Source organism: Terribacillus saccharophilus, assembly GCF_046592595.1.
Classification (GTDB): domain Bacteria; phylum Bacillota; class Bacilli; order Bacillales; family Amphibacillaceae; genus Terribacillus; species Terribacillus saccharophilus_C.
This window is the reverse complement of sequence record NZ_JAWVPF010000005.1, coordinates 1-56374: the sequence shown is the minus strand read 5'-3', so window position 1 is coordinate 56374 and position 56374 is coordinate 1. Positions and strand designations below refer to the sequence as shown.

The window sequence follows — 56374 nt, the reverse complement described above, 5'->3', positions numbered from 1 at the left end:
AAGGGGATGCGCATCAGGTCCATTCACTTTTACTTTATCGAACATTGGAAAGCTGACTCCGTAATTGCGCTGACAAACAGCGGCGATTTCTTCACTGCTGCCGGGTTCCTGATTCATAAATTGGTTGCATGGAAAACCAAGTATCACGAGACCTTTCTCCTGATAGTTTTTATACAATTCCTGCAGCTGTTCCAGCTGAGGTGCAAAACCGCATTTGCTTGCTGTATTCACGATAACGAGCACTTTACCAGCGTAATCCTTTAAACTGACTTCTTTGCCATCTATCGTAACAGCAGAATAATCGTATACTGTCATCATGTCATTCTCCTCCTCTTGTCTGCACTTCCAATGTAGCATAAACAGAGAAGAACCGATAACGATCAGCCCTTTAATGGTAGAATATAGAAAAGGGGGTTGTTTCGATGGAGTTTTTCCTAAAGCGATTTGATCATGTCCAGCTTGCTTGTCCAAGGGGCAGCGAACAGCAGGCGAGGGAGTTTTTTGTGGAGGTATTCGGGTTTGAAGAAATTGAGAAACCTGCTAACTTGCGAGCGAGAGGCGGTGTGTGGTTCAGCTGCAATGATATTATCGTTCATATGGGCGTAGAAGAACCTTTTTCACCAGCACGGAAAGCCCATCCTGCTTTTGAAGTAGAGGGGCTGCTGTCTCTCAGGCGTCATCTGGTTGAACACGATGTTGATTTTATCGATGATGATGATTTGCCAGGTGCTGATCGGATTTATGTGAATGACCCTTTCGGAAACAGATTGGAATTTTTGGAATGGCATTAAAAAAAGAACCCGCGAGGGGTTCTTTTTAGTTTGCTACTGTTTCATTTTCCAATTTCGCCAGGCGAGCTTCCACTTCTTCTTCAGTCAAGCCATGTTCTGCAACGTACATATTGCGAGGAGAACGGCGGCAGCTGTCGGAGCAGCCGCGAAGATATTTGTGCTCGTTTTCTTCAGAGCAGATAATCTGGCGGTTGCAGGAAGGATCTGCACAATTAACATAACGTTCACAAGGCTGTCCATCGAAATAATCTTTGGCAACGATAACGTGTTCTGTTTGGTTGATCGGTACGGAAATGCGGGTATCAAATACGTACATACGACCGTCCCAAAGCTTACCTTGTACTTCAGGATCTTTTCCGTAAGTGGCAATACCGCCATGTAATTGACCGACATCCTCAAAGCCTTCACGTACGAGCCAGCCGGAGAACTTCTCACAGCGGATACCGCCTGTGCAGTATGTCAAAACGCGTTTGCCTTCTAAGATATCTTTGTTTTCGCGGACCCAGTTTGGCAGGTCACGGAATGTTTCGATATCAGGACGGATTGCGCCGCGGAAGTGACCAAGATCATATTCATAATCATTTCGTGCATCCAGAACGACAGTGTTCTCGTCCTGCATTGCTTCGTAAAATTCCTTGGGAGATAGGTAATTGCCTGTCATCTCACGAGGATCTATATCATCTTCAAGACGCAGCGTCACCAATTCAGGGCGGTGGCGTACATGCATTTTCTTGAAAGCATGTCCATCCGCTTCGTCGATTTTGAAGACCATTTCTTCAAAACCTGGTTTCGCATGCATCATATCCATATAAGCTTGTGTTTGTTCAATCGTTCCAGAGCAAGTACCATTGATACCTTCTTTAGCTACAAGGATTCGGCCTTTAAGACCTAGTTCCTTACATTCCTTCAGATGTTCTTTGGCAAAAGCTTCGGGATCTTCAATATCTACATAGTTGTAGTACAGTAATACTCGATAATCACTCATTATTTTTTCCACCTGTCATTTATATTTGCAAGATACAAAATTAGGCGTTATGTCGTTATTCATACTCTTGCAATCAAATATTTTAACACGAAAAGAAGTCAAGTACAAATGGAATTTTAAAACAGCTTGTTCTTGAAATAATGCCACATGCCGAAAGTGATCAGTACAAGAAGTACACTGACGCCCGCTGTCGTCCAGGGACTGTCTGCATAGGGTATAGGCAGATTCATCCCGAAGAACCCAGTAACGAACGTTAGCGGAAGCATGACAGTGGAGATAATCGTCAGGACATTCAGCTTCTCCGTCGATTTGGCACTGATGATGGAATAATACGTGTCCAGGGCACTGTTTACCAAATCACGGAAGGTTTCGGTAGAGTCAACGATACGTTCCAGGTGATCAATCAGATCAGTATAAAAGGGCACATTTTCTTCTTTGATATCGAATTTCCATTTTCCATTCACATTCAGGAAAATGCGCCGCTGCGGCAGAATCACCCTTCTGATCAGGATTATTGTCCGTTTCAGGGCAAGGAATTCTTCTGTTACTTCTTTCACGCCTTCACTGTACATCTCATCTTCCAGTTCCTCGATCCGGATTCCGATGCGGTCCAAGACAGGGAAGTATTCATCCGTGATGCCGTCAGCGAGTGCATAGAGAAGGAAGTCGGATCCTTGATTCATGTATCGGGAAGAACGGGAGCAAATAGCATCCATCTGGCCAAGCCAGCGAAGCTTATGCTTGTGGATGGTAACGACATAATTTGGTCCCAGGAAAACATTCAATTCGAGTGTGGTGATTTCGTTATCACTTTCCTCGTTGTAACGCAGGGCATGGAAGACGAAGAATTTGTATGCATCATAATCATCGACTTTCGCGCGGGGGCTGTCATGCAGGCAGTCCTCGATCGCCAGCGGGTGGAAATCGAATATCCCGGCTATTTCATGCAATTCATGAGACTGTACATCATAGGCATCAATCCATAGAAGATTGTCAGGATCCTCCAAATGACGATTGATGTCTTTCAAAGAAATATTTGTATGCATCATGTCAGTCTTATGATCATAGAGATACGTCTTAATCATATTGCCACCCCTTCCGTTACGTTTATTCTTTCACAATGTTCGTAAGCTATAGTCACTATAAAAAAAGGGAGTAAGTACTGTCAACAGGAATATTTTTAGTGGAAAGAGGGTATGAAAAGTGAAATTGAAGGACAAATTAGAAGTAAAGGCATGTGAATGTCGATTTTTGGAGCAAAAACCAGGACTTAAGTCACGGTTACAAATACATCGTCTGTAAGCGGATTCTGCGAGTGATACCTTAAATGAAAACGCTTTTATAGTACGTACGGCTCATTATTAACTAAATTTGGAGAAAAAGTTGGAATTGACTTGCATTCTTACTCAAAAAAAGGTACTCTAAAGGAGCAAAAGGAAACGGTACGGTTGAATAATCTTTACGATCTCTTTCACAATAAGTGGTGTAAAGGTATAACGATTCAATACCTGTACTTTTGTACTTCTATTGTAAGGAGGTCATTTAAATGACTGGAAAAGTAAAATGGTTTAACGCAGACAAAGGTTTTGGTTTCATCGAAAGAGAGGACGGAGACGACGTATTCGTACACTTCTCTGCTATCCAATCTGAAGGTTTCAAAACTCTTGACGAAGGTCAAGAAGTTGAATTCGAAATCGTTGAAGGCAACCGCGGCCCACAAGCTGCTAACGTAACTCGTCTGTAATTTCATACAATGACGACAGAGGCGCATTCTGGAATTTTCCAGGATGCGTCTTTTATCATTTTTAAGGAGAGATGAGCGCCGATGAGTCAAGAAGAACTTTCAAGGAAGATCATTGAAAAATACCAAGAAGATGAACGGATGATGATCCGTATTTTTGCCCAATGGTGTACGAACCATGACCTTGATGCTGTTTCCTTATATGAACGAGCTTATCCGAACCAAGGAAAAAATGAAGCGCTGATTGAAGCGTTGGAGGAAGTGCTTCCTAAAGAAGAAGCCTCTGATATACCAGACGAGATGGTAGTGGAGGTTCTGCAGTTTTTTGGTAATGATGATTTGGCATTCGCTGCAGCATCTGCTGCTGAAGAGAGAAAGGAGAAGCGATAAGATGGAACTGCTCCAAAAAGCAATTCAGGAAAGAGGAACGATTATTGGGGATACAATCGTCAAAGTGGATAGTTTTCTGAATCACGAAATGGACACAGCCCTCCTATATGAGATAGGCCGGGAGTTCCGTCGTCAATTCCAGCACAAGCCTGTGACGAAGATTGTGACGATAGAAGCAGGCGGCATTGCACCTGCACTCATGGCCGGCCTTGCTTTCAACGTTCCCGTTGTATATGCGAAAAAGCAGAAATCGCTGACAATGAAGGGTGATGTTTATGTGGAATCTGTCTATTCGTTCACAAAACAAGTACACTCAGATGTAACAATTTCAAAGGACAGATTATCTCCGGATGATCACGTGCTGATTATTGATGATTTCCTTGCGAACGGAGAAGCGGCGGCTGGTTTAATCAGTATCCTTAATCAGGCAGGAGCTACTGTTGCTGGTATCGGAATTGTTATCGAGAAAAGCTTTCAAAGAGGAAGGTCTCGTTTGGAAGAACTAGGTATTGAAGTAGTTTCCCTTGCTCGTATTGCGCGTATTGGCGAAGGAAAAATAGAATTCTTGAATTCATAACTTGATAGGATGATAGTTTGTGGCTTACATATTAACTCTATTGCCAATCTTCGGTATTTTTCTTCTTGGTTTTATTGGACAGAAGCTGTTGAAATTCGACATCCGAAGCATTTCGAAAATGTCGGTTTATCTGCTGTCACCTGTATTGGCTTTTCAAACGTTCTATGAAAACCGGCTAAGTGCAGATTATATTTATTTAGCCATCTTTGTTGTGGGGATTTGTCTGGCGTTGGTGTTGATCTGTTATGTGATCAGTCTTGTGCGTGGTTATGACAGGCAGGATACATATAGTTTGATGCTTGGTGCGTCGTTCATGAACAATGGCAATTACGGCACGCCGCTTGTGCTATTCGTATTTGGTGCAGCTGGCTTCGATTATGCAGTCATCCTGCTTGTTTTGCAGCAGCTCGTCATGGTGACGATCGGCGTCTTTATAGCAGCAAAGGGCGGAGGTGCTGTACTGTCGCCTCGTGCTACCTTCCTATCTGTCTTAAAGATACCAATCATCTATGGAGCGATACTCGGTATTTTGTTCCAAGTGTTATCCATTCCGCTTAGCGGACCTATTACCGAAGCTGTCCATCTTGTCGCGGATGCTGCAATTCCGACAGTAATGATTGTACTTGGTATGCAGCTAGCGAATATCTCATTGAAGTCCTTTGAATATGAGCGCCTTACTTATGCGCTTGTCCTAAAGCTGCTTATCTCACCGGTTATCGCTTATTTATTCACGTTGATGCTGCCAGTGGATGATATGGTCAAACAGATCATGATCCTGGTTGCGGCGATGCCGACAGCTGCGAATACGACGCTTTACGCACTGGAGTTTGGCGCTAAACCTGCTTATGTATCGAGTGCAACATTGATCAGTACGCTGTTCAGCCTTATTACATTGCCTGTCTTATTATATATATTGTTATAAAGAGGCCAGTTTCCTGGCCTCTTTTCTTATGCTTTCTTTGTAAATAATTTGATCAGGGCTTGCGTACCGAGATCTTCATCACCGTTTTCGGCAAGACGTTCGTACAAGGAGAGGCTCAGTTCCAGTCCTGGTGTAGTCATGCCCATTTCATTGGCTGCTTCCAAAGCGAGCTTCATGTCCTTGATAAAATGTTTTACATAGAAACCAGGATCATAATCCCCCTTAATCATCCGGGGAGCAAGGTTGCTTAAGCTGAAGCTGCCGGCAGCACCTGTTGTGATCGACTGGAGAACCTTTGATGGGTCCATTCCTGCATGCTCTGCATAAGCAATCGCTTCACAAACACCAACCATATTGCTCGCGATGGTTACCTGGTTGATTAGTTTTGTGTGCTGTCCGAACCCTGCTGGCCCTTGGAGAATGATATTCTCCCCCATGGCTTCAAAGACTGGAAGGACAGCTTGGAATGCATCTGCTTCACCGCCGACCATGATAGCTAGTTTTCCGTTCTGTGCACCAATATCCCCGCCTGAGACCGGAGCATCCAGAGCGAAGATACCTTTCGTTTTCGCTTCAGCATATATTTCTTCTGCGAGCGCTGGTTTCGAGGTTGTCATATCAATTACATAAGTACCTGGATTTGCGTGATGGATAATACCATTTTCGCCAAAGTAGACTTCCCGCACATCGCTTGGGTAGCCGACCATCGTTATTACTGCATCCACACTGGCTGCGAGACTTGCTGGTGTATCGTGCCAAACTGCTCCAGCATCAATCAATTCTTCTGCCTTTGCTTTCGTTCGTGTATAGACCGCCAGTTCAAAGCCTGCCTGCATTAAATTGCGGCCCATGCTCTTTCCCATAACGCCTGTACCGATGAATCCTACTTTTTTGATAGTTCCCATATAATCCCTCCTTAGCATGCACTTTTATCGTACCTTTAAGCTTCAGGAATGTCGAGTAGCGGAGGTAGAATTGCTAAAAATCACAAACAATTTTTCGACAGCGAAAAACCTCGAAAGATGGCAGTTTCTTTTTTGCGATAGATTGTGAAATACGGTCGGAGAGTAAAGTAGAGATTGAAAGAGTAATGGATATATGGTAAAGTCATTTATACAACATCTTGTTAGTGAAGACATAATTTAATACTATATATAGTTTCGAAGGCGAGCAAGCCGGGTATCGACAGGTAGGTGGAGAAATCGCTTCATTTGCCTGATAGACAGTGTTCTCAGACACTTTTTATTTGTCGATTCTGATCTATGTTACTACTGTATCTAGTAGGACAGACAGAATGGACAGTTTCCTGGTAGTTGCTCACTTTGTGCGTTTAGGGGAAAGAAGTACTTACAATTACACCTGTATTTTGGAGGAGGAAGTTTCAACATGTTAGATACGACACAAACAGTCAATTGGAAAGAGCATGTGGCAGCCGTGCTCGAATCACGCTTTGCCGAAGCTGATGCAAAACATTTGATTCAATATGGTGAGCGCCTGATGGAGCAGAAGGCTTGGTCATCAGATAAGGAATGGCTGAACCAGCTGATATTGGAAGGTTTGTCACAGCTGGATGAAGAAGAGCCGCAATGGACATACATCGCTGCCAGCTTGTATCTTGAACAGCTTTATTTCCAAGCATCACAAAACCGAGGTTACGATTTCGAAGAGAAATACGGATCATTCTACAGCTTGATTCAGCAATTGACTGAGATCGGTATCTATAACAAATTCCTCCTCGACACATACAGTGAAGAGGAAATCAATCATTTCCATAGCTTGATCGATTATAAGAAAGACGGGTTGTTCACATATATTGGTTTGCGTACACTGGCTGACCGCTATCTGGCTACCGACCATAAAGGCGGAACATATGAGCTTCCGCAGGAAAGATTCATGATCATCGCAATGACAGTCATGAGCAAGGAGCCTAAAGAAACGCGCAAAGAGCTTGTAACGGAAGCTTACTGGGCATTGAGCAATCTTTACATGACAGTCGCTACGCCGACATTATCCAATTCAGGTAAGAGCTACGGTCAGCTTTCCAGCTGCTTCATTGATACAGTCGACGATAGCCTGCAAGGAATCTTCGACAGCAACACAGACATCGCCAACCTGTCTAAAAACGGCGGCGGTATCGGTGTCTATCTAGGTAAGATCCGCAGCCGCGGAAGTGCGATCAAAGGCTTTGAAGGTGCATCCTCTGGTGTGCTTCCTTGGATGAAACAGCTTAACAACACTGCGGTAAGTGTCGATCAGCTGGGTCAGCGTAAAGGTGCGATTGCCACATATCTTGATATCTGGCATAAAGACATTTTCCCATTCCTTGATGCAAAGCTGAATAACGGTGATGAGCGTCAGCGTACGCATGATTTATTCACAGGCGTCTGCCTGCCTGATATCTTCATGGAACAAGTTCAATCACGCGGCAATTGGTATCTTTTCGATCCGCATGAAGTTCGTCGTGTAATGGGCTACTCTTTGGAAGATTTCTATGACGAGACAAGAGGCGATGGTTCCTTCCGTGAGAAGTACTGGGCATGTGTGGAGCATCCGGACTTGCATAAAGAAGAGATTCCGGCAATCAACGTGATGAAGCGTATCCTGCGCAGCCAGTTGGAAACAGGCGGCCCGTTCATGTTCTACCGTGATGAAGTAAACCGTCAAAATGCCAACAAGCATGCTGGTATGATCTACTCCAGTAACCTTTGTACGGAAATCATGCAGAACCAAAGCCCGACTATCATGACAGAACAAGTCACACAAGACGGTAAAATCATCATTACGAAAGAACCAGGTGACTTCGTAGTATGTAACCTTTCTTCCATTTCTTTGGCGAAGGCAGTTACAGAAGATGTTTTGGAGCGCCTGATTCCAATCCAGGTTCGTATGCTGGACAACGTTATTGATCTGAACACGATTCCTGTTTTGCAAGCTCAGATTACAAACCAGAAATATCGTGCTATTGGACTCGGCACGTTTGGATGGCACCACTTGCTTGCACTGAAACAGATTGATTGGGAAAGTGATGAAGCAGTAGCATATGCAGATGAGCTGTATGAGAAAATTGCTTATCTGACGATTCAATCCAGCATGGAAATTGCGAAGGAAAAAGGTGTTTACCCTGTTTTCGAAGGTTCTGATTGGGCAAATGGAAGCTACTTCGATAATAAAGGCTATACAACTGGCGATTCCGAGCTTGACTGGAAAGGTCTGCAAGAGCAAGTAAAAGAGAATGGTATGCGTAACGCGTACTTGATGGCGGTAGCGCCGAACTCTTCTACTGCGTTGATTGCAGGCAGCACGGCTACAACAGATCCGATCTTCAGTAAGTTCTATTCTGAGGAGAAGAAGGATTACAAGATTCCGGTTACTGCACCTGATTTGAATGAAGAGACAGATCGTTTCTACAAATCCGCTTACGAAATCGATCAGCAGTGGAGCGTGAAGCAAAATGCAGCACGACAAAAGCATATCGATCAGGCGATTTCATTCAATATGTACGTTCCGAATTCCATCAAAGCAAAAGAATTGCTTGATTTGCATATTGCTGTTTGGGATTCCGGTATCAAGACATCTTACTATTTGCGTTCTACATCTAACTAATACAAAAGGGACCCTATTTTACAGGGTCCCTTTTTCTATACGTTTGACTTGTTCGCTTCCAAAGACTGCTGCCGGCTTTTCGTTTTCTAAATATAAACAAGCATCCTCATCTATGCCATACCCAAATGGGATGTTGTGATGATGCAAGCCGGAAATTAGATTTGGTTCATCCTGCCATTGGGAGTAGTGGACGCTGATCAGCTGGTTTTGGAGGATGCCAAGACCCGGTCCGCTCCAAGCTTGCTGATTGTCTGTGTCATGCGGCGACAGCATGACAGTTTCTGGCATAAGCAATGCGCCCGCGCTATTGCCTGCGAGTGGTGTTCCTGCAGCGTATTTTTTATGTAATAGCTTATTGAATGGCTGTTTGGTGTATAGGGAATAGTATGTCTCCGAATGACCGCCGCCGATGAAAATTCCTGAGGCATTTGAGACAATATCTACCGCTTTTGCTGTATCCAATTCGTTATTTTCATTCGGTACGATGACCGAAATATTGTTCTGCTGCACTCCTTGAGAAATCCAATGGCTTGTGTAACGTGGCAGAAATGCTTCCCAGCCTTCCCGATATACAATCAGTAATGCGATACGGGCGTTTTTTCCGCCTGCTGCTTTGGCAAAGTGGATATTCGCTTCTTCCTGTGATGTATTTCCTCCAAGCAGATATAGTTTCCGTGTTTGCATAGGCGTCGCCTCCATTTTTCCTGATTATACAATATGTACCGTCTTAATAGAGATGCGTTTTCTGTCACATACTACTGACAGCAGGAAATGAACAGGAGGAAATTGCATTGGTCAGACAAGAGACATTGAATGCCTGTAAGGAAATGCTGGAGAATCGTTTGCAGGAATTGAAACAGGCGCTGAAGGACCACTTTGGTGTCGAAATGTCCTATACAAAGGATGCTATGGGCGAATTGAGCAACTATGATAACCATCCTGGAGATACAGCGACAGAGTTATATGAACGTGAGAAAGATATTGCGCTGAATGATCATCTGGAGCAGGAGATGAAGGATGTCCAGGCAGCTTTGAAACGAATAGAAGACGGTACCTTCGGAATTTGTATGAAGTCAGGAAAGCCTATTCCGGAAGAACGTCTGCTGGCGATGCCGACAGCTGAAACGCTTGTCGAGTTCAAGCCGCAGCGAATGACATTGCATGACCGCCCAGCTGAGGAAGCTGTCATCCATCCTCGACTTGAAGATTTGGAAGGTAAAGACGATGATGAGGACACGGAGCATACTTTTTATGATGGAGAAGACACCCTGCAGGATCTGCAAGCGTATGGATCATCCGAAACGCCTTCCGATTTTGTCAACACAGAAAAGGATTATGATTATATGGCGGTAAATTCCGATGAAGAGACAGGCGGAGCGCAAGATATCGAGAATTTCCTTCTTGCTGATATAAACGGTAAGTTTGATGGTGTGAATGAAGACCATGAAAAGTATGAGGAGTATCTGGAGGATGCAGACGTCAAATCCATTCTCTATGATGAGTGAAAGAGCCGGGCGCATTTGCCCGGCTCTTTTGCTATACAGAGAAACTGGCATACACGCTTATCCAGCCGAATACGTTTTACTACACGCTACGTATTCTAAAAAAGGGGTTGAAGCATGTTGACAGAAGCATGGACTTCGAGATTTTTCAAGCATGATGATCGTAAGGAGCGCGATTTAGTGCTGAAATTACCGGATGCTTGGTGGAGCCGCAGTTATGAATATGGATGGGCAGCATCTTTTGTGGAAGAAGACGATGTTGTTTTGGATGCCGCATCCGGAATCAGTCATCCGTTCAAATTTCATTTGGCAGCTTCAGCTAAAACAGTCTATGCATGTGATATAGATAGCAGGATCACAGATGATCAGGCGATTCTGGAGGATGTGGCCAAGGATTTTGGCCCGGAGGAAACGGCGCGTTTACCGAAAGACTTGCTCCGTAGTATCCAACGTGCCGAAGCTAACCTGACATCGCTGCCATATGAAGATGATTTTTTTGATAAAATCTTCTGTATCTCGGTGATGGAGCACCTGGATGTCAGCGTGCAAAAACGCGCATGGGAACAATTCAGCCGGGTCTTGAAACCAGACGGTTATGTTATCATGACATTCGACTATCCAACAGTTGATATAGGCATTCTTGAAACGTTGGCAGAATTGGGTGGTTTTGAATATGCCGGACCTGTTGAAACGGAAATGCCTGCAGAGGCGCTATTCAATGATCGATGGGGAAGACTATATTGTTACCGAGCTATCTTTCGGAAGAAGAAACCTCCTTCCACTTGACCAGCTTTGGATTTAAATCCAAAATACTTTCATATTGCCCCTTTTGGCCGTATTCGGCTTCTGGATCCTGCAGGCGATAGCGTTCGTATTTACGGATACGGTCCTCCGCTCTGGCCCAGCCATAGTGCTTGATGCGGATGGTGCTGATATCATTGGGCAGCTGAAAAATATTCTCTGGGAAGCGGCCGCAATGAACCGGTGTTTCCCGCCATTCATACGGAAAAGCAGGCTGATAACGCAGGAGGAATGGGCGGTAAAAGAAATGTGCTTGCCAGTACTGATCTTCCCGGTAATGATTTTCATCCCAAAAATCGAATAGACGAAACGAATAAAGATCTAGGCCGGCTTGGTTCAGCAGCTGGTCTTTTTCTGTGAGAAAAAGACTATCAAGTACTTCGTCCGCATCTAGATTCAGAATCCAATCGGCTCCTGTTGCAATTGTTTCCTGCCACTGTTGCTTTCGCAGCTCCACTTCATTGTTGAATCCGGATTTCGGGTTTTCAATTAATTTCAGAGGTACATCATATTCCTTACACAGAATCCGGCATATGTCTGCAGTATTATCTGTACTATGATCATCGATGATGACAGCTTGATCTACGGCGGGAAGAGAAGATCTAAGCGAACGCTCCAAAAAGCGTCCGGATTCGTTTTTCACAATCATGGATAGTGTCAGGGTATTGCCGGTTTCCTTCGTGGTACGAATGACATAACCTGGCCAGTTATTCTCCCATCTATATGCGGGAAGCTTTGCCAGATCTGTCTTACGGTAAAGGTGGAAGGCTGGATGATGTGTATCAACAAATAGGGGGATGCCGAGTGCTGCAGCACGTACACAAAAGTGGCGATCTTCTCCCCAAAAGGAGAGGTTAGGTATTTCCCCGAAATGGACGCCCTTAAGTAACGCTTCCCGGCTGATCAGTGTACAGGCACCTAATCCGCCTACTTCATATATACCTGGTTTTCTCATTTGTTCCAGAAATGCGTTGTGGCGTGCTGTACGTTCTGTATCTGTCAGCGTCTCCCCCCTGTGGTGAATGAATTGATCATATTCATCTTTCAGCCACACTTGGGGCAGAGCTGGCGTGCCGGGCTGCCATTGTGTCCAGAAAACGCAGGAGATGATGTCTCTTTGGCTTGCTAGCAATTGTTCCAATGTTGCGGGATGGAGAATGATGTCGGAATCGACAAAAAAGATATAATCCATTTCTTGTTCGATTGCATAGGAAATAAGCTTATTTTTCAACGCTGCCACTTTCCAAATGAGCGCTTCCGTCCAATAGTGAGTATGGTCATCTTTCTGGTAAGTAACTGCACTTTCCGATGGCAGAATGACCGCATCATTTTCAGCAGCAAATGCAGATAATATGGTGCTCGATTTTGCATCGTCATTATCATCGATGAAACAGTACGAAACATACAAATCCTTTATTTGCAAACTGTCAAGCGAATCCAAATAGGCAGCTAATATGTCGGGTTCCTGTTTTACTGTTGTGCCAATCAGTACCTTATACATGCACCATGCTCCTTTATGTATTCTGTTTATAATGTATTTTCTAAGAGCATGAATGTGCCTGTATTATTTTTCTGATTAGATGCAGGAATTGATCTTGTGAAGCGGCCAATGGCGGGATGGAAGTGATATCGTACCATTTATAACGGAAAACCAATCCGTTATCGGCGCCACTTCCAAAGACTTGATGCTCCCATGTATCAGGAAGCTGCTGCCTTGTTTGAATCAAATAGAAATGCCGAAGCTGGTGCTCTTGTTTGTCAGGATGGAGAAATGGGGCACTGGCAACTAATTCACCAGAAGGCAAATCAAGCAATCCAGACTCTTCTAGGATTTCCCGGTGCAAGGCAGCTGCCAAGTCTTCTCCTTGATCGACTGTGCCTCCTGGGATTTGCAGCCCTGCTTCAGGGATATCCTTGTGTTCGTGGACAAGCATTTGATAGGTGCTGTTACGGCTGGATAGGATATAAGCCAAGACTTTTTCGACCAAATTACTCCACCTCCATATATGATTATATAAAAAAAGCGATTACCCATGCAGTTGGGTAATCGTTTTTTTTGATAAGCTCTGGGGGGAGCGCAGCCGGCCGCTAAAATGACATTTTGGGGATATCATGTTTTTTTGTTAAGGGTGCGGCCGCCATCTATCTGATCAATAAGCAACGCTTATTGTTGTTGTTGTTGCTGTGTGGATTGATCGGACTGTGTTGTTTGTTCCTTCGCTAAAGTAAGCTTTGTTGTATTCTTGTTCCCATCACGGTAATACGTAACGGTTACTTCATCGCCGATATTTTTATCGGAATAAAGATAAGAGCGCAAGTCGACCATGCTGGTAATGTCCTGGTCATCGATTTTAGTAACAACATCGTATTGCTGTAATCCAGCATCTGCTGCAGGAGAACCTTCCACTACCTGAGCAAGCACAACACCTTGTGTCACGTCTTCAGGGAGGTTCAATGTTTCTTGCGCGTTTACTTGCGGTACTTGATCCAAGCTGACTGCACCGATACCGATGTAAGGACGTTCTACTTTGCCTGTGGATTCTAGTTGATTGATGATTGGCTTAGCTGCATCAATCGGAATGGCAAAACCAATACCTTCAACTTCTTCTTGGGCAATCTTCATAGAGTTGATACCGATGATTTCACCGTTTGCATTTATCAAGGCACCACCGCTGTTACCAGGGTTAATAGCTGCATCTGTTTGTAATACTTCTGTTACCCAATCTTCTGTACCATCGTTATTGGAATCTACCGCCACGGAACGATCCAATCCGCTGATGATACCTTGCGTAACAGAACCAGCGAATTCAGCTCCTAATGGGTTACCGATCGCAATCGCTTGCTGTCCGACTGTCAAGTCATCCGATGTACCGAATGTTGCTACTTGATCCACATTTGTTCCATCGATTTCCAATACGGCTAAGTCACTTATTTCATCAGATCCTAACAAGGTTGCTTTTTCCTTTTGTCCATTGGAAAGTGTAACTTCCAAGCTGGATGCTCCATCGACAACATGATGGTTGGTCACAACGTATGCTTTTCCATCTTCTTTTTTATAGATGACACCTGATCCAGAGCCAGCTTCCTCGGATTCGGAGAATAAATCAGCCTGCTGCAGATTTTCCACTCCTACTACAGCCGCTGAAGCGTCCTGTATAGCATTGGTCAGGTTTTCTGTACTTGTTTGTGTTGCTAATGCCTGGTTACTGGATTTTGTTGTTGATGTATTGTTCGTTCCCATAGTTGCAGGGCTTGCTGCATTGGAACCAAAAGATAAGACATTTGTGAATACAAGCACTGCAACAATCGCAAGAACTAAAACCCCGCCTGCTATTCCGCTGACGAAGCTTGTCCATACCTTGCCTTTTTGTTTCGGCTGCTGCGGCTGATTGATTGGTTCATCTACTTGAATCGCTTGGCTGTATTTCGGAGATTCTTCTTCAGTCCCGGAAAGTTTATTCGTATCATCCTGGTAGGAGTTTTCCTGTTCATTGGAAGAAGAGTGCTGCTGATCATCTGGATACTCATTGTATGGTTTGTCATTGTCTCTGTTCATGTAAGGCACCTCTTTCGTGTTGTGTGTTCGTCGTTCTATACTACACATTCTACTGTCTGGATTTGGCATCTTTTCGGAGCAATTATGTAAAATATGTGGAATGGACAAATAGCAGGAAAGTCTTTTCTTTTTGCGATTTTGTGGGAAAATAACCGTAGAGAGGAAAGGAGTACGATCAAATGTCACATCATATAATCGTCGTCGAAGACGATCAAAATATAAGAAATATAGTAGAAGCTTATCTGAAAAAGGAGGGCTATCAGATCAGCGTGGCGGAAACAGCTGAGCTTGCGCTTGAGATTGCAGATAAAGAAACGCCCGACATGTGGATCATGGATATCATGCTTCCAGGAATGGATGGATACGCACTTTGCAACAAAATCCGTCAAACAAGTGAGGTGCCAATCATCATCATCTCGGCAAAGGATGAAGAAATCGACAGAATACTCGGCTTGGAGCTTGGCGGAGATGATTATCTGACCAAACCTTTCAGCCCGAGGGAATTGGTTGCACGCGTGAAGCGTTTGTTTAAGAGATGGAACCCCCACACAAACCAGGAACCACAGCCGGCTAAACAAATGGATCTCCAAGCAGGGGACTTGCAGCTGCAATTAGGAGAACGGCGTGTTTACTGGCATGAAGCAGAAGTAGAAGTGACAGCGAAAGAATTCGAAATGCTCGTCATTCTCGTGCAAAATCCAAACCGTGCCTTTTCGCGCGATGAATTGCTTACACAAGTTTGGGGAGAAGATTACTTTGGCAGTGATCGTGCCGTAGATGACTTAGTCAAACGACTTCGCAAGAAAATGGATGGCATTCCGATTGAAACGGTTTGGGGCTTTGGATACCGGTTCAGAATGAGCGAAGCATGAGACTGAAAACACAGCTGAACATTGCGTTTACGACTTTGCTTATTATTGTGATGGGATTCACAGCTATTACATTGTATTCGCAGCTGAAGGGTTTGCTTGTTACCAATGAGACACGGCAATTAGAGGAAAGTGGTCAAATTCTACTCACAGCAATCAGTGGTGTAGATTCAATTCCTGCTAAATCACTGGACAATATGCTTAATAATCTAGATCTCAAAATGTTCCTCTATGATGAAGAAGCAGAGGAAGTTACCTATACCAACCTTGTTCGGTTAGACGCGGAAAGATTTGCTGAAAAATATGATACTGCTCCAACTAAAAACAATACCATCTGGCAGGAGAATCGAAACAGTTATGTAGTCAAATCCATAGCAACTGGTGAAAATCAGAATATGGTCATCCTCCGTCCGATTCGCGAGTTAGAAGAAGTGCAGGAAAGCTTTTTCCAGCGTATTTTCCTTGTATTTCTAATCGGCGTCATGATAGCTATTCTGATCAGCACTTACCTGACACAGCGACTTGTAAAACCTTTGACAGAGTTGAAGTACCAGCTGAAGAAAATACAACGACGAGAATTCGATAATATTAAATCGGTAAAAGCAAGTGGTGAAATCAAAGAAGTAGAGCAAAGCGCGATTGAGATGGCTAAAGAATTGAATCGTTATATTACCTCTCAGCGTCAATTCTTCCAAAATGCCAGCCATGAGCTGAAAACACCGCTTATGACGATCCAAGGCTATGCGGAAGGTATTAAAGATGGCGTCTTCACAGGCAAGGATCAGGAACATGGCCTTGAGGTCGTTGTTTCCGAGATCAAGCGTTTAAAACAGCTGATCAATGAGATGATCCTTCTTGCTAAGCTCGACAGCGAGGAAGGTATTTATAAAGAAGAGCAAATAGAAATAAAAGAGCTGGTCAATTTGACGATAGACCGTGCCCTGCCGATTGCAAGCGACAGGAATATTCAACTTACCTACAATAAACTGCCTGCAATTGTAATTAATGGGGATAAAGAGAAACTGCTTCGGGCAATGATGAATATAACGTCCAATGCAATTCGCCATGCTGGCACTCAGGTGCATATCTCTGTCCAGCCAAGCAGTATCAGGCAAGTGGAAATCACTATAAACGATGATGGACCGGGCATTTCAGAGGACTTGCTGCCGAATATGTTCCAGCGTTTTGTTAAAGGCGAAGGCGGGGAAACCGGACTTGGACTTGCGATCTCCCGTGCGATCGTTGAACGGCATAATGGTATCATACGGGCAGGTAAGTCTGACTTAGGCGGCGCAAGCTTTACAATAATATTATAATGTTAATGTTTGCCTATGCTATTGTGCCGCGCATGAACTGTGGTATAATTAACAGGTTGTAGTCGGATAGGATTACATGAAGAAGAGGAGACATGTATACATGCAATTAAGAGAAGATATTCGCAATATCGCGATTATTGCCCACGTTGACCACGGGAAAACGACTTTGGTTGACCAGTTGCTGAAATATTCTGGTACTTTCCGTGATAATGAGCACGTGGATGAGCGCGCAATGGATTCCAACGACTTGGAAAAAGAGCGCGGTATCACAATCTTAGCGAAAAACACTGCGATTAATTATAACGATACTCGTATTAACATATTAGATACACCAGGACACGCCGATTTCGGCGGTGAGGTAGAACGCGTACTGAAAATGGTAGACGGCGTTTTGCTTGTTGTGGATGCTTACGAAGGCGCAATGCCTCAGACTCGTTTCGTATTGAAAAAAGCTTTGGAGCAAAAGCTTACTCCGGTTGTAGTCGTGAACAAAATCGACAAACCGAGTGCACGTCCTGAGCACGTTATCGATGAAGTTCTTGATCTATTCATCGAGCTTGGTGCAGATGATGACCAGCTTGAATTCCCAGTTGTTTATGCATCAGCATTGAACGGTACTTCTGGTGAAGAGCCAGACGGACAAGTGGAATCCATGGATGCTATTTTCAAAACAATCATGGACAATATTCCAGCTCCAGTTGATAACTCTGATGAAGGCTTGCAATTCCAGGTTACTATCTTGGATTACAACGACTTCCTTGGCCGTATTGGTGTTGGTCGTATCTTCCGTGGTTCCGTTAAAGTCGGTGATCAGGTTGCCCTGATGAAGAAAGACGGTTCTGTGAAGAACTTCCGTATTACAAAACTATTCGGTTTCATTGGTTTGAAACGAATTGAAATTACAGAAGCAAAAGCTGGTGACATCGTTGCCGTTGCTGGTCTTGAAGATATCAACGTTGGGGAAACTGTCTGCTCAGTGGACAAACAGGAAGCATTGCCTGTTCCTCGTATCGATGAACCAACACTGCAGATGACATTCCTTGTAAACAACAGTCCGTTTGCGGGTAAAGAAGGTAAATACATCACTTCCCGTAAAATCGAAGAACGTTTGCTTAACCAGCTTGAGACAGATGTAAGTCTTCGTGTAGACCCAACTGATTCTCCTGATGCTTGGACTGTATCCGGACGTGGAGAGCTTCACCTTTCCATCCTGATTGAGAACATGCGCCGTGAAGGGTATGAGCTTCAATTGTCCAAACCGCAGGTAATCCTTAAGGAAATCGACGGTAAAATGTGTGAACCGGTAGAGCGCGTACAAGCAGACGTACCGGAAGAATACACAGGAGCAGTTATGGAATCCTTAGGTTCCCGTAAAGGGGAAATGGTCGACATGATCAACCAAGGTAACGGTCAAGTCCGCCTTGAGTTCCGTGTACCTTCCCGTGGTTTGATCGGGTACTCTACAGAGTTCATGTCCCAAACACGCGGATTCGGTATCCTGAACCACACATTTGATGGATATGAGCCTGTCATTGCTGGTCAGGTTGGCGGAAGAGCGAAAGGTGTACTTGTTGCCCTTGAACAAGGTAAAGCATCCACTTACGGTATCATGAAGCTTGAGGACCGCGGTATTATCTTCGTAGCTCCTGGTACAGATGTGTATGCAGGTATGATCGTTGGGGAGCACAGCCGTGATAACGACCTTACAGTTAACATCACTGTGGAAAAACACCTGACTAACGTACGTTCAGCAAACAAGGACCAAACGTCCACAATCCGTAAAACGCGTGACTTGTCTCTTGAAGAAGCGATCGAGTACTTGAATGATGATGAGTATTGCGAAGTAACACCGGAATCCATCCGTCTTCGTAAAAAAATCCTTAACAAAAACGAACGTGAAAAAGCAACGAAAAAGAAAAAAGCATAAAAAAGAAGCCCAGCATAAATTGCTGGGCTTTTTACTTATAAGTTGTGAAAAAGTCTTTTATCCCTTAAAATGGGAATAGCTCTATTTGGGGCAGAAAGGAAGGATGATATGACCAGACTATGGAGCAGGCTCCGTTTTCTGTTCAATTTCCGCAAATCGATTCCATTTCTGAAAGCTTTCTTCACAGCTAAAGAGGTGGCGACAGCCAAGAAAGTAACAGCCGTTGCATTGATTGTCCTGTACTTTGTCTTCCCATTCGACTTGATACCCGATTTTCTCATCGGTATTGGTATTGTGGATGACCTTGCAGTAGCAACATTTATCCTGCAGCTCATCATTAAAATGGCGCCAGCGCATTTGAAAGACAAGTATGATGCTGACCGAAACGACAATAAGGTTATAAATATATAATAAAGCGCCCAGTTGGGCGCTTTTTTTTATTTACCCCGTACAGGGACGGCACGTGTCATAGAAAAAGGATAACTCGGTTTACAATTTCCTCTGATCTTTATAACCGAACATCCAAGTTAGTGTGAATGCTACTGCCATAGCAACCAAGTTTATCAGGATATAAAAAGGAAGCTGACTATTCAGATAGAGCAGGGTGCCTGGTATGACAGTGATACTCATTCCTGTACCGGCTAAATCGAGTAGGGAAGCAAGGAAACCTCCTACACCTCCGCCAATCAATCCCATGATAAAAGGCTTTATGAATCTTAAATTGACACCAAAGATAGCGGGTTCCGATATACCAAGAAATGCGGAGAAAGAAGACGGCAATGCTAACGCTTTCAATTTGGCGTCCTTTGTCTTTAAACCAACTGCCAGACATGCAGCACCTTGTGCAGCCATACCGCATGTAATGATTGCATTAAAAGGATTCATTCCGCGATTCTCCAGCAGTTGTATCTCCAGAAAGTTGAAAATATGATGCACACCCGTTACCACAACAAGCTGATTGAGAGAACCAATCAATAACCCAGCAATCCCGAATGGTAAATCCAGTACAGCCAATGTGCCACTTAAGACAAGATCCTCTAGGGAATGGAAGATTGGTCCAATTGCAAACAGTCCTAGTGTGATCATGAGAGTCAAAGTAAGGAAGGGAGTAAGAATCAAATCAAGCGCTTCCGTTATACGCCGGCGTAATGCTCTTTCTAATTTCGCACCGATCAGTCCAATGAAGAAAGCTGGCAGTACAGATCCTTGGTAACCTACCACCGGTATAAAGCCAAATAGGGTGATTGCTTCTGCGGATCCATTGGCTACTTCATATGCATTGGGCAAAGCAGGATTGACTAGCATCAAACCTAATACAATACCTAAAACAGGACTTCCTCCGAATACTTTAAAAGATGACCAAGCGACGAGTGCGGGGAGAAAGGCAAATGCAGTATCAGTTAGAACTTCCGTAAATAAGAGGAAGTTCGCGGGAATATCTGCTGGAACCAAGCCGAATAGATTGAGAATTTGGTCCTGTGTCAGCAGACCACGTAGTCCCATGAATAAACCGGTTGCGACGAGGACTGGAATAATCGGTACGAAGACATCCCCGAAAGTCCTGATTGCACGTTGGAAAGCAGAACCTTCCTTTTTACCAGCTTGCTTTACTTCCTGTACAGAAGCACCGTCAATACCAATTGCTTGGAGCTCATCATAGATTTTGTTCACGGTTCCGGTTCCAAAAATGATTTGGTATTGCCCAGAGTTAAAAAATGCACCTTTTACCTTATCGATATTTTCGACTTTATCCTTATCAATCTTTTCCTTATCATGTACGACGATCCGAAGGCGGGTTGCACAATGTGCCAAAGAAGAGATATTCCCTTCTCCTCCGATGGCATCGATGACTTCTTCGGCAATCTTCCTGTTTTCTGTCATTATATATCACCCTTTCAGGATTTAGATCTAGCTATACAACCACTGCATTGCGTTAAATGTTGCATTTCCTCCTTCAGTAAAGAAGGCAACACCATTACTATCCTTTGCTGGGAAAATCCTTGCTGTCATGACGGCTTCACCGTCATTGATGAAGATCTCGACAGATGATTGATCGACAAATAATCTGAGGGTTATCTTTGCTGCATCCAATGCATAACGACGAATGCTTCCATTGTCATTTTTCATCGCTGCACCTGAACGTGTACGGTCTAAGACAAGATACTTAGAAACGGCGTCATAATAAAGAAGTGTTTCTTCCGTATCTCCATTTCGAAAAGAAATTCCAGCTTTTGAAGCACCATCCATTATCAGATCGCAAATCAATTCATAAGAAGATCCATTTATTTCTTCGAGCTGGATTTTAGTATTGTGTACGGAATGGGAAGCAGTATATTTCTCTTTTCGAAGCAGTTCCACTTCTTTGACAGGCTGCTGCAGAAGTGTGCCGTCATTGATGCGAAGTTCTCTCGGAAGAGTAAGGCAATGCGCCCAGCCATGTGTGTCTGTTGGATATTCAGTATCGGGAAGTCCCATCCATCCAATGAGAATGCGCGTACCATCTGGTGAAAGAGTAGTTTGCGCAGCATAGAAATCGAATCCCCGATCCAGTTCCATGAAACTGCCATGCTGAAAGTTAGGTTCTTCTGGGTTTATGGGATTCCCTATCAAAAAGCCAGCTTGATGGATATTCTCAAAACGATCTTTTTCTGCCGGTAATCCCTGTGGGCAAAAGAGAAGGACACCTTTTTCTCCTAACTCGAAATAATCCGGGCATTCCCACATATATCCAAAGTCTGCAAGAGAGGTTTCCAGCTCCCCGATGAATGACCAAGTATGCAAATCATCTGATTTATAAATCAGCACACATCCTGTCTTATTCAGACGCTGTGCACCTAAAACGGCATAATAGCGGTCAGCTGCTTTCCACACTTTTGGATCGCGGAAATGGGCAGTGTAGCCTGAAGGGGGAGCATCAATAATTGGGGATTCGTGTTTAGCAATTTGTCCTTTTTGATTCATCACTGCAAGACATTGATAGGGATGTCTCCTCCAGTCTTCATCCCGTGTGTTCCCGGTGTAAAAGAGGTAGAGGCTTCCATTGTCAACTACAGCACTGCCTGAGTAAGCACCGTGAGAATCATACTCACCCCCAGGTTCTATCCCAATCCCCATATCTGTCCAATGAACTAAATCAGCCGATGTCACATGATACCAATACTTCATTCCGTGAATGGGACCAAATGGATGCCACTGGTAAAAGAGGTGGTACTGTCCATTGTAATAGACAAATCCATTTGGATCGTTCAATAATCCGGTATTAGGCTGAATATGATAGTGCTGTCTCCATGGGGAAGAATTGACCCGACTTGCCAGTTTTTCTAATTCGTCAGGTGCAGCATCCGATAATAGGCGGTATTTATCTGGTTTCGTCACCCTATCCCTACTTTCTGCAAATAATTACGGAACCGGTTCCAAAACAAGTGAAAAAAAACCAAAGATTCAATTCCACTAGCAGTGGAACCGGTTTCTTTGGTTATAGCATATACTGTGTTTTATATTATGTCAACGCTTTCACGGGTTTTTAATTGCACAGGGTAGGTAGTGAGGTTCTCGCAGTATTCATCCTCGACAAGCTGTACAATTTTTTCACCTGCTTTTTTCCCAGCGTCTAGGTAATCGTATTTAACCGTAGTCAAAGCCGGTGTAACAATCTCTGCTGTATCATACCCTCCAAATCCGGCAATTGATATATCGACAGGAATTCGAAGATTTAGTTGATGAGCTGCTTTGATTATACCCAAGGCTATATTATCGGTTGCTCCGACAATCACTGTAGCTTTCGTTTTGGAAAGAAAGCTTTGGGCCATCTTCATCGCATCCTGCATCCGAAAGCTGGTTTCCAGATAATCAGCTTGGCAGTCATGACGTTCCAGTGCCTCGCGGAAACCACGTTTCCGTTCAATGCCCACTGCAATATCACGCTCCGTAACGCCTAGGTAAATTATTTCGCGATGCCCTTGCTTTACAACAAATTCACCCATCATCCTTCCTGCTTCATAATCGTCATGTATCAAGCTGGGAAGAGAAGGGTGCTGCTGACCTACTAGAAGAATTGGTAAACTTGCTTCTTTTATCGCAAGCAAGTGCTCCGCTGTCACTTGTGTGGACATGAGGATGATACCTGCGACCTTCTGTCTGGCAAAGTTATGAATCGCTTCGATTTCCCGGCTGACCTCCTGGTTAGCATTTGCAATCAGGAGTTGATAGCCCTGCCTGCGTAAGGAATCATCAATTCCCATCATCGTGTGAGAGGATGCAAAGGAATCCAGACGCGGCACGATGATACCGACCATAGCAGTTTTTTTAGCCTTCAGACTTTGGGCAAATGTATTTGGTACATACTTTTGTTCGTTTATTATACGTTCCAGCCTTTTCTTCGTTGTTGCACTGACAGAACCGCCATTCAAATAGCGAGATACCGTACTTTTTGAAACTCCAGCCAGATCTGCAATATCCGCTATAGTTTTCATCTCTTATTTCCTTTCAAAAAGTATTGATTTTCCTCAGTATACTATGAGAATGACGGACTTGTCATAGAGACTAGATTTCCCGCCTCAATGCCCGCAGTACATCCACATTCGTTGCCTGTTTTGCTGGTCTTGATCCGGATAGGATTGTAACGATCAGACAGATGGTGATGCTGATGGCAGCTAATAGAAGCGGAATAGAAGAAAGCTGCAATGTAGCAGGGATTTCCTCTTCAAATATCTGCTCCAATATCATTGGAACACCGGCATTCACAAGGAAGCTGATCAAGTAAGCGACAGCTGTACCAATCAGTGCACCAGCTAGTCCGATAAAAGTACTTTCCATAAGAAAGATTTGTTTGATTGTCTTTGGATTTGCTCCAATTGCTTTCATGATGCCGATATCAGGAGCTCGCTCCGTTACTGCCATCGTCATTGTGTTATAAATCCCGATGGAGGCGATTAAGACAGCAATCGTGCCCACGATGATGAGTCCCGCTTTCACAACATTGAATAAGATATTGATACTTTTTAGCTCCTCAAGATTCGAGTATGCATCATAACCCTTCTCCTCCAGGGAGGATAGAATACCATCCACTGCAGCAGCTGTAGTCGCATACACTTCAACTTGATCGTATAAAGGATCTCCTTGCTCTGTATAGCTTGTAGTAGCATCCATTGCTTCATCCAGCTTTCTCTTCAGTTCGGGGGTCGTTTTAACAGAATTCATATAGATGTATTCGTTTGCCGGTGCTGCTTCAATTCCGACAATCTTGACTTTTTCCGTTGCTGTACGAGGTTCGCCCCCATCCTCCGGAAAAGTAGATGCCTCCAGCTCGATTTCTTTATTCAGGATATCATCGGGGTATTGGTATTCTGTCTTGACCGTCCCGTCGTCCGCATACTTTTCATTCTCATCTACATCATCTTTGGTTAAAAGTGCTGCAAAGTCACTGCTGACAACTATTTCATTTTCTGCTTCTGGCATTCTTCCGCTGCCAAGCTCGATACCTGCTTGCTTTTCATTTTCAAAATCCACAGCAATAGCATTTGGCAGCTCATTCGTATAATCATCCAGGTGGAAATTAATTTCGCCTAAGCTTTGCATTTGTCTCACTGCTTTAACATCAGCCATTTGTTTCAATTCGGTGATATTATCGTCCGTAAAGCCTGTTTGCTCGGCATCACCTGTACCGTAAATATCAATCTTTGTAACAGCCCTGCTTTCAAGCTCGTCCTTGATTAAGGAATCATGCAGACCAAACCCGACAGATGCCAGGACAATCAGGAAACAGCTTCCCATCGCTGCTGCAAGGATTGTCATGAACACACGAACTTTGTTCTTTTTCATATTCTGCTGGACAAAACGCCATTTATCTTTGAATGTCATACCGGCATCACACCTTTCACTTTCAGCATTTGACCGTCTCTGATTTCCAGCTGCCGGTCTGCCATTGCTGCAACTTCTTGATCATGTGTGATGATAAGGAATGTGATGCCGTTTTGTTTATTCAGTTTGCGAATGAGGGATAGTAGTTCTGCCTCGGTATCGCTATCCAAGCTTCCAGTTGGCTCATCTGCTAAAATCAATGGCGGATCCAGTATAAGTGCTCTGGCAATTGCTACGCGCTGCTGCTGCCCCCCTGATAACTCGGAAGGATAGTGATCTGGGAATGCTTCCAGCTCGACTTGCCGTAATATGTTCTCTACTCTTTGTTTGCGCTTTTGTTTTGGTGTTCCGTTCAAAATGAGCGGCAGTTCAATATTTTGGGCGGCAGTCATACTCGGTATCAGCTGGAAGTTCTGAAAGATGTATCCGATATGCTGCAAACGGAAATCTGCTAACTGACCTTCGCCCCAGCCGGTGATCGGTGTTCCATTAATCTCCACTTGGCCGCTGGTTGGCTGAATAAAGCCGCCGATAATATGCAATAAAGTCGACTTGCCCGAACCGCTTTTGCCGACAAGGCTGACAATTTCTCCTTTTTCTACATGCAAGTCAATTCCATGCAAAACGGGCACTATCGTTTCCTTCGCTTTCTTTCCCATCGTATAGTGATGAGATACTTGTTTGATTGATATCATTTTTTTCTCCCCTTGTTTTGTCTGCTATTAATAACGACGTTAGCAAGGGGAAAAAGTATACAAAAAAAATTCTGCTGTCCGATAAGACAGCAGAATCTCAGTATTTATTTATTTCTTCTTCTGGCGGAAACCGCCGGCGATATCAGCGCGTTTGAACTCTTTGCGGAAAGTCACTTCTCGGGCATCAGACAAACTGACACCGTTCATGCGTACAGGCTGATAGTTACCTTGTTGCTTAGCCATGCGATCATCTCCTTTTTACAGGTTATCAAAAGTGTGCCCATGGCCTGTATAATCTAAACAGGGCTTGCATCTTCCAAAAGAACCGCTATAATAAAGGACAATAAATGTAAGCTGATAAGAAAGAGAGTACTGCAGCTGGAAACAAAAGCGAGTCCCGGACGGTGGAAGCGGGATGTGGAAAGCAGCAGGAACCGGACTTTCTTGGCTGCGGCCCTGAACGAACGCGAAGTAGGGGCTGCCGGGAAACATCATTCCCGTTATCCAATTGAGCAGGTCCGATCAGGACAAGTAGAGTGGCACCGCGGATTAAACCGTCTCTTCCAAGTGGAAGAGGCGGTTTTTTTATATTTGAAGGAGGATATGGAGATGTATAAATTTATTGCAGCAGAACTGGTAGCAAAAGCGTTGAATAAATCGGCTGAAGAAACGATGAAGCAAATCGAGAGACCAAAACAGCTGCAGCACGGAGACTATGCTTTTCCTTGCTTTGCGTTGGCGAAGGAAAAGAGGCAGTCACCACAGACTATTGCGGCAGAACTAGCAGGAGATTTATCGCATGAGGCATTTTCTGCTATCACGGCAGTGGGAGGCTATGTGAATTTCACGCTACATAAGAAACTTGCTGGAACCAGCGTGCTAGCGGATATTCATCAGCAGCGTGCAGCATATGGAAGTACGGCTAGCGGACAAGGGCAGACAGTGACGATCGATCTATCTTCTCCTAATATTGCAAAGCCTTTCTCAATGGGGCATCTGCGCTCAACCGTCATCGGAAACAGCATCAGTCTTTTGCTGGAAAAACAAGGCTATCATGTTGTAAGGATAAATCATGTCGGAGACTGGGGCACGCAATTCGGCAAACTTATTTGCGCTTATGAAAAATGGGGTGACGAAGAGAAGGTGCGTGCCAACACGATCCCGGAACTTTTGAAGCTTTATGTCCGCTTCCACGAAGAAGCAGCAAAGGATGGACAGCTGGAGCAGGAAGGCAGAAACTGGTTCCGAAAATTAGAGCAAGGAGATGAATATGCAAATAAGCTCTGGCGCTGGTTCCGTGACGTATCAATGGAGGAGTTTGGGCGTGTTTACGAGCTGATGGGTGTACACTTTGATTCGGATGCAGGAGAAGCTTTCTACAACGATAAAATGGAACGCGTTGTAAAGGAATTGGAACAAAAAGACCTACTCAGTCTGTCGGAAGGGGCACAGGTAGTCAGATTGGATGAATTTGATCTGCCGCCTAGTCTGATTAAGAAGAAGGATGGCGCTACCCTTTATGCAACGCGTGACCTTGCCGCGGCAATTTATCGTAAGGAAACATATCAATTTTCTAAAAGCCTGTATGTTGTCGGACATGAACAAAGCTTGCATTTTCAGCAGTTGAAACTTGTATTGAACAAGATGGGCTATGCGTGGTCGGATGGTATCATCCATATCCCATTCGGTATGGTACTTCAGGATGGCAAGAAAATGTCGACGAGAAAAGGGAAGCTCGTACTGCTGGATAGAGTATTGGAACAGGCAATCCACCTGGCAACTGACAACATCTCAGAGAAAAATCCGAATTTGGCAGATAAGGAAGAAGTGGCGAGACAGGTTGGTGTCGGTGCTGTACTTTTCCACGACTTAAAGCATGAACGCATCCATGATATTGAGTTTTCGTTGGAGGATATGCTTCGTGTCGAGGGGGAAACAGGACCGTATGTGCAATATACGCATGCTAGAGCTTGTACCCTGTTGGCCAAGGGAGAAAAAACCCATAGCAGTCCGGAAATCGATGAAGAGACAGCTGCTGCTGCCTGGCCGATCCTCTCCCTGCTGCTGCAATTCCCAGACGCAGTCGAGAATGCAGCAAGCCACTACGATCCTTCTAGAATCGCCAAATACGTGATTGATCTTGCCCAAGCATTCAACAGCTTTTATGGAAAAGTGCGTATTCTGGAAGAGGACGGGAAGCTAGGTGCGCGATTATCGATTGTCGAGGCTGTTGCATCCGTACTGGAAGAGGGTCTTCGACTGTTGGGAATACGCGCACCGAGACAAATGTGATTAGTGCCAGATCGAATCTCCGGTAACAGGATCTTGCTTTGGTATCGGAACATTCGGAATTTGCTGTAGTGCTTGTTCGTACTCCCCTGGCTTATCCGTTTTTGTATCAAAGGACATGCCATCCGGATAGGCACCTAGCACCTCGAAATCATCAGATTGCTGCATCCGTTTGTGGGCTGTACCAGCAGGCAGCACGATGACATCTCCACGAGAGATGTTCAGTTGTACTCCATCAGGTCCGCCTAACTGAACAGTCGCATGTCCTTGTAAAACGCCGAGCACTTCATGGGCTGTACTGTGATAGTGATGATATGGAAAGATCCCATTGACCCAGCTATTGCGCCAACTATTAGCATGGAATACCTCTAGCATCGTATCAGTTTGGTCGAAAGCTTTTTTGTAATAAAGAACAGGCAGTTTGTTATTTGGATAAATGCCGTCGTCCTGGAAGTGGAATTTTTGCATAATGTGCCTCCTTTTATTTAGCATTTACCCGACTATTCGTGAATTGTATTCCTTTTTATGAAAAAAACGCTATTTTTCATGCCAGTCTCCGTTTATAATACGGATAAATACGCACAGACAGGCGGTTACGCATGAAAATAAAAGCATTTTTTGTCGCATTGTCAGGTCTTGTTCTTCTTACGGCGTGCAGTGGAGGAGTTCCTGAACAGCAAACAGAAACAGTACAGGCAGTGCAGCAAAACATAGTGGAGCTGCAACCAAAGGAGATGCCCGCTCGTCAGTCGATTTCCGTTACAGCTATCGGGGATGTACTCTTGCACAGCTCCATTTATTATGATGCAAAGACAAAAACAGGCTATGATTTTGATCCAATGTTCCAAGATGTGAAAGCCTATTTAGGAAGTACGACACTCACTGTTGCCAACCAGGAATCCATTATGGGCGGGGAAGAACTAGGCGTATCCACTTATCCCAACTTCAACAGTCCAGATGAAATTGGCGACACCTTAAAGGATGTGGGAGTCGATGTAGTCACGATGGCTAATAACCATACCTTGGACAAGGGAGAAGCAGGAGTGAAGCATGCGACTGCTCAGTACGAGGAAATTGGGATGGCATATACTGGGGCGTATGCAAGCGAGGAAGATAGCGAAAAGCTAACGGTAGAAAAAACACCAGAAGGTATTTCTGTCGCATTTCTAAGCTATACGTACGGAACCAACGGCATTACAGCACCCAAAGGAAAAGGCTATCTGGTCAATCTGATTGATAAACAGAAGATAAAAGATGACATCAGCAGAGCAAAACGGCAGGCAGATGCTGTGATTGTTAATTTACATTTTGGCGTCGAATATGAAGATGATCCGAACGCGGAGCAGAAGGACCTTGCCCAGTTCGTTGCTGACCAGGGAGCGACAGCAGTTTTAGGTTGTCACCCGCATGTATTGCAGCCTGTCGAATGGCTGACAGGAAAAGAGGGAAATAAAACGCTTGTCATTTATTCACTAGGAAATTTCATCGCCGCTCAGGAGGAAACAGATCGGCGTATAGGTGCAGTTTTTCAATTCGATATCGAGAAAGATGGTATGAAGGTAACTGCGAAGGATCCTAAAATACTGCTAACGTACTTATCATTTACAGATTGGCAGCATTACCGAATTCAGCCGATGTACGAACTGCCGGAAATGAAAGATGCTTATGAAGCGAAGAAAAAGCATATGGCGGAGCATGCATCAGATCTTTCCTTCATTGAAACGGATGCATCAAGCTAACTGCTTGATTTCCAACTTAGGTGTACCGTATCTTTAGAAGGAAAAGCAGAAGGGGGAAACAAACAATGGAACAAATCAATACAAAAGAAAAGTTCAATGAAGTTATCGTGAGTGAAGAGCCGATCATCGTTAAGTTCTTTGCGGACTGGTGTCCGGACTGCACGCGTATGAATATGTTTATCGATCAAGTGCTTGCGGAATATGGCAATTATAAATGGTATGAACTGAATAATGATGAAGTACCTGATGTTGCAGCTGAGCAGAATGTAATGGGAATACCAAGTATCCTTATTTTCCAAAATGGTGAAAAGCTGGCGCACTTGCATAGTGCAAACGCGAAATCTCCTGAAGAGGTTATTGCGTTCCTCCAACAGCAGCTTGGATAAGCAGCAGTAAACCGAAAAGCTTTCCTGTATAGCAGGGAAGCTTTTTTACTAGCAGTATTTTTTCTTTGACTAAAAATGTTTCCTTTGGTAAACTTGCGCTAATAATAACAAGAAAGAAGCGATTTTAATGGGAAAAGAACGAGATAAGGGCTGGCTTAGCAGAGCGGGTGATGCAAGTCTGGAAGAGTCGAACCATAGTGTAGCTATTCCGGAGAACGGGAATTTCTTCAAAAAGCTATTCGCATTTATGGGACCTGGTGTACTTGTGGCAGTCGGTTTCATTGATCCGGGCAACTGGGAAACTTCCATTTCAGCAGGTTCCTCCTTTGGCTATATGCTGCTTGCCGTCGTTCTGCTTTCCAACCTGATCGCCATGCTCATGCAGGGGCTGGCTGCCAAGCTTGGAATCGCAACCGGCCGTGATTTAGCGCAGGCAACAAGGGATGCATTCCATCCGAAAGTGGTCGTTGTGCTGTGGCTGCTGACAGAGCTTGCCATCATAGCAACGGATCTGGCTGAAGTCCTGGGTTCTGCCATTGCGCTGAATTTACTATTTCACATACCAATTATGGTGGGTATCATCATTACAGCGTTGGATGTATTGCTGCTGCTTTTATTGCAGAAAAAAGGATTTCGCTGGATGGAAGCGATCATTACCGTCCTGATGGTCACTATAGCTGGCTGTTTCCTTTTCGAAATGATCTTCTCGCATCCTGCTCTATATGAAGCATTGAAAGGCTATATACCATCACCGGAGATCGTGACCAACCCATCGATTTTGTTTTTGGCACTTGGTATATTAGGTGCAACTGTTATGCCGCATAATTTGTATCTGCATTCTTCCATTGTACAAACAAGGAATTATCAGGATACAGAAAAAGGAAAGAAGGAAGCAGTGAAATTCTCGTATATAGATTCGACCTTCTCGCTCGGTATTGCTTTCTTCGTCAATTCGGCGATATTAATCCTAGGTGCAGCTGCGTTCCATACGATCGGACAGCATGTGGAAGGAATTGAGGATGCATACAAGCTGTTAAGTCCTGCTATTGGCGCTGGAGCTGCCAGCTTTTTGTTCGGCTTTGCGCTGCTTCTATCTGGTCAGTCTTCGACTATCACAGGAACTTTGACTGGACAGATCGTCATGGAGGGATTCATACAGTTCCGGGTAAAACCTTGGGTCAGAAGGCTTGTGACAAGAATCATCGCTATCATTCCTGCACTGATAGTCGTCGGAATCTACGGTCCTTCAAGCACAGGAGATTTGCTTGTTTGGAGTCAGGTCATTCTTAGCCTGCAGCTATCCTTTGCTGTTATTCCGTTAGTGCTCTTTACAAGCAGCAAGAAAAAGATGGGGTCATTTGTAAATAAGCCCCATGTCAAAGTCCTTGCGTGGACAGCGACAGGTTTGATTGTATCGTTGAACGCATTTATGCTCGGATATATGATCGTGACAGGACATGCTTTATAAAGCCGGTTTTCAGCCGGCTTTTTTTATTTGCCAAAGTTTAGCCAATCCAATGTACAGGGAACGATAATAGGGAAGGAGAGGAGAACGATGCAAACTTTCGAACGTGCTGTATATGTAGTAAATGGAAACATGGACAATGCCCTCATGGAACGGGAACTGGGACAAACATTGCCAAAGCTTGCGGCATCGATCAAACAGCTGGAGGTCATCCAAACAAAGGATCTGGAGGAGTTGGTGAGCTGCAGCCGGGAGGTTGCAGGGAACATTGATTTATTGATCATACACGGTGGTGACGGTACCATCCATCAAGTAATCAATGCGATTTCTCCCTTGCCGAAGCGCCCGACAGTTGCAATCATTCCTGGTGGTACGTGCAATGACTTCAGCCGAATGTTAGGTCTGCCGCAGAATTTAGGAAAGGCAGCTGCAGCAATCGCTGACGGAAAGGCCGCTTCGATAGACATTGGCCAATATGAGGATTCTTACTTCTTGAATTTCTGGGGAGTCGGACTGATCGCGGATGCATCGAATAACATCGATGAAGATCAAAAAGCCCGCTTAGGGGTGCTTTCCTATTTTATTAGTACATTAAGAACAGTCAATCAGGCAGAGCCATTTTCATACGAAATAGAGATTGATGGAGAGAAACTGAACGGAGAAGCAGTTATGATCTTAGTGATGAACGGACGGTTCATCGGTACAAGGGAGTTTGCGGGATCGAATATAAGGCCGGACGATGGTAAGCTGCATGTTATATTCGTGAAAAATTCCAATTTAACCAGCTTTAAAGAACTACTCCAAATCAAGCAAGATAAAACGATTCTGTCTGATTTGACTGAAGTAGACATCCGAGATGCAGAAAAAATCCGCTTTTTGTCTCCTGCTGGCAAACCTATTGATATGGATGGGGAAGTTTATCGGGAAACATCTGGTGAGGTGAAAATCCTGCCAGGACATCTTGATATGATAATTGGAGAATAGTTTGACAATTTGCTTCGCAACCTCTATACTGGAAATATCTACTATGAAAAGGAGGGGAATCAGATGTTGCACACACTTTCGCGTGAAGCCGATCAAAATCTATTGCATCGCCGCGCGATTATTCATGGTTTTGTTGGTAACGGGATACGTATGCCCTTTTTTACCAACTGAATAATGGATAATGTGCAGGATCTATTTCTCTACGACACGATTGAAAATAAAAGGCGTTCCAGAGAACCACACCCTGCGTGTGGTTTTTTTGTACCCTTATTTCTCATAAGTCAGAGTCAGACAGTCTTGCTGTCTGGCTTTTTTTATAGTAAAAAGGAGCGGATGACATGTTAATAACATTGAAGGAAGTCAAGAAAATCATGGGCGGTAATATATTGTTTGAAAAGCTTAACCTGGAGCTGAAACCAGGAGAGAAGCTGGGTTTGGTAGGTCGGAACGGCAGTGGTAAATCAACAATTTTTAAACTGATTACCGGTACGGAATTATGTGATGATGGGCAAGTGTTTATACGCAAGCAAGCGAAAATTGGCTACTTGGAGCAAATACCAGTAGGGCATGAGGGGACTGTGAAACAGTACTTGATGCGTGCATTCGATGCACTTGCAGTCTTGCAGGAGAGAATGCAGAAATTAGAGAAGCAAATGTTGGATCCGGAGAAAATGGAAAAAGCTTTAGAAGCTTACGGGGAAGTGCAGACTGCATTTGCAGAAGCAGGCGGTTATGAGATGGATGCAAATATCGCCCGTACTGCAAATGGCTTGCATATTGCACATCTGCTGGAGGAACCTTTTGCCAGATTGAGCGGCGGTGAGAAAACAAAGGTTGGCTTGGCATATGTTCTCCTGCAGCAGCCAGATTTGCTGCTGTTGGATGAGCCGACAAACCATCTTGATTTATCCGCCATTGAATGGCTGGAAAACTTCCTGGTAAATTACGGGGGAGCTGTATGTGTCATTTCGCATGATAAGTATTTCCTGGATGCTACTGTATCCCGTATTGCCGATTTGGAGGATGGGGAGGTTACGGTTTATACCGGCAATTTCACCTCTTATTTGAAGCAAAAGGAAGCGAAGCTGTTGCAGGAATTCGAAGCATACAAGGAACAGCAGAAGAAAATCAAGAAAATGAAAGAAACAATCAAGCGGCTGAAACTTTGGGCTAATCAAGCGAATCCGCCGAATGAGGGGTTGCATAAACGCGCACGTAATATGGAACGCGCATTGGAACGGATGGAGAAGCTGTCCAGACCGAATATTGATCCAGCTAAAATGAAGCTTAAGCTTGCTGCGGATGAACGCAGCGGTGAGGATGTCATCCGATTGGAATCAATCAGCAAGAGCTTCGGTGAAAGATGCGTGCTGCAGGATATCATGCTTCATATGCGTTATAAGGAAAGGCTCGCAATCGTAGGAGACAACGGAAGCGGCAAGTCGACATTGATCAAAATTGTTCTTGGCAGCTTAACTGCTGACAGCGGAATTGTCAAAGTAGGAAGTGGAGTACAGGTGGGCTATCTGCCGCAGCATCCATTGGAGGATGCGGATCCAGCTATGCGGATGATTGATTATTTCCGAACAGTTATCTCGGTAACAGAAGCGGATGCAAGACATATGCTGGCAGCCTTCATGTTCTATGGCTATGCAGTTTTCCAGCCGATTGGGCGGCTGAGCGGGGGAGAAAGGATGCGGCTGAAACTGGCTATTTTCATGCATCAGGGCATCAATTTGCTCATCTTGGATGAACCAACAAACCATTTGGATCTGGAATCAAGGGAAGTGCTGGAGGAGGCACTGGGACGATTCGATGGAACCGTGCTTGGTATCAGCCATGATCGACATCTTCTGAATTCTTGTTTTGATCAGACTGCATACTTGGAGAATGGAGTGCTGCATCGTTATGCAGGAAATTATGAAGAGACAAAAGATCGGTGGAAAGCAGTGAAACAATAAAAAGCTGCGAGCTTATGCTCGCAGCTTTACTTTATGCTGTCGGAATACCACCAGTGATGCTGTATACTTGCGCACTTACATAGCTGGATTCCTCAGATGCAAGGAACACATACACACTGGAAAGCTCAACTGGCTGTCCTGCACGACCAGCAGGTGTTGGCGGTGTATTGGAGCCGAATTCAGGAATGTTTTCCTGAGGTTGTCCGCCGGAAATTTGCAATGGTGTCCAAATTGGCCCCGGTGCGACAGAGTTCACACGGATACCTTTATCGGCAATCTGTTTCGCCAGGCCTTTTGTGAAGCCGATGATCGTGCTTTTCGTAGCCGCATAATCCAATAACATTGGAGAAGGATTAAAGCCTTCCACGGATGTCGTTGTAATAATGGAAGATCCTGCTGGCAGATGCGGAAGAGCAGCTTTCGTCAGCCAATAAAGCGGATAGACATTCGTTTCGAATGTTGCTTTCAGCTGTTCTGTAGTCAAATCTGCAATGTCCTCGACAGCCTGCTGCTTGCCAGCGACAAGTGCCAGGATATCCAAACCGCCTAGTTGTTCAACTGCTTCTTCGACTAGCTTATAGTTGAATCTTTCGTTTCGGAGATCTCCAGGAATAAGTACAGCCTTTCTTCCTTCTGCCTCGATCAGTTCTTTCACTTCTTCAGCATCAGGCTGCTCATCCGGAAGGTAGTTGATAGCTACATCGGCGCCCTCTCTTGCATATGCGATAGCAGCTGCACGGCCGATGCCAGAGTCTCCCCCTGTTACGAGTGCTTTCCGTCCAGTTAATTTTCCGGATCCTTTGTAGCTTTCTTCACCGCAATCAGGCTTTGGATCCATTTCCTTTTGCAGGCCGGGAGGATCCTGATATTGTTTCGGATACGTATCATGGAAGTATTGTGTTTTTGGATCTTTAGGCATGTTGAGACAGCTCCTTTTCATTTCGTGTATATGCTATTGAATACCACGTATGCAAGAACTCAAACTGCATTTTTGTAATGTAAAGGGTTGCAGAATTAGAAGCATTGAATTTGATGGAAATAGGTTTTAAGTACTAGGAGTGAGGGTAAATTTTGGTATAACACATTGAGTAAAGACAAAAGGAGAATGCAGAATGAGACATCGTAATGTGGAAGTATACATCAGTGATAATTGCAAACAATGCGAGCAAGTGACAAATCAGCTCGATAAGTGGAATATTTCTTACAATGTCAAAAATATCACAAATGCACCCGCTGTTTTGAAAGAAATGCAAGCACATTCCGTATACAGCACTCCGCTTGTCCTGATCAATGGAGAAAAGGTGCACGGTTTTCAGAAAAGCAAGCTTCAGCAGGTGCTCGGATTAGTCAGCAGGATGCATTCAGCGTGAATCGAGTTTATCTATTGGGCAAAAATCATCTAGAGTGGTTTTTGCTTTCTTTTTATTTTTGGTTAAGTATAACGCCCTTCCTTCGCCTAACATACGCTATAGGAGAAATAGGAAAGGTGTGTGGAGATGTATTATTATAATACGGCAGAGCCACGCTCCCATGTGCAGCAACAACAGATGAGCGATGGCCGGCAGCGTTATTATTATGAGCCTGTTTATCAAACTGAGCCTATCGGGCAATATGATAGTATGGGATATGATCATGCATGGATGCAAGCAAACGAAAATGTTGGTGATACTAATAGACAGACCGATCCTTATACCTATAATCCATATCCTCCTGAGTACTTCACCCAGTGGGGAGGATGGCAGCAGCAAGCGCAGCCGCCGCAGCAAGTTACACCGTATGAGTATTTCAAAAAACCGCCGCTTGCACCATATTGGCATGCATATGCCCAGCCAACGAATATCCAGCAGCCAAAGCAGCAAGCGCAGCTGACAAAAGGGCTGGCAACTTATTTTCAGGATAAGAATGGGCAAATGGATATCAATAAGATGATGTCGACTGTAGGGCAGATGGCATCGACGGTTCAGCAGGTTTCCCCAATCGTAAAATCACTCGGTTCTTTTTTGAAGATACTGAGATAAAAAATAAAGAAAGCGAAGATGATCGAATGACAGGAATATTGTGCATCCATGGCTTCACCGGCGGCACGTACGAGGTGGAGCCCTTAACTGAGCATTTAATGAATCATACGGAATGGAAAGTCGAAATGGTCGCTTTGCCAGGTCATGGGAAGGCAGAAGAGCTGTCTCTTCGCGGGGTCGGGCACCGGGAATGGATAAAGGCTTGTGAAGAAGCGTATGAGCGGCTTGCACAAGAATGTTCCCAGATCTACGTAATTGGATTTTCGATGGGCGGGATGATCGCTTCTCATTTGGCAGCCAAATACGGTGCTGACAAGCTTGTGCTGTTATCAGCATCAGGTAAATATCTGAACTGGAAGCTGCTGACGATTGAGGCGTGGCAGAACATGAAAAAGCAATTGAGCGGTGATGTTTTGGACGATTTCACCAAGCTCCGGGAAGACAAAAAAGGGAGAATCCCGTTCCGTGCCTTCTGGGAATTCAAAAAATGTGTGGACTACACGAAAAAAGCATTGCCTGCTGTCTCCTGCCCAGTATTCATCGTGCAGGGAATTCAAGACAGCATGGTGCCGCACCGCACGGTCAATTTTTTGCATAAGCATCTCGGTTCAGAGAAGCAAAAGATGGTTCTTTTTGACGAATCGAAGCATCTCCTATGCCTTGGTCCGGATATAGACCAGATTTGTACGCAAGTGGAAGAATTCCTTTTGGAGGCTTAATTTTCACCCGCGGGGGTTTAAGATCCACTCTGGGGGAGAAAATAGAACCAAAGCTGTGAAAGCCGGCATCATTGCTGCTTGAAAATAATATAACAATTTCCAAAGATAGTGTTAGACATTTGGAAGGGCTTTTATGATAAATAATACACGTAGATATACGTGTAATCATAGATATAGGTAGAATTCGGACAAATAGTGTGTTACTATAATTAAATCCAATGAATGCTTGCTTAAGGCCTCTTCCCAAGCGTGGAGGAAGGCTTTTTTATTGTGTATAACTGCCGTGCTTCATCAGTGAGACTTTTTTTATATAAAGGAGTAATAAGAAATTGACAACATTTAGTTCATTAGGTATTTCGGAACCAATTTTAAAAGCATTAAATAAAATGGGATTTGAAGAAGCTACACCGATCCAAGCTGAAACAATTCCATTCGCCCTAGAAGGTAAAGACGTACTAGGTCAAGCGCAGACTGGTACTGGTAAAACTGCTGCCTTCGGTATCCCGATGATCAACAAGATCGATCGCTCTAAACGCCAGATCCAAGGTTTGGTTATTGCCCCGACTCGCGAGCTTGCTATCCAGGTAGGGGAAGAGCTTCACCGTCTTGGTCAATTCAAAGGAATCCGTACACTTCCAGTATACGGCGGTCAGCATATGGACCGTCAGATCCGTTCATTAAAAGAAGGCCCGCATATCGTTGTAGCGACTCCAGGCCGCCTGCTTGACCATATCCGTCGTAAAACGATCAATATCAGCAATGTACACACTGCTGTATTGGACGAAGCGGATGAAATGCTTAACATGGGCTTCATCGATGATATCCGTGAAATCCTTTCATCTATCCCTGAAGAGCGTCAGACATTGCTATTCAGTGCGACAATGCCAAAGGAAATCCGTGATATCGGTACGAAATTGATGAAAGACCCTACAGAAGTTAAAGTAAAAGCAAAAGAAATGACTGTAACGAATATCGATCAGTCTTACATCGAAGTTCAGGAAAGACAGAAATTCGATACACTTTCCAACTTGCTTGATATCGATGAGCCAACATTGGCTATCATTTTCGGCAGAACGAAAAAACGTGTTGATGAAGTGACAGAAGGCTTGCAGGCTCGCGGTTTCCGCGCAGAAGGTATTCATGGCGATCTTACACAAGGCAAGCGTATGTCCGTGTTGAACAAATTCAAAAATGGCCGAGTAGAAATTTTGGTAGCGACAGACGTTGCTGCACGTGGGCTTGATATCTCTAACGTAACACATGTATATAACTTCGATATCCCGCAGGATCCGGAAAGCTATGTGCACCGTATTGGTCGTACAGGCCGTGCTGGTAAAACTGGACGAGCTGTCTCCTTTATCACGCCAAGAGAGATTTCTCATCTGCACTTGATCGAAAAAACAACGAAGAGCAAGATTGCACGTAAAGATGCTCCGACAAACGATGAAGCTGCACAAGGACAGCAGCAGATCGCTATCGATAAAATGATGCGTACGATCGAAAACAAAGATCTAAAAGCATACAACGAAAAAGCAAACGAACTGATCAACCAGTTTGGCGCTGAAACAGTTGTTGCAGCTGCTCTGAAAATGCTGACTAAAGAGCGTCGTAATACACCGGTTCGTATTACATCCATTGCTCCAATCAGCGTAAAAGGCAACTTCAAGGACAAAAAGAAATATCGCGGCGGTTCCCGTGGCGGTAATGACAGACGCGGAGGCTATGGCCGTAACAGCAACTCACGCGGCCGTAACTACCAAGGTCAAGGTAAACGCAACAGCGGCGGAGGCGGCGGCTACCGCGGCAAACGCAATAACGATAACTAATCTGTAAAAGACACCTGTAAAGGTGTCTTTTTTTATGTGGTATCCCAAGGCTCTTTTTTCTTTCTAAATGAAACAAATTCCTAGTCCAATCGTATGGTAAAACTGGAAAGAGGGTGGAGAGCATGAAGTCGCAGCCACGCAACAGAATTGCAGTCGATGCAAAAAAGGTTTGGCGAATCAATGCCAGCCTGTATATGCTGCTTCCAGTCATTGCAGCAGGGGTGCTGACGTATTTCTGGGATACTTGGTCGATTCCGGATGCTATCATTTATATTGCTTGGTCTGTCATCGCCGCTTGCTTGCTTTTCTTTATCTGGCTGCTTCCTGCACTGCGATGGAGAAGATGGCGTTATGAAGTGTTTGAGCAGGAGATATACATACAAAGCGGTATTTTCATTATCACACAGACAATTGTACCGATGATCCGTGTACAGCATGTCGATACAGAGCAAGGACCAGTATTGAAAAAATTTGGCTTGGCCACGGTCTCTGTATCTACAGCTGCAACGACACACAATATACCAGCACTTGCTTTGGAGGAAGCTTTGGAGCTGCGTGACCGGATCGGAATACTTGCTCGTGTGGAGGAAGAAGATGTCTGAACAAAAAAGGATGCATCCAATCAGTATCGTCCTCCGGATGCTGAAGCTCATTAAAGATGCCATCGTTCCACTTGCCATCGCTTTTATAGCATTATTGCGGGATATGACGAAGATGTTTTGGTGGAGTCCTTTTGCACTTATTGGAGTTATTTTAATAGTGAGCGGTCTGTTTGGATTTTTATATTGGTATCGGTTCACGTATCGAATGGAGGAAGATGAACTTCGAATCGAATCTGGGGTCTTTATAAGGAAAAAACGTTATATATCCCGTCATCGTATCCATTCCGTAAATACAAGTGCCAATATCCTTCACAGACTTTTTGGACTGGTCAAGCTGGAAGTGCAGACAGCAGGCGGCGGAAAAGAGGCTGAGGGAATGATCCCGGCCATCTCGAAGCTGGAAGCTGAGGAGATACAGCAGTTTGTAAAAAGAAAAGAGACTAGTGCTTTGCAGGGAGATACGGAGAATGCTCCGATACGAGAAGAGCGTACCAGCTACCGGCTCAGTTTCCGACGTTTGTTAGCTGCTGCTGCTACTTCAGGCGGGACTGGTGTCATTTTTGGTTTTCTTTTTGCAATAACGCAGCAAGCGGATGAAGTAGTCAATATCAATATTTATTCTTTTGTTTATGATTGGCTTTTACAGCAGAGCTTGCTTTTATCTATTATTTTTGTGATTGGCAGCTTGGCGTTGACGTGGATGGTAGCCATGGTCGGAACCATATTAAAATATTGCTTCTTTGAAATAAGCAAGCAAGGAAATGAGCTTTTTATACGAAGAGGTCTGCTGGAAAAAAGGGAAATGACCATACCGCTGCACCGAGTCCAAGCACTGAAAATAGAAGAAAACATCTTTCGCCAGCCGTTTGGGTTACTTGCAGTGAGCGCAGAAATTGCTGGTGGAGCAGCTGATACAGACAAAAACAGCTTTTCGACTGTCCTGTTCCCGCTGTTGAAAAAATCTGAGCTCGCGGGCTTTCTGGATGAGCTGCTGCCTGAATTTACAGTGCAGCCGAGCTATAGGAAGCCCCCGAAACGGGCGTTGCTCCGTTATCTGTTTCTGCCTTCCATTATCAGCGTCTTAATTACTGGAGTGCTTATTTACTATTTCGGCGGGTACGGACTATTAGCGCTTCCGCTCGTCGTACTGACTATTGTATTCAGTAGCTTAAGCTACCTGGATGCTGGCGTTTCCTGGACGACAGATCTGCTCACAATGCGTTACCGGGAGCTGACACGTGTCACTGTCCACGTGAATCGTAAAAAGGTGCAAGCTTTCTACGGATCACAGCATTACTTCCAATCGAAAAAAAACCTGGGGACATTGAAAATCGCTGTTGCATCAGGCGGAACCATGGGAAGCAGGTTCAAAGTGAAGCATCTTGAGGAACAAGATGCAAAGGACGTCTCCGACTGGTATTCCTTCCGAATGTAAAAAGAACCGCACAACATTTGTGCGGTTCAATTCATATAATCGTAGATGCCGATAAGCACTAAAACAGCGATGATGATCCATAAGACAACCTTCTTGTTGGTGCGTTTTCCATATGGACGTTTTTTCCATCTGTCTGTATCAAAGCCTACATCAACATCACGCTGGCGAGGACGTTTGTTTCGATAAATGGAGAAAGGCTTTGCTTTTATAAGGAAGATCGGAGCCAGAACAAACCCTCCAACAGCTCCAGCCAGATGCGCTGTAAGGTTTATATTTGCTGTAAACAAGGACATGATGATACCGACAATGAAGATGATGACAATCAATTGCGCATTTCCGGGATCTATCAAGTGCTTGCGGAAATAAACCATGAACAGATAGATTCCAAACAGTCCATAGATAGCACCCGATGCCCCTATATGACTGACAAAACTGTAAGGATCCAGTACATACGTAACAGCGTTTCCAATAATACCCGTCAGCAAGTAAAATAGGATGAACTTCCGTTTCCCCAGCATTTGCTCGAGTGCGGGTCCGAATATTACCAGAGAGAAGCAATTGAATAAAACATGTGAGATGCTCCCGGGTGCGTGCAGGAAAATGGGTGTGACCAGCCGCCAGTATTCTCCGGCTGAGATGAAGAGATTCACACCTGCTCCTAATTGATAGAGGCTGCTCCCGTATTCGGTCGGGAAAAGTCCAGTTATGATCCAAAGCAGCAGATTGACTGCTACGATTAAGCTGATGACAGGATAAGCATATAAATACTCTTTAAAACTTTCATTTCTGCGGAACAATCCAATCCCTCCTTCATACCTTCTTTTAGCTATCAGCATAGCGTAAACCAATGCAAATTGCTTGTCATAACATCTTATAACTTTCCCCCCTGCTTTTATACATATAGGGTACAATACTCGGTAGAGAATTAAGAAGGATGGTGGGTTGTACTATCATGATTAAGGGTATCGGTTTAGATATTACCGAATTGACAAGAATTGAAAAAGCGATCGTGCATAGTGAGCGAATCCTGGGCAGGATCCTGACAAAATCAGAACAAACGCATTATCATTCACTATCATCCGATAAAAGGAAAGTGGAGTTTGCTGCCGGGCGTTTTGCTGCAAAGGAAGCCTACGCAAAAGCAAGAGGAACCGGTTTGGGGAAATTAGGTTTTCATGATATCGAAATTATGCCGAATGAAGCAGGTGCTCCAGTACTGTCAGCTAACGATCAGGCTGAGGGAGAGCAGGTTTTCTTATCGATTACCCATTCGGATGCGTACGCTGCTGCGCAAGTGATTATCACACAGAATAAATAGACTTGTTTGCATATAATTTGAGCCTGTCTCATAAATTGTAGTGCGGGTAGGAGGGAACAGCGTGTATATTGTCACCGCAAAGGAAATGTACGAAGTGGATCGTTATGCAATGGAGGAAATAGGAATCAGCGGCAGCATTTTAATGGAATCCGCTGGACGAGCCATTGCAGAACGGATGAAACCGCTGATCGGAACCACGGACCGAATACTAGTCCTCTGTGGCTCTGGCAATAATGGCGGCGATGGATATGTAGTAGCCAGGACGCTTCTGAATGAAGGATATGATGTGGCTGCTGTCCAAGTTGGGCGCAACTTGACAGCTGATGCAGCAATGCATCAGCAAGTTTACGACCGGCTTGGCGGTGAAGTGATGGATGTGGAAGCAGACGCTTTCCAGCCAGCATTGGCTAAAGCGGATATCGTTGTGGATGCGATGCTGGGCTTAGGTGTTCGCGGAAAGCTGCGCAGTCCCTACACGGAGACTGTAAAGGCTGTCAATGACAGCAATGCGCTTGTTTTTAGCATTGATTTGCCTTCCGGTGTGCCGGCAGATGATGCCGCAGAATTTGAGGGAGCAATTCAAGCTGACTACACCTTCATCATCGAAGCGCCGAAACCAAGCGCCTTCATCCAGAAGACAGCACCTTCCTACGGAAAATGGGATACTGTATCCATTGGCCTGCCAGCTGCCTATTTAGGCAGACAAGCCGGTGCCCGAACATGGACGGAACAGGACGTGAAGCGGTCATTCCCGATCCGTCAGCCTTTTTCTCATAAAGGGACAAATGGCAAAGGATTCCTCATCGGGGGAGGAATCGAAATGCCGGGATCAGTTACGATGTCCAGCATGGCAGCTCTCAGGGCAGGAGCAGGTCTTCTTACTGTTGGCACCTTGCGCCAGGTCATTCCATCTGTATTGTCTCACTTGGCAGAAGCGACATTCACTTCTTTGCCTGAGGAGAATGGCGTTATAGTCGATACGGAAGACCTGGATGTAAGTGCTTATGATGCGATTGTCGTTGGCATGGGAATGGGGAGAGGCGAAGCAACTGCAGCCTTGACGAAGCGGGTGCTGGAAGAAGCTGAAGTTCCTGTCCTTTTAGATGCCGATGGTCTCTATCACATCAAATCCGACCTGGATATCCTTCGGAACAGACAAGCTCCGACAGTTTTGACACCGCATCCTGGAGAAATGGCCATGCTATTGGATATGAAAGTGCCAGAACTGTTGGAACGACCATTCGAGCTCGCACGGAAATTTGCAATTGTGCACCAGGTTCATCTCGTGCTGAAAGGGGCATACACGATCATTACCGCTCCTGATGGCAGCCAGATTGTCAATACGACTGGCAATCCGGGTTTAGGCAAGGGCGGGAGTGGAGATGTACTTTCCGGTATTCTTCTGTCAATGCTCATGCAGCACGAAGATCCGATGGATGCAATTGCAAACGGAGTTTACGTCCATGGGAAAGCAGCCGATGTATTGGTCGACGAAACACATTCACAGCAGGATCTGCTGGCAACTGATCTTATGAGAGGGCTGGCCAAGGTCTTTCGTAACATTTCCGTTTGACGGAGACATGTTCTCTTTGTTCGCTTTATAGCTGACAAAGGAGTGTGACCATGAAAAAATTTGCTGGTTTGATTGTCTTTGCTGCCTTTTTATTCTTATTAGCCGGCTGCAGCGAGGCCTCTCAGGAAGATGTAGTAAAGAAGCTGGAAGAGACATCAGCTGAGCTGCAAGGCTACAAGGCCGAAGCCACTATGAAGCTGAACACAGGAGAAGAACAGCAAGCCTACGGAATTGATGTGTGGTACCAGAAAGACGATCATTACCGGGTTTTATTGAAAAATGACACAGATGAGCAGGGCAGTCAGGTGATTCTGCGCAATAAAGATGGCGTATTTGTTCTTACACCTGCTTTGAAGAAAAGCTTCAAATTCCAAAGCGAATGGCCTTATAACAGCAGTCAGCCTTATTTGTTCCAATCGCTTGTGCAGGATGTTTTGAAGGATAATAATGCCACTTTCGAATCAACAGAAGAGCATTATGTATTCCAAACGAAAACAACATATCAGAATAATACAACGCTGCCTTATCAGGAAATCTATTTCAACAAGAAAACATATACACCTGAGCTGGTAAAAGTATTGGATAAAGATAAAAAGCCAATGGTTGAAGTAGCCTTTTCCGCATTCAAGCTTGATCCGAAGTTTGGAGAAAAGGATTTTGAATTAGAGAACAATATGACAGGATCATTATCCGGTGTACCAGCTTCTGCAGCACCGAATGAACAACAGGGGTTGACTGTTTTGTATCCAACCGAGACAGCAGGGGCAGCTCTTGCTGAAGAGAAAGAAGTCAGTGCCGATGGGACGGAACGGGTTATCCTGACATATGAAGGAGAAAAGAGCTTTACATTGATCCAGGAGAAAGCGGATGTGTCAGAGGCTGCAGCTGCTGCGGCGATACCGGCTAGCGGAGAACCAATCAGTCTTGGTTTCACGGTAGGAGCCATTACCTCTTCCACCCTGACATGGACAAACAATGGAGTCGATTATATGCTGGCCAGTGAGGAATTGACACGGGAAGAAATCCAGGAAGTAGCTGCCTCTATCAATGGACAGGCAATGAAATGAGGAACAGAAGCAGACGAACCGAGTCTGCTTTTTTGTTTTCCTGTTATAATAGACGGAGGTAAAAATTGTAGGAGATGAATACATATGAGGGTCGACCATTTTTATCGGGATTCTTGGGTGGAAATAAATCTCGATCATGTTGAATATAATATAAAGCAACTGGCAGCGCATATCGGGGAAGACAAAGGAATCTATGCGGTTGTCAAAGCGAATGCATACGGACATGGATATGCCCAAGTCGCGCAGGCTGCATTGGACGCTGGAGCATCAGCACTGGCGGTTGCTTTTCTGGATGAGGCGCTTCATTTGCGCAAAGCAGGTATACAGGCAGCGATCCTTGTGCTCGGGGCAACACGTGCTCAAGATGCAGCAATCGCTGCAGATCATGATATATCGCTCACTTTCTTCCGCAAGGATTGGCTGGAGGAAGTGAGTGCCCAGCAATTCCGCAAGCCGCTGCAGCTGCATATGAAGCTTGATACGGGGATGGGAAGACTAGGTTTTCGGACAGTGGACGAAATTCGTTCTGTATTGCCATTACTTGACGCTCCCTCTCTAATTCTGGAAGGTGTCTATACACATTTCGCAACAGCAGACGAAGCTGATTTAACATATTTCGAAGGACAGCGAAGCAAATTCGATGAGCTGTTCAAATCTCTGCGTGAGGAATGGCAGCATCCAGTGATTGTCCACACAGACAATAGTGCAGCCAGTATGCGTTTTGCAGCGGATGAGTCGGATTTTGTCCGTTTCGGCATCGGCATGTATGGACTTTATCCGTCAAAGACTGTCAAAGAAGAGCATCCGATAGCATTGCGTCAAGCGTTTTCCCTGCACAGCAAACTTGTACACGTAAAACAGCTTGAAGCGCATGAAGCGGTGAGTTACGGCGCAACCTATGAAACAGAAAAACCCGAGTGGATCGGCACACTGCCAATCGGTTATGCAGATGGATGGATCCGCAAGATGCAAGGGTTCGAGGTGCTTGTGGATGGTAGGAAACTTCCGATTGTAGGCAGGGTCTGCATGGATCAATGCATGGTGAAGCTGGATAAAGCATATCCAATTGGTACGGAAGTTGTTCTCATCGGTTCGCAGAAGGAAGCTTTTATCAGTATGGATGAAGTGGCAGACTGGGTTGACACCATCAATTATGAGATCCCTTGCCTTATCGGTGCACGAATGCCGCGCGTCTATACACGCTCCGGTGAGATTGTCGAAGCTGCCAACTCGCTTTCTCCTGGCGAAAGCTTGTAATTTTCGGCAGAAAGTCGCCTTTCTCCTAAGCTTTTTGTTTGAAAAAGGCTTTTTTTATCAAAAAGTTCCGGATGGTCCTTTGCAAACATAAGGTTCGGGTGGTATGATGAAAGTGGATTTTTACAGAAACGACCCGAGCGAATTGGTGGAGGTGTATGGTTGTGTCCGAAGGCTTACAAGAAATCGTTGTAAAGCTGCCTAAGAAACTCCTGAATGAGGTGGATGGTTTGATGCAGAATAATAACAATAGTCTCGATCATTTCTTCTATCAAGCGGCTAAGTCATACGTGCAGGAAAGAAAGAATATCCGTGAGACCATGCAAAAGGGGTACATGGAAATGGCACGTATCAATCTAAATATCGCTTCAGAAGCTTTCCAAGCTGAAGAGGAGGCAGAAGTTACGTTAGAGCGCCTTGTAAGCGGGGTGTAGGCCCTTGATCGTAAAAAGAGGCGAAGTCTATTTCGCCGACCTGTCCCCGGTAGTGGGATCAGAACAGGGGGGCGTGCGCCCGGTATTGGTCCTGCAGAATGATATCGGAAACCGATTCAGTCCGACCGTCATCATAGCAGCGATAACGGCACAGATCCAAAAAGCAAAGCTGCCGACCCACGTGGAGATCGATGCCAAGAAGTATGGCTTTGAACGGGATTCCGTCATTCTTCTGGAACAGATCCGAACAATCGACAAGCAGCGGCTGACAGATAAAATTACACAGCTTGACCCTCCAATGATGGAGAATATAAATCGAGCACTTGAAATAAGCCTGGGCCTTACAGAGTTCTAGGTACAGATAGTCCTTGCGTTTTAAACGTAGGGGCTTTTTATTTTGATTTCAGTCCTGCGGGAATTTGGTATATACTAAGAAGAAGTCGCCATATTGGAAAGGCAGGCGTATTGGTGTTAGATTAATAGTAGATAAAAGTGACCTTGAACATATGACTGCAGCAAATTCAGCCTTTGACAAGGTGAACGTTACAATACGGGGGTTTCATGATGGCAAAAAATCTGAAGGAGATACTGGTTGGAAATAGTAACGATTTGGTTCATATGTGGCTTGAGGAAGTCGCAGAGAAGCAGAAGGAAGTGTCAAATTCCGCTATTTCACAGGATCTTTTCGAAAACACCAATCGGGAATTCGTCAATATCATTTTCGGCAGTGTCGAAAAGGAGAGTTTGACTTCTGATTTGGATCGCTTCACAGAACGCGTAATTAACTTAGGTTGGCCGCTCAGCTATCTGACGGATGGTCTGCAGCTTTTTAAACGTGTCGCAATTGAGTTTCTGATCGAACATGAAGAATTGGATGTATCTGTACCAAAGGTTCTGCGGCATGTGGACGAGCTTGTCAATCCAATAATCAACCAGCTTGTGAATGAGTATTCCGGCAGCTGGGAAAATACGGTTTCACTTCAGCGTGTCGCACTGCAGGAGCTATCTGCACCGTTGATTCCTGTTATGGAAAATATTACGGTTATGCCGCTGATTGGAACCATTGACACCGAGCGTGCCAAATTCATCATGGAGAACTTACTTGATGGGGTAATCAAACACCATGCGGAGGTCGTGCTGATCGATATTACCGGGGTGCCAGTCGTGGATACGATGGTCGCACATCATATTATACAGGCAGCTGAAGCAGTGAGGTTGATCGGTTCTACCTGTATCCTCGTCGGTATCAGACCAGAGATAGCCCAGACAATCGTGAATCTGGGGATAGATCTCAGCAAGTTCCCGACAAAAAGCTCTCTGCGAAAAGGATTTACAACTGCTCTTGAAATGACGAATCAAATGATCGTACAAACAAACAGCGAAGAACAGACTATAGAAGAGCTGATCGATTCGCTTGATAGGAGTGAACAATCTTGAGAATTCCAATATTGAAGCTGCATAATTACTTGCTGATCAGCATCCAGATTGATCTTGATGATCAGACTGCCATTCAATTCCAGGAAGATCTGCTCAACAAAATTCATCAAAGCGGAGCGACAGGGGTAGTCATCGACTTGACTTCTGTTGATATCATTGACTCCTTCATTGCCAAGGTACTAGGCGATGTAGTAACGATGTCCGACTTGATGGGGGCAAAAGTTGTACTGACCGGCATTCAGCCAGCAGTAGCAGTGACACTTATTGATTTGGGCATTCATTTGAATGAGGTAACCACGGCATTAGATCTTGAACAAGGATTGATCAAATTGCGCCAGGAACTGGAGGAGTGAACATGGACTTCAGAACCTGTGTAAATATACAGAAAGAATGGGACATTGTCGGTGCAAGGCAATTCGGCCGCGACTTTTCGAAGAAGCTTGGCTTCGGGATTGTTGACCAAGCCCGTATAGCTACTGCTATATCCGAACTTGCGCGCAATATCTACCTGTATGCAGGAAGCGGTAAAATCTGCTTCGATGAGGTGGAAAACGTCGGTTCGCGCGGAATTTGCATTGTTGCTATCGATACAGGTCCCGGTATAAAAGATATCAGTCAGGTAATGGAGGATGGTTTCTCCACATCCGGAGGTCTTGGCGCAGGTCTTCCTGGTGTAAAACGCTTGATGGATGAATTCGATATTACGTCAAAGACAGGCGAAGGAACAGAGATTCGCGTCGTTAAATGGGTTCGTTAGAGGAGGGTGATGTCAGGTGGATGCGCTTAAGCTAGATCTGTCTCACTATCGTGAGCTGCTCAAACAATACATCAACACACAAGACGAGTCTGCCTTATACGAGGCAGAGCAGATAAGTAAACGCTCCATCCAGCATAATATCTCGCTGGAGGAGATCATCAACACGCATATCAATGCGCTGGAAGATATCTATCCGGATCTTCCGGAGAACATTCAGCATTCGATGAGCTTCTTGTTGGAAGTAATGATTTCCTACGGTTTGGCGTTACAGGAATTCCAGGATCTTCGCGAAACACAGCTGGAAATCAAATCAGAAATCTCCGTAGCTGCCAGAATGCAGAATACGTTGCTGTCAACAGAGAAGCCGGATGTAGAGGGTTTCGATATTGGAGTCGTGAGTGTACCTGCCAATCAGATGAATGGTGACTATCACCATTTCATTCACCATGAAGATGGAACTGTTGGCATAACGGTGGCTGACGTAATCGGCAAAGGTATCCCGGCAGCATTATGCATGTCGATGATCAAATACGCGATGGAAAGCTTTCCGTCCGAACATAAAAATCCAAGTGAAATATTGGAGAGCCTTAATCGGGTGGTAGAACGGAATGTCGATCCAAGCATGTTCATTACGATGTTTTATGCCCTTTTCAATCCGGCGGCCAGCACCATCTCCTATTCATCAGCCGGACATGAGCCAGGTTTCTATTATCACGCTGCTGACGATACCTTCGAAGAAATTCGGGCAAAAGGTGTCGTTCTTGGTGTGACAGATATGGCGCAGTACCGTCAGTATGAAAGAGAGATCCAAGCAGGCGATATGGTCATCCTGCTTACCGACGGTGTGACAGAGTGCCGTCAAGGCGACCGTTTCATTGAGAGTGAAGAAGTGCTTGAGGTCATCAAGAGCTTCTCCCATCTCTCTGCACAGGAGCTGGTGGAAAATGTGTATAAACATTTCGAGAAACTCCAGGATTTTCACCTGCGGGATGATTTTACATTGATAATTATCAAAAAAGAAGTTTAAAAAAAGGACAAACGGGTATTACATAGGAATGGTAACTAGCCCTTAGGAGGTACATGATGAACTTAACTGTTGACGTACAAGAAAAAGAAGGAAAATCAGTTGTGTTATTAGCTGGTGAAATAGATGCGTATACAGCTCCTAAACTGAAAGAGACACTTTTATCCCTTACTGAGAAAGAGGGCAATAAAGTGGAGGTTGATCTGGAGCAGGTTAATTATATGGACAGTACCGGATTAGGCGTATTCGTTAGCGGGTTGAAATCGACAAAAGAAAACAACAGTGAATTGAAGCTCGTACAGCTGCAGGACCGTGTATACCGTTTGTTCGAGATTACAGGTTTGATCGATGTGATCGATGTTGACAAAACAGTACAAGGTGGCTATTAATTATGGAATCTTTCGATTTTATCGAGATTAAAGTACCGGCTAAACCAGAATACGTTGGTGTGATTCGACTGACAAGCTCAGGTGTTGCGAACCGGATGGGCTTTTCCTATGAGGATATCGAGGATTTGAAGGTTGCAATCTCCGAGGCTGTAACAAACACTGTGAACCATGCTTATGAAAAAGACGAAGATGGCGAAGTTACGATTGGTTTCGGTGTTTATGAAAATCGGCTTGAAGTGATGGTTGCGGATCATGGCGGCAGTTTCAACTTGGATCAAGTGAAACGGAATATTGGACCATATGAGGCTGCAGAACCCATTGAACAGCTGAGGGAGGGCGGTTTTGGTTTATTCCTGATCGACGCGTTGATGGACAAAGTGGAAATCAATAGCGATTCTGGAGTGATCGTCCTCATGACGAAATACCTTCATGAAAATGAGGTGGGACTTGATGACGACCAAATCTCAACCACACAATAACCGTGAGGATGAGGTTTATAAATGGATAGATCATCTGCAAAAGTATCCCACAGATGAAGAAATCCAAGAAAAAATCGTACTCACATACAAAGATCTCGTCACATCCATAGCGAGAAAATATTCCAAGAACAGTTCCATCCATGAAGATTTGGTCCAAGTTGGTATGCTTGGCTTGCTTGCGGCAATCCGCCGTTATAATCCGGAATTCGGCAAGTCCTTTGAATCATTTGCCATCCCGACCATTATCGGAGAAATCAAACGTTTTATAAGGGATAAGACATGGAGTGTCCATGTGCCGCGCCGGATCAAAGAGCTGGGTCCAAAGATCCGTAAAGCAATCGACGAACTGACTACTGACAATCAGAAGTCTCCAACAGTGGCGGAAATTGCTGCTTATCTGGAAGTGTCCGAAGAGGATATTTTAGAGACAATGGAAATGGGCAAAAGCTATAAGGCATTGTCTGTTGACAGAAAGATCGAAGCAGACTCCGATGGCAGTACGGTAGCGATCCTCGATTTGGTAGGTTCGACGGATAATGGCTATGAAGATATCGACCGCAGAATGTTGCTGGAAAAGGTCCTGCCGATTCTTAGTGAGAGGGAGCAGGAAATCCTTCGCTGCACATATTTCGAGAATATGAGCCAAAAAGACACAGGAGAAAGACTCGGTATTTCCCAGATGCATGTATCGCGCTTGCAGCGCAGAGCTTTGCGTAAACTGCGGGAAGCTTTACAAGCCGAAGGTGCAGATGGTTTTGACTGATTCGTATCTCCATATGGATGTGTCGGCGTTCCAGGAGCCAAAGAAAGGCAATTATTATTGCGGAGATAGTTATTTCTACCATGAATCGGAACATGAATTCATCTGTGTCCTGGCCGATGGACTTGGAAGCGGGGAGTTTGCAAAAGAGTCATCACAGGTAGTGGTAGATGTTATTCGTGATCATGTGCACAGCGGAATCGATGAATTGATCAGGAGATCAAATGAAGTGCTAGTCGGGAAACGCGGAGTCGTCCTCGGTATTCTGAAGGTTGATTACCGGACAAACACCTATTCCTTCACTAGCATCGGAAACATCGGTATCATGACGATTACGAGTGGTAAAAGGGAACGATGTATCCCAAGCCAAGGTTTTTTGGCTGGATATCCCCGGAAATATAAGATTTCTCGAGGAATCTTACAGGATGACATGATCTTCGTCATGTTTTCTGATGGAGTTTCCGATAATGAGCTTACGCAGGACCTTTTCAACGAAAAGGACGTACGTAAGATAAGGGATATGTTCGCCCTTTCCAAACAAAAGCCGCACAAAGATGATATTACATTGATTGCTATGAAATACACGGAATAGGATCGGTACCTTGAATAGGTACTGATCCTTTTTTTATCTGTCCGCAATTCTGCTACAATGGACATAGAAGCAGTCAGGAGGAGCAAAATTGGAAGCAACTATTCAAGACAGACTCATCCAATGGGTCGAAAAAGAAACATCCATCAAGCAATCATCTATCATACAGGTCATCAATCTGCTGGAAGAAGGCAATACAGTACCGTTCATTGCACGTTACCGCAAAGAGCAGACTGGTGCCCTTGATGAAGTGGAAATCAAAGCGATCCAAGATAAATGGGACTATGCACAGCAGCTCCATCAGCGGAAGACAGAAGTAATCCGTTTGATAGAAGAGCAAGGCAAACTGACAGAAGAACTAAAGCGTGATATTCTCGCAGCCATGCAGCTGCAGCGTATTGAGGATCTGTATCGCCCATACAAGCAAAAGCGTCGCACCAAAGCTACGATTGCAAAAGAAAAAGGGCTGGAACCTTTCGCAAAAGGATTGTATGAGCAGACAATCCAGCACCTTGAAAAAGAAGCCAAAGCTTATTTGGATCCTGAGAAGGAATTGCATACAGTAGAGGAAGTGCTGCAAGGTGCAAGTGATATAGTGGCCGAATGGATAAGCGAGCAAGCCGCTTTCCGGGATTACATTCGGGAAAAGACAGAAAAGCAAGGTGTTCTGTTAACAAAAGTGAAGAAGGCAGAAGACGACGAAAAAGGCGTTTACGAAATGTACTATGCATATCAGGAACCGATACGCCAAATGGCTTCCCACCGGACATTAGCTGTCAACCGCGGTGAAAAGGAAGGCGTACTGCGGGTAACTGTAGAACCCCCAGCAGATGTCATTCTAGCTTATCTGAAACGGAAAGTTATCAAGCATAAGACCGCTCCTGATGTAGCTGCTGCTTTGCAAGCAGTTATTGAGGACAGCTATAAGCGCCTTATCCAGCCATCAGTTGAACGGGAAATTCGTTCCATGCTGTCTGAGAAAGCAGAGGAGCAGGCAATCAAAATTTTCTCCGAGAACTTGAAAAACCTTCTTCTTCAGCCTCCATTGAAAGGGCGAGTTGTTCTAGGGGTGGATCCAGCTTTCCGCACAGGCTGTAAGCTGGCAGTGATAGATGAAACCGGGAAATTGCTCGAAAAAAACGTCATCTACCCTACTGCGCCGCGTCATGATGTCAAAGGAGCTAGTAAAGTTGTAGAGACATTATTGAATAAGTATGATGTTGAACTGATTGCCATTGGTAACGGAACTGCATCACGGGAAACCGAACAGTTCATTGCAGACGTGATTCGGCAGACGAAAAGCAACGTCGCTTATATAATCGTAAATGAAGCAGGTGCAAGTGTGTATTCTGCATCAGAATTAGCGAGAAAGGAGTTTCCTGAGCTGCAGGTGGAAGAACGCAGTGCTATTTCCATCGGCCGCAGAGTTCAGGATCCATTAGCAGAATTAGTAAAAATCGATCCGAAATCAATCGGTGTAGGTCAATACCAGCATGATGTGGGCCAAAAAAAATTGAATGATTCCTTAGGGTTTGTCGTAGAGACTGCGGTAAACCAAGTAGGTGTCAATGTGAATACAGCTTCTGAATCCTTGCTGCAATATGTATCTGGATTCAGTAAGACAGTGGCAGCAAATGTCGTGAAGCAGCGGAATGAAGTTGGCAAATTCACCTCCCGAAAGCAGCTTAAGTCCATTCCTAGGCTTGGCAGCAAGACATATGAACAGAGTATCGGGTTCCTGCGCGTCCTGGACGGTGAGGAGCCGCTTGATAGGACACCGATCCATCCAGAGAGCTATACTGCCACAAAGCAACTTCTGAAGCGGCTTGGTGCGGATGTAGTGGATATCGGGTCGGCTAAGCTGCAAGAGAAGCTTCAAGGGCTTGATATATCTGAGGTTGCAGCTGAATTAAGTGTTGGTGATCTTACGCTCCGTGATATTGTCCAAGCTCTTAATCAACCAGGAAGAGACCCGCGTGATGATTTTGATCAGCCATTATTAAAGCAAGATGTACTGGCAATGGAAGACCTTAAAGAAGGAATGGAATTACAAGGAACTGTCCGGAATGTTGTTGATTTCGGTGTATTCGTCGACATAGGTGTGAAGCAAGATGGACTTGTCCATATCTCCAAAATGTCCAATAAGTTTGTAAAACATCCCATGGATATTGCATCCGTAGGGGATGTAGTCACTGTTTGGGTAGATAAGGTGGATATTGACAAACAGCGAATTGCACTTACAATGGTGAAGTAATAACAACTTCAACTGCGAAAAAGCCCCTCTTCCCTTGTGGGACAGGGGCTTTAGCCGCCGTTGGAATGCTGTTTCTGCTTGTAGAAGAACCAGCATTGATTCAACACCCTCAATTGGTTTACGTTTTTTGTGAGAAAAGCTTGTGATAGTTGATTCTTCAACCAATTAGGCATTCTTTTACCTCCTGCAGTCCATGGATGTCGGGAAAAATGAATGTCTGCAGCATCATATGCAAGATAGAAACTGGAGGTGCCTGGTAATGAAACAAATAACAATGTATAATCTGCAGCAAATCGTCGAAGAGATTTCCATTACATGGTTCAATAGGCCATTTGTCGATACAGCGAGATATAACAATCGTCTGCGAACAACTGGAGGCAGGTATCTGCCGGGTAAACGTATCATTGAGATCAACCCGAAATATTTGCTGGAGCTTGGGCAGGAAGAAACAATAGGAATCATTAAACATGAACTATGTCATTACCATCTTCATATAGAAGGGAAAGGGTATGGCCATCGTGATCCGGAATTCCGGGAACTGCTTCGGCAAACGGAATCACCACGCTTTTGCAATATGCTTCCGTCTGTAAAAGAGAATAAGCTGCTGTATTATAAATGCACGGAATGCGGACATGTGTATAGACGAAGGAAGGCGGTGAATACACGTAAATATGGATGCGGTAAATGCAGAGGTAAGCTGAAAAAGCTAGGGAGTACAGGGTTAGCAGAGCAATAAAACAAGAAAAACCAAAAACTTTCAAGAAAAGTGTTGACGTGTTCCTCAATCCATGATAAATTTATTAAGCCGTCGACGAACGGTACGAAAAAAAATCACGAAAGTGGTTGACACATAGCGAAAGATGTTGTAAGATACATAAGGTCGCTAACAAGTGTTACACAATATTCCACAGTAGCTCAGTGGTAGAGCTATCGGCTGTTAACCGATCGGTCGCAGGTTCGAATCCTGCCTGTGGAGCCAATGGAGAAGTACTCAAGTGGCTGAAGAGGCGCCCCTGCTAAGGGTGTAGGTCGTGTAAGCGGCGCGAGGGTTCAAATCCCTCCTTCTCCGCCATCTCAAATGGCCCGTTGGTCAAGCGGTTAAGACACCGCCCTTTCACGGCGGTAACACGGGTTCGAATCCCGTACGGGTCATCGTTTTTCATAACGAGTCTTTAAAGGCTCGGTCCGGTAGTTCAGTTGGTTAGAATGCCTGCCTGTCACGCAGGAGGTCGCGGGTTCGAGTCCCGTCCGGACCGCCATTTATTGGGCTATAGCCAAGCGGTAAGGCAACGGGTTTTGGTCCCGTGATCGTTGGTTCGAATCCAGCTAGCCCAGCTTACTTTTTTGTTGTGAGCCATTAGCTCAGTTGGTAGAGCATCTGACTTTTAATCAGAGGGTCGAAGGTTCGAGTCCTTCATGGCTCATCTGTTTAAAGTAGAGGATGATCTTATAGATCTGCCGATGCTGTGAAACACAGACAGCATTTTTCTTTTGACTTTAAGCGGTCGTGGCGGAATGGCAGACGCGCTAGGTTGAGGGCCTAGTGGGTGAATAACCCGTGGAGGTTCAAGTCCTCTCGGCCGCACCAAAAAAAAGTGTTGACAAGTTATGAGTTAAATGATACAATATAAAAGTTGTTCTTAATAAGCGCCCGTAGCTCAATTGGATAGAGCGTTTGACTACGGATCAAAAGGTTAGGGGTTCGACTCCTCTCGGGCGCGCCATTTATTTTCTTCGGGAAGTAGCTCAGCTTGGTAGAGCACTTGGTTTGGGACCAAGGGGTCGCAGGTTCAAATCCTGTCTTCCCGACCAGTAGTTCCATCCAACCGAAATAAACATTTAAATATGCGGGTGTAGTTTAGTGGTAAAACCTCAGCCTTCCAAGCTGATGTCGAGGGTTCGATTCCCTTCACCCGCTCCATTATTACAAAATGTGATATGGGCCTATAGCTCAGCTGGTTAGAGCGCACGCCTGATAAGCGTGAGGTCGGTGGTTCGAGTCCACTTAGGCCCACCATTATTGATCTTTGAAAACTGAACAAAACAACCAATTACGAATTAAACGACAAGATCGCAAGATC

59 protein-coding genes and 11 tRNA genes (1 of these 70 cut by a window edge) are annotated in these 56374 nt (G+C 44.8%); 52 read left to right on the top strand and 18 right to left on the bottom strand.

Features of this window, described 5'->3' with window-relative positions; genetic code table 11:
* Nucleotides 1-315, bottom strand: partial view of a glutathione peroxidase gene (locus SFC25_RS09510; RefSeq protein ID WP_411215317.1) — the 5' portion only. Its footprint begins 174 nt before the window's first position; 315 of the gene's 489 nt are visible here — the first part of the coding sequence; its start codon is at nt 313-315; its stop codon lies beyond the left edge, outside the window.
* A gap of 107 nt (nt 316-422) precedes the next feature.
* Here SFC25_RS09510 and SFC25_RS09505 point away from each other — a divergent pair, with 107 nt between their 5' ends.
* On the top strand, nt 423-791 hold the full coding sequence (locus SFC25_RS09505; RefSeq protein ID WP_411215038.1) for a VOC family protein: 369 nt from the start codon (nt 423-425) through the stop codon (nt 789-791).
* Between the two features lie 25 nt (nt 792-816).
* On the opposite strand, the gene trhO is transcribed toward SFC25_RS09505, so the two are convergent.
* Together trhO and corA are read right to left on the bottom strand one after the other, a co-directional pair.
* Nucleotides 817-1779: an oxygen-dependent tRNA uridine(34) hydroxylase TrhO gene (gene trhO / locus SFC25_RS09500; RefSeq protein ID WP_411215316.1), complete on the bottom strand. Its 963-nt coding sequence runs from the start codon at nt 1777-1779 to the stop codon at nt 817-819.
* A gap of 113 nt (nt 1780-1892) precedes the next feature.
* Nucleotides 1893-2861: a magnesium/cobalt transporter CorA gene (corA, locus tag SFC25_RS09495; RefSeq protein WP_411215037.1), complete on the bottom strand. Its 969-nt coding sequence runs from the start codon at nt 2859-2861 to the stop codon at nt 1893-1895.
* A 461-nt stretch (nt 2862-3322) separates the two neighbouring features.
* Between corA and SFC25_RS09490 the strand changes: the two genes are divergently transcribed.
* The 4 genes from SFC25_RS09490 to SFC25_RS09475 all read left to right on the top strand — a co-directional run bounded on the left by SFC25_RS09490 (nt 3323) and on the right by SFC25_RS09475 (nt 5406).
* Nucleotides 3323-3520, top strand: coding sequence for a cold shock domain-containing protein (locus SFC25_RS09490; protein ID WP_038558067.1), 198 nt, complete (start codon nt 3323-3325; stop codon nt 3518-3520).
* Nucleotides 3521-3601: 81 nt separating this feature from the next.
* The gene (locus SFC25_RS09485; protein WP_411215036.1) at nt 3602-3907 is read left to right on the top strand and encodes a hypothetical protein; all 306 of its coding nucleotides are present in this window, start codon (nt 3602-3604) and stop codon (nt 3905-3907) included.
* Between the two features lies 1 nt (nt 3908).
* Nucleotides 3909-4484 (top strand): xanthine phosphoribosyltransferase, encoded by a 576-nt coding sequence (locus SFC25_RS09480; RefSeq protein WP_411215035.1) that lies wholly within the window; start codon nt 3909-3911, stop codon nt 4482-4484.
* Nucleotides 4485-4503: 19 nt separating this feature from the next.
* On the top strand, nt 4504-5406 hold the full coding sequence (locus tag SFC25_RS09475; protein ID WP_411215034.1) for an AEC family transporter: 903 nt from the start codon (nt 4504-4506) through the stop codon (nt 5404-5406).
* Nucleotides 5407-5432: 26 nt separating this feature from the next.
* On the opposite strand, the gene SFC25_RS09470 is transcribed toward SFC25_RS09475, so the two are convergent.
* A complete protein-coding gene (locus SFC25_RS09470) occupies nt 5433-6311 on the bottom strand; it encodes an NAD(P)-dependent oxidoreductase (protein WP_411215033.1) in 879 nt (292 codons plus the stop codon).
* Between the two features lie 481 nt (nt 6312-6792).
* On the opposite strand from SFC25_RS09470, the gene SFC25_RS09465 reads away from it, so the two are divergent.
* Nucleotides 6793-9009 (top strand): ribonucleoside-diphosphate reductase subunit alpha, encoded by a 2217-nt coding sequence (locus tag SFC25_RS09465; RefSeq protein WP_411215032.1) that lies wholly within the window; start codon nt 6793-6795, stop codon nt 9007-9009.
* A gap of 18 nt (nt 9010-9027) precedes the next feature.
* Here SFC25_RS09465 and SFC25_RS09460 read toward each other — a convergent pair whose 3' ends face one another.
* Nucleotides 9028-9693 (bottom strand): Type 1 glutamine amidotransferase-like domain-containing protein, encoded by a 666-nt coding sequence (locus tag SFC25_RS09460; protein WP_411215031.1) that lies wholly within the window; start codon nt 9691-9693, stop codon nt 9028-9030.
* Between the two features lie 107 nt (nt 9694-9800).
* On the opposite strand from SFC25_RS09460, the gene SFC25_RS09455 reads away from it, so the two are divergent.
* Nucleotides 9801-10514: a TraR/DksA C4-type zinc finger protein gene (locus tag SFC25_RS09455; RefSeq protein WP_411215030.1), complete on the top strand. Its 714-nt coding sequence runs from the start codon at nt 9801-9803 to the stop codon at nt 10512-10514.
* A 114-nt stretch (nt 10515-10628) separates the two neighbouring features.
* On the top strand, nt 10629-11297 hold the full coding sequence (locus SFC25_RS09450) for a class I SAM-dependent methyltransferase (protein WP_411215029.1): 669 nt from the start codon (nt 10629-10631) through the stop codon (nt 11295-11297).
* Here the strand turns inward: SFC25_RS09450 and SFC25_RS09445 are convergent.
* The 3 genes from SFC25_RS09445 to SFC25_RS09435 all read right to left on the bottom strand — a co-directional run bounded on the left by SFC25_RS09445 (nt 11263) and on the right by SFC25_RS09435 (nt 14868).
* Entirely contained in the window at nt 11263-12813 is a 1551-nt protein-coding gene (locus SFC25_RS09445; protein WP_411215028.1) for a glycosyltransferase, read from the bottom strand. The genes SFC25_RS09450 and SFC25_RS09445 overlap by 35 nt on opposite strands.
* 40 nt (nt 12814-12853) lie before the next feature.
* Nucleotides 12854-13300 carry an NUDIX hydrolase gene (locus SFC25_RS09440; protein WP_411215027.1) on the bottom strand — a complete coding sequence of 149 codons (447 nt, stop codon included), beginning with the start codon at nt 13298-13300 and terminating at the stop codon, nt 12854-12856.
* Between the two features lie 176 nt (nt 13301-13476).
* A complete protein-coding gene (locus SFC25_RS09435; RefSeq protein WP_411215026.1) occupies nt 13477-14868 on the bottom strand; it encodes a S1C family serine protease in 1392 nt (463 codons plus the stop codon).
* Nucleotides 14869-15047: 179 nt separating this feature from the next.
* Here SFC25_RS09435 and SFC25_RS09430 point away from each other — a divergent pair, with 179 nt between their 5' ends.
* From SFC25_RS09430 to SFC25_RS09415, 4 genes are all read left to right on the top strand, one after another.
* Complete coding sequence (locus SFC25_RS09430; RefSeq protein ID WP_411215025.1) at nt 15048-15740, top strand: response regulator transcription factor; 693 nt, start codon at nt 15048-15050, stop codon at nt 15738-15740.
* Entirely contained in the window at nt 15737-17053 is a 1317-nt protein-coding gene (locus SFC25_RS09425) for a sensor histidine kinase (RefSeq protein WP_411215024.1), read from the top strand. The genes SFC25_RS09430 and SFC25_RS09425 overlap by 4 nt, the downstream gene beginning before the upstream one ends.
* A 100-nt stretch (nt 17054-17153) precedes the next feature.
* Complete coding sequence (gene typA, locus SFC25_RS09420; protein WP_411215023.1) at nt 17154-18980, top strand: translational GTPase TypA; 1827 nt, start codon at nt 17154-17156, stop codon at nt 18978-18980.
* A gap of 108 nt (nt 18981-19088) precedes the next feature.
* Complete coding sequence (locus tag SFC25_RS09415; RefSeq protein ID WP_411215022.1) at nt 19089-19391, top strand: YkvA family protein; 303 nt, start codon at nt 19089-19091, stop codon at nt 19389-19391.
* 78 nt (nt 19392-19469) lie between these two features.
* On the opposite strand, the gene SFC25_RS09410 is transcribed toward SFC25_RS09415, so the two are convergent.
* The 6 genes from SFC25_RS09410 to SFC25_RS09385 form a co-directional block, all read right to left on the bottom strand.
* Nucleotides 19470-20861, bottom strand: coding sequence for a sucrose-specific PTS transporter subunit IIBC (locus SFC25_RS09410; protein WP_411215021.1), 1392 nt, complete (start codon nt 20859-20861; stop codon nt 19470-19472).
* Between the two features lie 27 nt (nt 20862-20888).
* Nucleotides 20889-22355 (bottom strand): glycoside hydrolase family 32 protein, encoded by a 1467-nt coding sequence (locus SFC25_RS09405; RefSeq protein ID WP_411215020.1) that lies wholly within the window; start codon nt 22353-22355, stop codon nt 20889-20891.
* A gap of 119 nt (nt 22356-22474) precedes the next feature.
* On the bottom strand, nt 22475-23452 hold the full coding sequence (locus SFC25_RS09400; RefSeq protein ID WP_411215019.1) for a LacI family DNA-binding transcriptional regulator: 978 nt from the start codon (nt 23450-23452) through the stop codon (nt 22475-22477).
* Nucleotides 23453-23522: 70 nt separating this feature from the next.
* Nucleotides 23523-24839 carry an ABC transporter permease gene (locus SFC25_RS09395; protein WP_411215018.1) on the bottom strand — a complete coding sequence of 439 codons (1317 nt, stop codon included), beginning with the start codon at nt 24837-24839 and terminating at the stop codon, nt 23523-23525.
* Entirely contained in the window at nt 24836-25534 is a 699-nt protein-coding gene (locus SFC25_RS09390; RefSeq protein WP_411215017.1) for an ABC transporter ATP-binding protein, read from the bottom strand. The genes SFC25_RS09395 and SFC25_RS09390 overlap by 4 nt, the downstream gene beginning before the upstream one ends.
* 108 nt (nt 25535-25642) lie before the next feature.
* Entirely contained in the window at nt 25643-25777 is a 135-nt protein-coding gene (locus tag SFC25_RS09385; RefSeq protein WP_411215016.1) for a YfhE family protein, read from the bottom strand.
* A 366-nt stretch (nt 25778-26143) separates the two neighbouring features.
* Between SFC25_RS09385 and argS the strand changes: the two genes are divergently transcribed.
* Nucleotides 26144-27826: an arginine--tRNA ligase gene (gene argS, locus SFC25_RS09380; protein WP_411215315.1), complete on the top strand. Its 1683-nt coding sequence runs from the start codon at nt 26144-26146 to the stop codon at nt 27824-27826.
* On the opposite strand, the gene SFC25_RS09375 is transcribed toward argS, so the two are convergent.
* A complete protein-coding gene (locus SFC25_RS09375; protein WP_411215015.1) occupies nt 27827-28291 on the bottom strand; it encodes a cupin domain-containing protein in 465 nt (154 codons plus the stop codon).
* A 131-nt stretch (nt 28292-28422) separates the two neighbouring features.
* Here SFC25_RS09375 and SFC25_RS09370 point away from each other — a divergent pair, with 131 nt between their 5' ends.
* From SFC25_RS09370 to abc-f, 6 genes are all read left to right on the top strand, one after another.
* Nucleotides 28423-29562, top strand: coding sequence for a CapA family protein (locus SFC25_RS09370; RefSeq protein WP_411215014.1), 1140 nt, complete (start codon nt 28423-28425; stop codon nt 29560-29562).
* Nucleotides 29563-29627: 65 nt separating this feature from the next.
* Nucleotides 29628-29948, top strand: coding sequence for a thioredoxin family protein (locus tag SFC25_RS09365; protein WP_411215013.1), 321 nt, complete (start codon nt 29628-29630; stop codon nt 29946-29948).
* Nucleotides 29949-30075: 127 nt separating this feature from the next.
* Nucleotides 30076-31416, top strand: a complete 1341-nt coding sequence (locus tag SFC25_RS09360; RefSeq protein WP_411215012.1) for an Nramp family divalent metal transporter — start codon at nt 30076-30078, stop codon at nt 31414-31416.
* Nucleotides 31417-31503: 87 nt separating this feature from the next.
* Nucleotides 31504-32397 (top strand): YegS/Rv2252/BmrU family lipid kinase, encoded by an 894-nt coding sequence (locus SFC25_RS09355; RefSeq protein ID WP_411215011.1) that lies wholly within the window; start codon nt 31504-31506, stop codon nt 32395-32397.
* A gap of 63 nt (nt 32398-32460) precedes the next feature.
* Nucleotides 32461-32568, top strand: a complete 108-nt coding sequence (locus tag SFC25_RS09350; RefSeq protein WP_353615327.1) for an RAxF-45 family protein — start codon at nt 32461-32463, stop codon at nt 32566-32568.
* Nucleotides 32569-32735: 167 nt separating this feature from the next.
* Nucleotides 32736-34358, top strand: a complete 1623-nt coding sequence (abc-f, locus tag SFC25_RS09345; protein WP_411215010.1) for a ribosomal protection-like ABC-F family protein — start codon at nt 32736-32738, stop codon at nt 34356-34358.
* Nucleotides 34359-34389: 31 nt separating this feature from the next.
* Here the strand turns inward: abc-f and SFC25_RS09340 are convergent, their stop codons facing one another.
* Nucleotides 34390-35277 (bottom strand): SDR family oxidoreductase, encoded by an 888-nt coding sequence (locus SFC25_RS09340; protein WP_411215009.1) that lies wholly within the window; start codon nt 35275-35277, stop codon nt 34390-34392.
* A 193-nt stretch (nt 35278-35470) separates the two neighbouring features.
* On the opposite strand from SFC25_RS09340, the gene SFC25_RS09335 reads away from it, so the two are divergent.
* The 6 genes from SFC25_RS09335 (at nt 35471) to SFC25_RS09310 (ending at nt 40958) form a co-directional block, all read left to right on the top strand.
* Nucleotides 35471-35728, top strand: coding sequence for a glutaredoxin family protein (locus tag SFC25_RS09335; protein WP_411215008.1), 258 nt, complete (start codon nt 35471-35473; stop codon nt 35726-35728).
* Nucleotides 35729-35854: 126 nt separating this feature from the next.
* Nucleotides 35855-36376 carry a YppG family protein gene (locus SFC25_RS09330; RefSeq protein WP_411215007.1) on the top strand — a complete coding sequence of 174 codons (522 nt, stop codon included), beginning with the start codon at nt 35855-35857 and terminating at the stop codon, nt 36374-36376.
* Between the two features lie 26 nt (nt 36377-36402).
* Nucleotides 36403-37095 (top strand): alpha/beta hydrolase, encoded by a 693-nt coding sequence (locus SFC25_RS09325; protein ID WP_411215006.1) that lies wholly within the window; start codon nt 36403-36405, stop codon nt 37093-37095.
* A gap of 329 nt (nt 37096-37424) precedes the next feature.
* Nucleotides 37425-38921 (top strand): degradosome RNA helicase CshA, encoded by a 1497-nt coding sequence (gene cshA / locus SFC25_RS09320; protein WP_411215005.1) that lies wholly within the window; start codon nt 37425-37427, stop codon nt 38919-38921.
* Between the two features lie 122 nt (nt 38922-39043).
* The gene (locus SFC25_RS09315) at nt 39044-39523 is read left to right on the top strand and encodes a PH domain-containing protein (protein ID WP_411215004.1); all 480 of its coding nucleotides are present in this window, start codon (nt 39044-39046) and stop codon (nt 39521-39523) included.
* On the top strand, nt 39516-40958 hold the full coding sequence (locus SFC25_RS09310) for a PH domain-containing protein (RefSeq protein WP_411215003.1): 1443 nt from the start codon (nt 39516-39518) through the stop codon (nt 40956-40958). Before SFC25_RS09315 ends, SFC25_RS09310 begins: the two co-directional genes overlap by 8 nt.
* A gap of 26 nt (nt 40959-40984) precedes the next feature.
* On the opposite strand, the gene SFC25_RS09305 is transcribed toward SFC25_RS09310, so the two are convergent.
* The gene (locus SFC25_RS09305) at nt 40985-41755 is read right to left on the bottom strand and encodes a rhomboid family intramembrane serine protease (protein ID WP_411215002.1); all 771 of its coding nucleotides are present in this window, start codon (nt 41753-41755) and stop codon (nt 40985-40987) included.
* 155 nt (nt 41756-41910) lie between these two features.
* Between SFC25_RS09305 and acpS the strand changes: the two genes are divergently transcribed.
* The 15 genes from acpS to SFC25_RS09230 all read left to right on the top strand — a co-directional run bounded on the left by acpS (nt 41911) and on the right by SFC25_RS09230 (nt 54293).
* On the top strand, nt 41911-42276 hold the full coding sequence (gene acpS, locus SFC25_RS09300; protein WP_411215001.1) for a holo-ACP synthase: 366 nt from the start codon (nt 41911-41913) through the stop codon (nt 42274-42276).
* A gap of 61 nt (nt 42277-42337) precedes the next feature.
* Nucleotides 42338-43849, top strand: a complete 1512-nt coding sequence (locus SFC25_RS09295) for an NAD(P)H-hydrate dehydratase (RefSeq protein WP_411215000.1) — start codon at nt 42338-42340, stop codon at nt 43847-43849.
* Between the two features lie 50 nt (nt 43850-43899).
* Entirely contained in the window at nt 43900-44916 is a 1017-nt protein-coding gene (locus tag SFC25_RS09290) for a LolA family protein (RefSeq protein ID WP_411214999.1), read from the top strand.
* Nucleotides 44917-45000: 84 nt separating this feature from the next.
* On the top strand, nt 45001-46173 hold the full coding sequence (gene alr / locus SFC25_RS09285) for an alanine racemase (RefSeq protein ID WP_411214998.1): 1173 nt from the start codon (nt 45001-45003) through the stop codon (nt 46171-46173).
* Nucleotides 46174-46328: 155 nt separating this feature from the next.
* A complete protein-coding gene (locus SFC25_RS09280) occupies nt 46329-46604 on the top strand; it encodes a hypothetical protein (protein ID WP_038558136.1) in 276 nt (91 codons plus the stop codon).
* A 4-nt stretch (nt 46605-46608) separates the two neighbouring features.
* Nucleotides 46609-46959: a type II toxin-antitoxin system PemK/MazF family toxin gene (locus SFC25_RS09275; RefSeq protein ID WP_038558138.1), complete on the top strand. Its 351-nt coding sequence runs from the start codon at nt 46609-46611 to the stop codon at nt 46957-46959.
* 209 nt (nt 46960-47168) lie between these two features.
* Nucleotides 47169-48041 carry an RsbT co-antagonist protein RsbRA gene (locus tag SFC25_RS09270; protein ID WP_411215314.1) on the top strand — a complete coding sequence of 291 codons (873 nt, stop codon included), beginning with the start codon at nt 47169-47171 and terminating at the stop codon, nt 48039-48041.
* Nucleotides 48038-48394, top strand: a complete 357-nt coding sequence (locus tag SFC25_RS09265; protein WP_038558142.1) for an STAS domain-containing protein — start codon at nt 48038-48040, stop codon at nt 48392-48394. Before SFC25_RS09270 ends, SFC25_RS09265 begins: the two co-directional genes overlap by 4 nt.
* A 2-nt stretch (nt 48395-48396) precedes the next feature.
* Complete coding sequence (locus SFC25_RS09260) at nt 48397-48798, top strand: anti-sigma regulatory factor (protein ID WP_038558144.1); 402 nt, start codon at nt 48397-48399, stop codon at nt 48796-48798.
* Between the two features lie 16 nt (nt 48799-48814).
* Nucleotides 48815-49825, top strand: coding sequence for a PP2C family protein-serine/threonine phosphatase (locus SFC25_RS09255; RefSeq protein WP_411214997.1), 1011 nt, complete (start codon nt 48815-48817; stop codon nt 49823-49825).
* A 56-nt stretch (nt 49826-49881) separates the two neighbouring features.
* A complete protein-coding gene (locus SFC25_RS09250; RefSeq protein WP_411215313.1) occupies nt 49882-50211 on the top strand; it encodes an anti-sigma factor antagonist in 330 nt (109 codons plus the stop codon).
* A 2-nt stretch (nt 50212-50213) separates the two neighbouring features.
* Complete coding sequence (gene rsbW, locus SFC25_RS09245; RefSeq protein ID WP_411214996.1) at nt 50214-50690, top strand: anti-sigma B factor RsbW; 477 nt, start codon at nt 50214-50216, stop codon at nt 50688-50690.
* Nucleotides 50662-51453, top strand: a complete 792-nt coding sequence (sigB, locus tag SFC25_RS09240; RefSeq protein ID WP_411214995.1) for an RNA polymerase sigma factor SigB — start codon at nt 50662-50664, stop codon at nt 51451-51453. Before rsbW ends, sigB begins: the two co-directional genes overlap by 29 nt.
* The gene (locus SFC25_RS09235; protein ID WP_411214994.1) at nt 51446-52042 is read left to right on the top strand and encodes a SpoIIE family protein phosphatase; all 597 of its coding nucleotides are present in this window, start codon (nt 51446-51448) and stop codon (nt 52040-52042) included. Before sigB ends, SFC25_RS09235 begins: the two co-directional genes overlap by 8 nt.
* An 88-nt stretch (nt 52043-52130) precedes the next feature.
* Nucleotides 52131-54293 (top strand): Tex family protein, encoded by a 2163-nt coding sequence (locus SFC25_RS09230; RefSeq protein WP_411214993.1) that lies wholly within the window; start codon nt 52131-52133, stop codon nt 54291-54293.
* 50 nt (nt 54294-54343) lie between these two features.
* Here SFC25_RS09230 and cmpA read toward each other — a convergent pair whose 3' ends face one another.
* Nucleotides 54344-54466, bottom strand: a complete 123-nt coding sequence (gene cmpA / locus SFC25_RS09225; protein ID WP_411214992.1) for a cortex morphogenetic protein CmpA — start codon at nt 54464-54466, stop codon at nt 54344-54346.
* Between the two features lie 86 nt (nt 54467-54552).
* On the opposite strand from cmpA, the gene SFC25_RS09220 reads away from it, so the two are divergent.
* From SFC25_RS09220 to SFC25_RS09165, 12 genes are all read left to right on the top strand, one after another.
* Nucleotides 54553-55029: a SprT family protein gene (locus SFC25_RS09220; protein ID WP_411214991.1), complete on the top strand. Its 477-nt coding sequence runs from the start codon at nt 54553-54555 to the stop codon at nt 55027-55029.
* 168 nt (nt 55030-55197) lie between these two features.
* Nucleotides 55198-55272: transfer RNA gene (locus SFC25_RS09215), tRNA-Asn, on the top strand.
* A 2-nt stretch (nt 55273-55274) separates the two neighbouring features.
* Nucleotides 55275-55365: transfer RNA gene (locus tag SFC25_RS09210), tRNA-Ser, on the top strand.
* A gap of 8 nt (nt 55366-55373) precedes the next feature.
* Nucleotides 55374-55445 (top strand) — tRNA-Glu (locus tag SFC25_RS09205).
* A 30-nt stretch (nt 55446-55475) separates the two neighbouring features.
* Nucleotides 55476-55552 (top strand) — tRNA-Asp (locus SFC25_RS09200).
* Between the two features lie 5 nt (nt 55553-55557).
* Nucleotides 55558-55628, top strand: a tRNA-Gln gene (locus SFC25_RS09195).
* 16 nt (nt 55629-55644) lie between these two features.
* Nucleotides 55645-55717 (top strand) — tRNA-Lys (locus SFC25_RS09190).
* A gap of 77 nt (nt 55718-55794) precedes the next feature.
* Nucleotides 55795-55881, top strand: a tRNA-Leu gene (locus SFC25_RS09185).
* Nucleotides 55882-55940: 59 nt separating this feature from the next.
* Nucleotides 55941-56017 (top strand) — tRNA-Arg (locus SFC25_RS09180).
* Nucleotides 56018-56028: 11 nt separating this feature from the next.
* Nucleotides 56029-56105, top strand: a tRNA-Pro gene (locus SFC25_RS09175).
* Nucleotides 56106-56140: 35 nt separating this feature from the next.
* Nucleotides 56141-56214: transfer RNA gene (locus SFC25_RS09170), tRNA-Gly, on the top strand.
* Nucleotides 56215-56233: 19 nt separating this feature from the next.
* Nucleotides 56234-56310: transfer RNA gene (locus SFC25_RS09165), tRNA-Ile, on the top strand.
* The last annotated feature ends 64 nt before the right edge of the window (nt 56311-56374 follow it).

Bases quoted from the DNA above. Each gene is read 5' to 3' on its own strand.
- SFC25_RS09505 (WP_411215038.1), top strand. From the start codon at position 423: ATGGAGTTTTTCCTAAAGCGATTTGATCATGTCCAGCTTGCTTGTCCA.
- corA (WP_411215037.1), bottom strand. From the start codon at position 2,861: ATGATTAAGACGTATCTCTATGATCATAAGACTGACATGATGCATACA.
- SFC25_RS09490 (WP_038558067.1), top strand. From the start codon at position 3,323: ATGACTGGAAAAGTAAAATGGTTTAACGCAGACAAAGGTTTTGGTTTC.
- SFC25_RS09485 (WP_411215036.1), top strand. From the start codon at position 3,602: ATGAGTCAAGAAGAACTTTCAAGGAAGATCATTGAAAAATACCAAGAA.
- SFC25_RS09480 (WP_411215035.1), top strand. From the start codon at position 3,909: ATGGAACTGCTCCAAAAAGCAATTCAGGAAAGAGGAACGATTATTGGG.
- SFC25_RS09470 (WP_411215033.1), bottom strand. From the start codon at position 6,311: ATGGGAACTATCAAAAAAGTAGGATTCATCGGTACAGGCGTTATGGGA.
- SFC25_RS09465 (WP_411215032.1), top strand. From the start codon at position 6,793: ATGTTAGATACGACACAAACAGTCAATTGGAAAGAGCATGTGGCAGCC.
- SFC25_RS09460 (WP_411215031.1), bottom strand. From the start codon at position 9,693: ATGCAAACACGGAAACTATATCTGCTTGGAGGAAATACATCACAGGAA.
- SFC25_RS09450 (WP_411215029.1), top strand. From the start codon at position 10,629: ATGTTGACAGAAGCATGGACTTCGAGATTTTTCAAGCATGATGATCGT.
- SFC25_RS09445 (WP_411215028.1), bottom strand. From the start codon at position 12,813: ATGTATAAGGTACTGATTGGCACAACAGTAAAACAGGAACCCGACATA.
- SFC25_RS09435 (WP_411215026.1), bottom strand. From the start codon at position 14,868: ATGAACAGAGACAATGACAAACCATACAATGAGTATCCAGATGATCAG.
- SFC25_RS09430 (WP_411215025.1), top strand. From the start codon at position 15,048: ATGTCACATCATATAATCGTCGTCGAAGACGATCAAAATATAAGAAAT.
- SFC25_RS09425 (WP_411215024.1), top strand. From the start codon at position 15,737: ATGAGACTGAAAACACAGCTGAACATTGCGTTTACGACTTTGCTTATT.
- typA (WP_411215023.1), top strand. From the start codon at position 17,154: ATGCAATTAAGAGAAGATATTCGCAATATCGCGATTATTGCCCACGTT.
- SFC25_RS09415 (WP_411215022.1), top strand. From the start codon at position 19,089: ATGACCAGACTATGGAGCAGGCTCCGTTTTCTGTTCAATTTCCGCAAA.
- SFC25_RS09410 (WP_411215021.1), bottom strand. From the start codon at position 20,861: ATGACAGAAAACAGGAAGATTGCCGAAGAAGTCATCGATGCCATCGGA.
- SFC25_RS09400 (WP_411215019.1), bottom strand. From the start codon at position 23,452: ATGAAAACTATAGCGGATATTGCAGATCTGGCTGGAGTTTCAAAAAGT.
- SFC25_RS09395 (WP_411215018.1), bottom strand. From the start codon at position 24,839: ATGACATTCAAAGATAAATGGCGTTTTGTCCAGCAGAATATGAAAAAG.
- SFC25_RS09390 (WP_411215017.1), bottom strand. From the start codon at position 25,534: ATGATATCAATCAAACAAGTATCTCATCACTATACGATGGGAAAGAAA.
- SFC25_RS09385 (WP_411215016.1), bottom strand. From the start codon at position 25,777: ATGGCTAAGCAACAAGGTAACTATCAGCCTGTACGCATGAACGGTGTC.
- argS (WP_411215315.1), top strand. From the start codon at position 26,144: ATGTATAAATTTATTGCAGCAGAACTGGTAGCAAAAGCGTTGAATAAA.
- SFC25_RS09375 (WP_411215015.1), bottom strand. From the start codon at position 28,291: ATGCAAAAATTCCACTTCCAGGACGACGGCATTTATCCAAATAACAAA.
- SFC25_RS09370 (WP_411215014.1), top strand. From the start codon at position 28,423: ATGAAAATAAAAGCATTTTTTGTCGCATTGTCAGGTCTTGTTCTTCTT.
- SFC25_RS09365 (WP_411215013.1), top strand. From the start codon at position 29,628: ATGGAACAAATCAATACAAAAGAAAAGTTCAATGAAGTTATCGTGAGT.
- SFC25_RS09360 (WP_411215012.1), top strand. From the start codon at position 30,076: ATGGGAAAAGAACGAGATAAGGGCTGGCTTAGCAGAGCGGGTGATGCA.
- SFC25_RS09355 (WP_411215011.1), top strand. From the start codon at position 31,504: ATGCAAACTTTCGAACGTGCTGTATATGTAGTAAATGGAAACATGGAC.
- SFC25_RS09350 (WP_353615327.1), top strand. From the start codon at position 32,461: ATGTTGCACACACTTTCGCGTGAAGCCGATCAAAATCTATTGCATCGC.
- abc-f (WP_411215010.1), top strand. From the start codon at position 32,736: ATGTTAATAACATTGAAGGAAGTCAAGAAAATCATGGGCGGTAATATA.
- SFC25_RS09340 (WP_411215009.1), bottom strand. From the start codon at position 35,277: ATGCCTAAAGATCCAAAAACACAATACTTCCATGATACGTATCCGAAA.
- SFC25_RS09335 (WP_411215008.1), top strand. From the start codon at position 35,471: ATGAGACATCGTAATGTGGAAGTATACATCAGTGATAATTGCAAACAA.
- SFC25_RS09330 (WP_411215007.1), top strand. From the start codon at position 35,855: ATGTATTATTATAATACGGCAGAGCCACGCTCCCATGTGCAGCAACAA.
- SFC25_RS09325 (WP_411215006.1), top strand. From the start codon at position 36,403: ATGACAGGAATATTGTGCATCCATGGCTTCACCGGCGGCACGTACGAG.
- SFC25_RS09315 (WP_411215004.1), top strand. From the start codon at position 39,044: ATGAAGTCGCAGCCACGCAACAGAATTGCAGTCGATGCAAAAAAGGTT.
- SFC25_RS09310 (WP_411215003.1), top strand. From the start codon at position 39,516: ATGTCTGAACAAAAAAGGATGCATCCAATCAGTATCGTCCTCCGGATG.
- acpS (WP_411215001.1), top strand. From the start codon at position 41,911: ATGATTAAGGGTATCGGTTTAGATATTACCGAATTGACAAGAATTGAA.
- SFC25_RS09290 (WP_411214999.1), top strand. From the start codon at position 43,900: ATGAAAAAATTTGCTGGTTTGATTGTCTTTGCTGCCTTTTTATTCTTA.
- alr (WP_411214998.1), top strand. From the start codon at position 45,001: ATGAGGGTCGACCATTTTTATCGGGATTCTTGGGTGGAAATAAATCTC.
- SFC25_RS09280 (WP_038558136.1), top strand. From the start codon at position 46,329: ATGGTTGTGTCCGAAGGCTTACAAGAAATCGTTGTAAAGCTGCCTAAG.
- SFC25_RS09270 (WP_411215314.1), top strand. From the start codon at position 47,169: ATGGCAAAAAATCTGAAGGAGATACTGGTTGGAAATAGTAACGATTTG.
- SFC25_RS09260 (WP_038558144.1), top strand. From the start codon at position 48,397: ATGGACTTCAGAACCTGTGTAAATATACAGAAAGAATGGGACATTGTC.
- SFC25_RS09250 (WP_411215313.1), top strand. From the start codon at position 49,882: ATGAACTTAACTGTTGACGTACAAGAAAAAGAAGGAAAATCAGTTGTG.
- rsbW (WP_411214996.1), top strand. From the start codon at position 50,214: ATGGAATCTTTCGATTTTATCGAGATTAAAGTACCGGCTAAACCAGAA.
- sigB (WP_411214995.1), top strand. From the start codon at position 50,662: ATGACGACCAAATCTCAACCACACAATAACCGTGAGGATGAGGTTTAT.
- cmpA (WP_411214992.1), bottom strand. From the start codon at position 54,466: ATGCCTAATTGGTTGAAGAATCAACTATCACAAGCTTTTCTCACAAAA.
- SFC25_RS09220 (WP_411214991.1), top strand. From the start codon at position 54,553: ATGAAACAAATAACAATGTATAATCTGCAGCAAATCGTCGAAGAGATT.